The sequence below is a fragment of the Fibrella aquatilis genome (genome assembly GCF_017353255.1).
GTDB lineage: Bacteria > Bacteroidota > Bacteroidia > Cytophagales > Spirosomataceae > Fibrella > Fibrella aquatilis.
In genome coordinates this window covers 229,527-287,197 of record NZ_JAFMYU010000006.1, presented here as the reverse complement: position 1 = coordinate 287,197, position 57,671 = coordinate 229,527, and the positions used below count along the sequence as shown (strand labels likewise).

At 56.1% G+C, this 57,671-nt stretch carries 42 protein-coding genes (2 of these 42 cut by a window edge); 24 read left to right on the top strand and 18 right to left on the bottom strand.

What is annotated here, in order from left to right:
* Nucleotides 1–430, bottom strand: partial view of an ABC transporter ATP-binding protein gene (locus J2I48_RS10470; RefSeq protein WP_207335378.1) — the 5' portion only. Its footprint begins 257 nt before the window's first position; only the first 430 of its 687 coding nucleotides appear in the window; the start codon lies at nt 428–430; its stop codon lies off the left edge, out of view.
* Nucleotides 431–626: 196 nt separating this feature from the next.
* On the opposite strand from J2I48_RS10470, the gene J2I48_RS10465 reads away from it, so the two are divergent.
* The 4 genes from J2I48_RS10465 to J2I48_RS10450 all read left to right on the top strand — a co-directional run bounded on the left by J2I48_RS10465 (nt 627) and on the right by J2I48_RS10450 (nt 5,471).
* Entirely contained in the window at nt 627–974 is a 348-nt protein-coding gene (locus J2I48_RS10465; RefSeq protein WP_207335377.1) for a hypothetical protein, read from the top strand.
* 136 nt (nt 975–1,110) lie between these two features.
* The gene (locus J2I48_RS10460) at nt 1,111–1,806 is read left to right on the top strand and encodes an arylesterase (RefSeq protein WP_207335422.1); all 696 of its coding nucleotides are present in this window, start codon (nt 1,111–1,113) and stop codon (nt 1,804–1,806) included.
* On the top strand, nt 1,803–2,792 hold the full coding sequence (locus J2I48_RS10455) for a hypothetical protein (protein ID WP_207335376.1): 990 nt from the start codon (nt 1,803–1,805) through the stop codon (nt 2,790–2,792). Before J2I48_RS10460 ends, J2I48_RS10455 begins: the two co-directional genes overlap by 4 nt.
* A gap of 39 nt (nt 2,793–2,831) precedes the next feature.
* Complete coding sequence (locus J2I48_RS10450; protein ID WP_207335375.1) at nt 2,832–5,471, top strand: Ig-like domain-containing protein; 2,640 nt, start codon at nt 2,832–2,834, stop codon at nt 5,469–5,471.
* A gap of 12 nt (nt 5,472–5,483) precedes the next feature.
* Here the strand turns inward: J2I48_RS10450 and J2I48_RS10445 are convergent, their stop codons facing one another.
* Together J2I48_RS10445 and J2I48_RS10440 are read right to left on the bottom strand one after the other, a co-directional pair.
* Complete coding sequence (locus J2I48_RS10445) at nt 5,484–7,913, bottom strand: alpha-L-rhamnosidase-related protein (protein ID WP_207335374.1); 2,430 nt, start codon at nt 7,911–7,913, stop codon at nt 5,484–5,486.
* Nucleotides 7,914–8,006: 93 nt separating this feature from the next.
* Nucleotides 8,007–8,408: a GlcG/HbpS family heme-binding protein gene (locus tag J2I48_RS10440; protein WP_207335373.1), complete on the bottom strand. Its 402-nt coding sequence runs from the start codon at nt 8,406–8,408 to the stop codon at nt 8,007–8,009.
* 86 nt (nt 8,409–8,494) lie between these two features.
* Here J2I48_RS10440 and J2I48_RS10435 point away from each other — a divergent pair, with 86 nt between their 5' ends.
* Entirely contained in the window at nt 8,495–8,971 is a 477-nt protein-coding gene (locus J2I48_RS10435; RefSeq protein ID WP_207335372.1) for a MarR family winged helix-turn-helix transcriptional regulator, read from the top strand.
* Here the strand turns inward: J2I48_RS10435 and J2I48_RS10430 are convergent.
* From J2I48_RS10430 to J2I48_RS10420, 3 genes are all read right to left on the bottom strand, one after another.
* The gene (locus J2I48_RS10430) at nt 8,966–10,816 is read right to left on the bottom strand and encodes a glycoside hydrolase family 2 protein (RefSeq protein WP_207335371.1); all 1,851 of its coding nucleotides are present in this window, start codon (nt 10,814–10,816) and stop codon (nt 8,966–8,968) included. The two genes, J2I48_RS10435 and J2I48_RS10430, sit on opposite strands and share 6 nt — an antisense overlap.
* 103 nt (nt 10,817–10,919) lie before the next feature.
* Nucleotides 10,920–11,126 carry a GDCCVxC domain-containing (seleno)protein gene (locus tag J2I48_RS10425; protein WP_229376077.1) on the bottom strand — a complete coding sequence of 69 codons (207 nt, stop codon included), beginning with the start codon at nt 11,124–11,126 and terminating at the stop codon, nt 10,920–10,922.
* Nucleotides 11,127–11,145: 19 nt separating this feature from the next.
* Complete coding sequence (locus J2I48_RS10420) at nt 11,146–11,607, bottom strand: hypothetical protein (RefSeq protein WP_207335370.1); 462 nt, start codon at nt 11,605–11,607, stop codon at nt 11,146–11,148.
* 165 nt (nt 11,608–11,772) lie between these two features.
* Here J2I48_RS10420 and J2I48_RS10415 point away from each other — a divergent pair, with 165 nt between their 5' ends.
* The 4 genes from J2I48_RS10415 to J2I48_RS10400 all read left to right on the top strand — a co-directional run bounded on the left by J2I48_RS10415 (nt 11,773) and on the right by J2I48_RS10400 (nt 17,573).
* Complete coding sequence (locus tag J2I48_RS10415) at nt 11,773–12,069, top strand: SCP2 sterol-binding domain-containing protein (RefSeq protein ID WP_207335369.1); 297 nt, start codon at nt 11,773–11,775, stop codon at nt 12,067–12,069.
* Between the two features lie 108 nt (nt 12,070–12,177).
* Complete coding sequence (locus J2I48_RS10410) at nt 12,178–13,590, top strand: Gfo/Idh/MocA family protein (protein ID WP_207335368.1); 1,413 nt, start codon at nt 12,178–12,180, stop codon at nt 13,588–13,590.
* Between the two features lie 521 nt (nt 13,591–14,111).
* Nucleotides 14,112–16,577 carry a TonB-dependent receptor gene (locus J2I48_RS10405; protein WP_207335367.1) on the top strand — a complete coding sequence of 822 codons (2,466 nt, stop codon included), beginning with the start codon at nt 14,112–14,114 and terminating at the stop codon, nt 16,575–16,577.
* Nucleotides 16,578–16,643: 66 nt separating this feature from the next.
* Nucleotides 16,644–17,573, top strand: a complete 930-nt coding sequence (locus J2I48_RS10400) for a DUF4249 domain-containing protein (RefSeq protein WP_207335366.1) — start codon at nt 16,644–16,646, stop codon at nt 17,571–17,573.
* A gap of 105 nt (nt 17,574–17,678) precedes the next feature.
* Here J2I48_RS10400 and J2I48_RS10395 read toward each other — a convergent pair whose 3' ends face one another.
* Complete coding sequence (locus tag J2I48_RS10395; RefSeq protein WP_207335365.1) at nt 17,679–17,963, bottom strand: hypothetical protein; 285 nt, start codon at nt 17,961–17,963, stop codon at nt 17,679–17,681.
* 175 nt (nt 17,964–18,138) lie between these two features.
* On the opposite strand from J2I48_RS10395, the gene J2I48_RS10390 reads away from it, so the two are divergent.
* The 4 genes from J2I48_RS10390 to J2I48_RS10375 all read left to right on the top strand — a co-directional run bounded on the left by J2I48_RS10390 (nt 18,139) and on the right by J2I48_RS10375 (nt 25,174).
* Nucleotides 18,139–20,574: a TonB-dependent receptor gene (locus J2I48_RS10390; protein WP_207335364.1), complete on the top strand. Its 2,436-nt coding sequence runs from the start codon at nt 18,139–18,141 to the stop codon at nt 20,572–20,574.
* A 6-nt stretch (nt 20,575–20,580) separates the two neighbouring features.
* A complete protein-coding gene (locus J2I48_RS10385) occupies nt 20,581–21,528 on the top strand; it encodes a DUF4249 domain-containing protein (RefSeq protein ID WP_207335363.1) in 948 nt (315 codons plus the stop codon).
* Nucleotides 21,529–21,758: 230 nt separating this feature from the next.
* Nucleotides 21,759–24,245, top strand: coding sequence for a TonB-dependent receptor (locus tag J2I48_RS10380; RefSeq protein ID WP_207335362.1), 2,487 nt, complete (start codon nt 21,759–21,761; stop codon nt 24,243–24,245).
* Complete coding sequence (locus J2I48_RS10375) at nt 24,245–25,174, top strand: DUF4249 domain-containing protein (protein WP_207335361.1); 930 nt, start codon at nt 24,245–24,247, stop codon at nt 25,172–25,174. Before J2I48_RS10380 ends, J2I48_RS10375 begins: the two co-directional genes overlap by 1 nt.
* A 107-nt stretch (nt 25,175–25,281) precedes the next feature.
* Here the strand turns inward: J2I48_RS10375 and J2I48_RS10370 are convergent, their stop codons facing one another.
* A complete protein-coding gene (locus J2I48_RS10370) occupies nt 25,282–26,382 on the bottom strand; it encodes a chorismate mutase (protein WP_207335360.1) in 1,101 nt (366 codons plus the stop codon).
* Between the two features lie 284 nt (nt 26,383–26,666).
* On the opposite strand from J2I48_RS10370, the gene J2I48_RS10365 reads away from it, so the two are divergent.
* The 3 genes from J2I48_RS10365 to J2I48_RS10355 all read left to right on the top strand — a co-directional run bounded on the left by J2I48_RS10365 (nt 26,667) and on the right by J2I48_RS10355 (nt 29,225).
* Nucleotides 26,667–27,887, top strand: a complete 1,221-nt coding sequence (locus tag J2I48_RS10365; protein WP_229376075.1) for a proline dehydrogenase family protein — start codon at nt 26,667–26,669, stop codon at nt 27,885–27,887.
* A gap of 115 nt (nt 27,888–28,002) precedes the next feature.
* Nucleotides 28,003–28,779, top strand: a complete 777-nt coding sequence (locus J2I48_RS10360) for a lipoprotein signal peptidase (RefSeq protein ID WP_229376073.1) — start codon at nt 28,003–28,005, stop codon at nt 28,777–28,779.
* Between the two features lie 23 nt (nt 28,780–28,802).
* A complete protein-coding gene (locus tag J2I48_RS10355) occupies nt 28,803–29,225 on the top strand; it encodes a response regulator (RefSeq protein ID WP_207335359.1) in 423 nt (140 codons plus the stop codon).
* 29 nt (nt 29,226–29,254) lie between these two features.
* Here J2I48_RS10355 and J2I48_RS10350 read toward each other — a convergent pair whose 3' ends face one another.
* Nucleotides 29,255–31,264 (bottom strand): CocE/NonD family hydrolase, encoded by a 2,010-nt coding sequence (locus J2I48_RS10350; RefSeq protein ID WP_207335358.1) that lies wholly within the window; start codon nt 31,262–31,264, stop codon nt 29,255–29,257.
* 206 nt (nt 31,265–31,470) lie between these two features.
* Between J2I48_RS10350 and J2I48_RS10345 the strand changes: the two genes are divergently transcribed.
* The 4 genes from J2I48_RS10345 (at nt 31,471) to J2I48_RS10330 (ending at nt 37,408) form a co-directional block, all read left to right on the top strand.
* On the top strand, nt 31,471–32,085 hold the full coding sequence (locus tag J2I48_RS10345) for a WbqC family protein (protein WP_229376071.1): 615 nt from the start codon (nt 31,471–31,473) through the stop codon (nt 32,083–32,085).
* Between the two features lie 187 nt (nt 32,086–32,272).
* Complete coding sequence (locus tag J2I48_RS10340) at nt 32,273–34,804, top strand: ATP-dependent Clp protease ATP-binding subunit (RefSeq protein ID WP_207335357.1); 2,532 nt, start codon at nt 32,273–32,275, stop codon at nt 34,802–34,804.
* A 246-nt stretch (nt 34,805–35,050) separates the two neighbouring features.
* A complete protein-coding gene (locus J2I48_RS10335; RefSeq protein WP_207335356.1) occupies nt 35,051–36,082 on the top strand; it encodes a hypothetical protein in 1,032 nt (343 codons plus the stop codon).
* A gap of 120 nt (nt 36,083–36,202) precedes the next feature.
* Nucleotides 36,203–37,408: a hypothetical protein gene (locus J2I48_RS10330; protein WP_207335355.1), complete on the top strand. Its 1,206-nt coding sequence runs from the start codon at nt 36,203–36,205 to the stop codon at nt 37,406–37,408.
* 1 nt (nt 37,409) lies between these two features.
* On the opposite strand, the gene J2I48_RS10325 is transcribed toward J2I48_RS10330, so the two are convergent.
* The 3 genes from J2I48_RS10325 to J2I48_RS10315 form a co-directional block, all read right to left on the bottom strand.
* The gene (locus J2I48_RS10325) at nt 37,410–38,183 is read right to left on the bottom strand and encodes a PI-PLC domain-containing protein (protein ID WP_207335354.1); all 774 of its coding nucleotides are present in this window, start codon (nt 38,181–38,183) and stop codon (nt 37,410–37,412) included.
* A 110-nt stretch (nt 38,184–38,293) separates the two neighbouring features.
* Nucleotides 38,294–39,778: a Gfo/Idh/MocA family protein gene (locus J2I48_RS10320; RefSeq protein ID WP_207335353.1), complete on the bottom strand. Its 1,485-nt coding sequence runs from the start codon at nt 39,776–39,778 to the stop codon at nt 38,294–38,296.
* Nucleotides 39,779–39,956: 178 nt separating this feature from the next.
* Nucleotides 39,957–41,807: a hypothetical protein gene (locus J2I48_RS10315; RefSeq protein ID WP_207335352.1), complete on the bottom strand. Its 1,851-nt coding sequence runs from the start codon at nt 41,805–41,807 to the stop codon at nt 39,957–39,959.
* 307 nt (nt 41,808–42,114) lie between these two features.
* Here J2I48_RS10315 and J2I48_RS10310 point away from each other — a divergent pair, with 307 nt between their 5' ends.
* The 3 genes from J2I48_RS10310 to J2I48_RS10300 all read left to right on the top strand — a co-directional run bounded on the left by J2I48_RS10310 (nt 42,115) and on the right by J2I48_RS10300 (nt 49,761).
* The gene (locus J2I48_RS10310; protein WP_207335351.1) at nt 42,115–43,683 is read left to right on the top strand and encodes an acyl-CoA carboxylase subunit beta; all 1,569 of its coding nucleotides are present in this window, start codon (nt 42,115–42,117) and stop codon (nt 43,681–43,683) included.
* Between the two features lie 39 nt (nt 43,684–43,722).
* Entirely contained in the window at nt 43,723–46,641 is a 2,919-nt protein-coding gene (locus tag J2I48_RS10305; protein ID WP_207335350.1) for a T9SS type B sorting domain-containing protein, read from the top strand.
* A 165-nt stretch (nt 46,642–46,806) separates the two neighbouring features.
* Nucleotides 46,807–49,761: a T9SS type B sorting domain-containing protein gene (locus J2I48_RS10300; RefSeq protein ID WP_207335349.1), complete on the top strand. Its 2,955-nt coding sequence runs from the start codon at nt 46,807–46,809 to the stop codon at nt 49,759–49,761.
* 114 nt (nt 49,762–49,875) lie between these two features.
* On the opposite strand, the gene J2I48_RS10295 is transcribed toward J2I48_RS10300, so the two are convergent.
* Entirely contained in the window at nt 49,876–51,636 is a 1,761-nt protein-coding gene (locus tag J2I48_RS10295) for a phospho-sugar mutase (protein WP_207335348.1), read from the bottom strand.
* A 235-nt stretch (nt 51,637–51,871) separates the two neighbouring features.
* On the opposite strand from J2I48_RS10295, the gene J2I48_RS10290 reads away from it, so the two are divergent.
* The gene (locus J2I48_RS10290) at nt 51,872–52,660 is read left to right on the top strand and encodes a hypothetical protein (RefSeq protein WP_207335347.1); all 789 of its coding nucleotides are present in this window, start codon (nt 51,872–51,874) and stop codon (nt 52,658–52,660) included.
* 41 nt (nt 52,661–52,701) lie between these two features.
* On the opposite strand, the gene J2I48_RS10285 is transcribed toward J2I48_RS10290, so the two are convergent.
* From J2I48_RS10285 to lepA, 5 genes are all read right to left on the bottom strand, one after another.
* Nucleotides 52,702–53,172 carry a hypothetical protein gene (locus J2I48_RS10285; protein WP_207335346.1) on the bottom strand — a complete coding sequence of 157 codons (471 nt, stop codon included), beginning with the start codon at nt 53,170–53,172 and terminating at the stop codon, nt 52,702–52,704.
* A gap of 113 nt (nt 53,173–53,285) precedes the next feature.
* Nucleotides 53,286–54,944, bottom strand: a complete 1,659-nt coding sequence (locus J2I48_RS10280) for a D-alanine--D-alanine ligase family protein (protein ID WP_207335345.1) — start codon at nt 54,942–54,944, stop codon at nt 53,286–53,288.
* A gap of 100 nt (nt 54,945–55,044) precedes the next feature.
* Entirely contained in the window at nt 55,045–56,283 is a 1,239-nt protein-coding gene (locus J2I48_RS10275; protein WP_207335344.1) for a NupC/NupG family nucleoside CNT transporter, read from the bottom strand.
* A 155-nt stretch (nt 56,284–56,438) separates the two neighbouring features.
* Complete coding sequence (locus J2I48_RS10270) at nt 56,439–57,080, bottom strand: hypothetical protein (protein WP_207335343.1); 642 nt, start codon at nt 57,078–57,080, stop codon at nt 56,439–56,441.
* Between the two features lie 66 nt (nt 57,081–57,146).
* On the bottom strand, nt 57,147–57,671 hold the 3' portion of the coding sequence (lepA, locus tag J2I48_RS10265; protein ID WP_207335342.1) for a translation elongation factor 4. It continues 1,263 nt past the right edge of the window; 525 of the gene's 1,788 nt are visible here — the last part of the coding sequence; its start codon lies off the right edge, out of view; its stop codon occupies nt 57,147–57,149.

Sequence of the window (57,671 nt, the reverse complement as noted above, 5' to 3'; positions counted from 1 at the left end):
CGCCGCTCAGTTGCAGGGGGTAGTGGTGGCCCCGGTCGGCCAGACCCACGCGGTCGAGCAGGTCACGGGCAATGCGCTCGGCCCCGCGTTGACCACGCAGTTCCAGCGGTACCATTACGTTTTCGAGGGCCGTAAGGGTGGGTAGTAACTGAAAATTCTGGAAGATAAAGCCCACGTGCTGGTTGCGCACCGCCGCCCGCTGATCTTCGCTGAGGTTGTCGAGCAATACGCCGTTGAGCCACACACTACCCGACGAGGCCCGGTCTAAACCAGCACACAGACCCAGCAGGGTAGTTTTTCCGCTGCCGCTAGGCCCCACAATGGCAAAGCTGTCGCCGGGTTGCAGGTCAAACGACACATCGTGAAGTACGGTCAGGGTCTGGCCAGCACTCTGGTAAGTCTTTGTCAGGTTATCAACGCGTAGGCTCATAAGTCGGGTTGTATGCCGGTACTAATTCTAAAGGAATAACCCAGGCCGGGCCGCTTTCGTTTGCCTGTCGCCGCAACATATCAGCCAGTGCCTGGTCGCGCTCAGTAACTATCGGGCACTGCTTAGTAAGTATCCCACAAGCTAACTAGTAAAGCACCGTACTATTACTCAGTCGTTCACTATAAACAAGACAAGAATGAAACAGTACCCACTCCTGCTTACCCTGGCCATTACGCTGGCAGTTGCCACTGGTTTTACCGCAAAAACCGTTCAGCAAACCGACAAAAAGACGATTCACATCAAGAACACTACCAACTTCACCGTTGATCAGATCTTTATTTCGCCGGACAATGAGGATCACTGGGGCGATGACATCCTAGACGATGACGAACTGCTGGCCCCCGGCGAGTCGATAGACGTGGAGGTCGATTGCGGCAAGTGGGACGTCAAGCTCATTGCCGAAGACAAGTCGGAATGCAAAGTGGAAGACATCACGCTCTGCAAAGCCGATCAGTGGAACATCGTAGCTGATTGTCATAAGTAAGAGAGTGGTGAGTGCTAAACGGTAAGTGATGAGTTTGCTTACGCGAAGCGCACTCATCACTTACCGTTTAGCACTCACCACTCTCTTTTTGAACCTGTCGCGTTGCATTCGGTTTGTAGTAGAAAACCCGGTTTCTATGCAGCGTATTTGCCAACTGGTTGTGCTGGCCAGCGTTTCTCTTTGCCTCAGTTGCGGCGCCAAAAAGGATACAGCCAAAACCGAAGGTGTCAGTGTCGATTCGTCAACTGGCTCAGCAACAGCTACTTCGACAAGAAAAAAAACCATTGTTTTCTTTGGCAACAGCCTTGCCGCAGGCTACGGCCTCGACAACACCGCCGATGCATTTCCTAACCGGATTGGTGCGCGAATCGACTCGCTGGGTTTGCCTTACCGCGTGGTGAATGCGGGCCTGAGTGGCGAAACCACCGCCGGTGGGCGCAGCCGCATCGGCTGGATTTTGCGTCAACCCTGCGACATCTTTGTGCTCGAACTGGGCGGTAACGATGGCCTGCGGGGTATTCCGCTCAAGTCGTCGCGGGCCAATTTGCAGGCCATCATTGACACCGTCCGGCTGAAGAACCCTGCCACGCAGATCGTGATTGCAGGCATGCAGATTCCGCCCAATCTGGGCAAGGCCTACACCACCGAATTCCGGGGTATTTTCAAGGAACTGGCCACCAAAAACAAGGCCGTCCTGATCCCGTTTCTGCTCGAAAACGTGGGCGGCATCCCCCGGCTTAATCAGCCCGACGGCATCCACCCCAATGTGCAGGGCCACCGCATCGTAACCGAAAACGTCTGGCGGGTAATTGAGCAGATGCTGACGAAATGATCTACGGGATGTGTTTCGACGGTAGTGTGGTACGGGGCCGGGGCGACGATGGTCGGCTGCTGCATTTCTCCAACACCCGCGCTACGGGACACGTAGGGCAGATGGAGCTGAACTACAAACGAGCGCGTCAGATGGGCCTCACCCGTTTCCGCGACACCGTACTCTGGGACGAAACCAACCGCCGCCCCGACTACCCCTGGCTCGACCGGTTGCAGGCTGTTAGCCATGGCCAAATTGAACTGGCGCTGAATCATTACGGCCTGCCCGAATGGATCGACGAGGCCATGTTCTGGAATGGACAAGCTGCCGCGGCTATGTATGACCTGGCCTATACCATTGCCCGGCGTTATGCCGGGTCGTTCCGCAGTTATAATCTGGGCGTTGAACTGGGCATCTGGACCGACTGGATTGCCCTGCCCAACAACCGGCAGTGGCCATTTGGTGGGCGCGACTGGTGGGCGGTATACAAACAGACCAGTGCCATCACCATCGCCATTGCCAGGGGGCTAAAGGATGGCGATGCCAACTGCCTGACCGCCATGAGCGAACCCTGGGGCTGGGGCGACATGCCCTGGGATGACCAGGCGCGGCCTTTTGCCACCGTGCTAGGGCAATATGACCAAGTGGCCATTGACAATCAGTGCTTTACCTGGCAGCAAGGCCGTTCTGACCTGCTCGACATTGTGGGATTGAATATTTATTTCGAGAACGACATTCCCGGCATGCTGGTGGCCGCCCGTCGGTTGTTTCCCGATAAGAAAGTGTTGGTGGCCGAAACGGCCAATATTTACCGCCCCGACTGCCACCCACCGGCCCTCTGGTGGGCCAAATTTGAGGCCCTCAACGAGCCTGACCTCGACGTGTGCTGGAACCCCGGCCTGAACATGCTCACCCACGAACTCGGCGAACCCATGCACGGCAACCTGCTCGACGAAGATGGTACACAGCATTGGTGCCGAGCCGGGTTGACTGAGCCTGGTGCATAACCAGGAATATTTACTACTTACTACTTACCCTTGTACTTTATGCGCTACGCTTTATCTATTGTATGCTTATGCGTTGGCTTGTCAACGCAGGTAATGGCCCAGCCACAGGTGGGTATCACTACTCCCCAAACCAACACCACCTTTGCCGAAGGCGTAGACATTCCGGTGAGCCTTACCGCCACCACGTCAGTAGGGTCGCTGAGTGCGGTTGACCTGCTGCTAAACGGACAAAAGCTCACTACCTTCCTGGCAGCCACGGCCACGCAACCCTACAGCTATACGCTGAAAGACCTCCTCCCCGCCAGTTACACCCTCACTGCCCGCGCCACCGGCAATGCGGGCGCGGTGGGCACATCGACACCCGTTGCCATGCTCGTCACCTTCGCCGATGGTACCGTGGGTCCTTACGCCCACTGGAATTTCGACAAGGGGCTTGATTACTGGAAACTCGTTAGCGACTGGCGGAATGAAGGTACGTTTGGCTGGCATGGTACGCCCTCGCTGTGGGGATTCAACATCCAGGAAGCCAACATGGCCGCTTCGCCGGGTATTTCGTTGAAAGCGGGAGAGACCTACACCGTGGAGTTTGTCGATGCCTGCAAGTCTAACCTCGTGCCCATTCGGGTGCTCTACGCCCCGGCGCAATCCTTGCAGGACACTACGTTTATTTTTGGCTATAAGTCAGCTTCGACGAGCAATTTTTTGGTCCGTCGCGCCGGTACGTTTGTAGCCCCGCGCGATGGTATCTACCACATCATCATCCGTAACGACTGGCGTACGGGGGCCTATCAGAAAATGTATTTCGACAACCTTCGGGTGCGGGGCAATGGACTTAATAACGCGCCACTGAGCAAGATCACCTTTCCTGCTGCAGCCAGCCTGACGGTGCCCATTGGCTCGACGCTGTCGCTGCAAAGCACCGCCACAGACCCCGACGGGAGCGTAATTCGGGTTGACTATTATGCTAATAGTCAAAAGATTGGATCGAGCACATCGGCCAATTATGCTTTAGACTGGTCGGGCTACGGCGTGGGTACGTATGACGTCACGAGCCGGGCCGTAGATAACCAGGGGGCCAGCGTAGGCTACGTGCCCTTGCGGCTGGTGGTGGTGGCAAATAACTTTACCTCGGCCAGCTACCTGGGCGGCACCTCCGACGCCGAAGACGTGCGCGGATCGGTGATTCAGCAAAACGGGGCCATCGTGCTGGCGGCCAATCTGGGGGCGGTCTCGTTTCCCGGCGTGGTGCCGAAATTGCTGAATGGCGCTACTGCTACCTCGCCGGGTTGCCTGCTCAAACTCACCGCCGACGGCAAGACCGTGCTGGCCCTCACCCGCCTCGCCGCCCGTGTCACTGACCTGGCCCGCGACAGTACCGACAACCTGTACCTGGCCGCCGGGGCCGACGGGATGCTGAAACTAAATGTGGCTGCCGACACCATCTTGTGGAAAAAAACGATGCCCACGGGGCGCTACGTATGGCGCGTGGATGCCGGGCCGGGGGGCACCAACATGTACCTCAGCAGCACCAGCACCGACCCCGACGGGCAGCTATCGGGCACGGAAATCAAGGTGCAGAACCGCGAGGGCGTTGAACTGGGCAACTTTGGGGCCGTCTCGCAGTATAGTGGCGACGTGGTGGTAGACGAGGCCACAGGGACGGCCATCGGCGTAGGGTTTCGGAACTTCAACGCGCAAACCAACGCGGGTCGGCTGCCGGTTTACGTGCCCGTGATTCGGGGGATGTCGTTCAACTGCGCCACCACCAAATATGTGGCTTATAACTGGGAGGCCGACTCACTCCTGGCCGACGGAAGCCGTAACCCCCGCTGGCTTAACGCCTCGAACAACAACATGGCCGACGTGCGGGCGTTTCGCGCGTCGCTGGGGCTGGATGGGAAGCTCTACGTGGCCTATGAGGTGGCGGGCGGCAACCACGCGCTGCGCTACAGCCCGTTCGATATTATGCAGAAGGTGACGGTGGTGGGTGGCGACAATTTTGCGGATTTCAATAATTCAAACACGGAAATCAAGCTTTTTGTGGGGCGCTATGAGCCTGCCACGGGGCAATACGCACTGGGTCAGCAGTTTACGGCCCGGTTGCCCAGTACCAAAGCCAACACCGTTTTCTCGAAATACGGGGCCATTGCCGCCGACGAAGATGGCCGGGCTTACGTAACGGGGGCGTCGGCCTACGGCATCCCGATTACCGTCGACCACCAGCCGGGCGATTACCTGGGCGGGGCATACCTGCTCATTCTCAGCCCCGACATGGCCACGCGCGAGGCCGTTGTGCGTCTCACCACCGACGGGCGCGGGCACACGCTGGCCATTAAAAACCGGGATTATTTTGTCTGGGGCGGCATGACCAAAACCGTGCTGTTTCGCGTAGACCCGCTTCAGCCCAACGCCGGTAGCTTGCAGGATGGTTGGTTTGCCACGCTCAGCCGCACCGCCCTGGCGCGTTGCACCACCGCCCGCCTCCGCACGAGCCTGCGCACTGGCGCGTGGCAATCGCCGAATACTTGGTCGTGCGGGCTGCTGCCCACGCTTTCGGACAAAGCCCTGGTCAGCCCCGGTCACGTGGTTAAATTAACCGGGCAAGCTGCTGCTAATCAGTTGATTGAGCAGGGGAAATTGTTGATTGGGTCAGGCGCTAAGGTGCGGATAGGGGAGTGATTGTTTCAATAGTCACAAACTAACCTCCTGCTTACCTGCTACCAGCGTTTTGCTGCGGCCCTGCCAGCGGAGGGTGCCGCCCAGGCCAGGAGGGAGGGTAACGGTGCCGCGCAGCGTACCACCGGGGGCTTTCTCGAAGCGCACCGAAATGTCGCCGCTGGGGTGGGGCATGGTGCCTTCGGCGCTGGGGAGAGTGCCCAAAAACGGCTCGATACGCACCGACCGGAAGCCTGGTTCGGCGGGGTTGATGCCGCAAACAGTGGAGAGAAACTCGTAGACGGGCGAGGCGCTCCAGGCGTGGCAGTCAGAGCGTGTGGGTTCCGGGGCTTCGGCAAAAGTGGTGAGGCCGTTGGCAATCATAGTATGCCAGGGCTGTAGCTGCGGCAAAAACTCGTCGCCCAGGCCGGTTTTCTTCAGGGCCTGAAAAAGGTAAAATTTAAAGTAGTACGTGGCCGGACGCAGGCTGTCGGCAGGAGCACTAGCGAGGACTTTTTTAAGCAGGTCGCGCTGCTGAGCGGCGGGAATGGCGTTGCTTAGGATGGCGAAGATGTTGGCATGTTGGCTGTACTGTTTCTTAGCCGGCGTATCGGCAAAAAGGCCTTTGGTGGGCACCCAACAGCGATCCATAACGGCTTTGTTGATGCGCCGGGCCAGTTCGCGGTAATGTTCGGCGCGTTCGTTCTGGCCGTAATGCGCAAACAGATCGGCGGCTTTCTGGTATGTGTAGGCCTGTTGCAGACTGAGCACACTCGACCCGCCCCCGTGCGCCCCGTCGGGTACACCACCAATACCGTCGGTGGCGTTCCAGGGCCACGACCAGTCTACGAAATTCCACCAGGTGAGCGTTCCGTTCAGGCCCGTGAGGCGGTCAATGCGGCTTTCGTGCCAGCGCAGCACGCTTTCGATGCCCAACAGCCGGGCGCTCACGAAAGCGTCGTCTTTGCGGTGCATCCAGTAGTCGTGGACCATGCACACCCAAAACAGCGAAAACGTGGGAATCACCTGCTGGTCGGCGGAGGGGTAGCGGCTTTGGGTAAGGCCCTCGGCAATGCGGCTGTCGTCATACTCCAAGATAGCTTTGCGCATCAGGCGGTCGTCGCCAGATACGTAAAGCGAGATCAGGGCCTGAATGCGGGTGTCGCCAATGTACTGGAGTTGTTCGTAATAGGGGCAGTCGTAGTAGGTTTCGCCCGCGCAGAGCTGGGCCGTACGCCAGCCCACGTCCCAAACGTGGCTCAGGCTGGTGTCGGGCGACATGAACCGGGCTTTCTGCTCGAACGGGTAGGCGGTGTACTGGCCCAGCAAGTCGTTGATTGTCAGGGGGTCATCTTTTGTCTGCACCGTTAGTTGCAGGTAGCGATATGTTCGAAACCAAAGTGGGCGGAAGGTGCGTTTCTGACCACCATCGGCCATAAACTGGTCGTCGATACCGAGCATAGTGCGCCCGTCTACCTCGTTACGGTTGCCTTTTTGTCCTTTCGCATCGGTCAGGCCTTCGGCGTAGGTCAGGGTGAGCGAGGCTCCTTTTCCCGCCGAAACGGTTAGTTCGGGATAGGCGTTGGTCAGCGTTTTCTGGTCGAAAAGTACCGTAGCCAGGGTATTGGCCGGAATCTGTACCGGCGTTTTACCCTGCAAAAAATCGGGCGGTACGGTCGCGTTTACGGCCCGGCGCACGCTGCTGAGCCGCACCGTTTTGCCTGCCATAGGCGGAATGGTGCGGGGCACCAGTGCCCAGTTACCATCACTGCCCAGCCCCCGTGTTTTGGCCGAAAACCAAAGCGGTTTGGCGGCGGGCCATGCTTTGTCGTCGAAGCCAGGCTGCTCCCAACCCCAGGGGTATTGCGCCCCGTCTACCCGGTCGCCGTCGCCCACCACCACGTAGGTATGCAGCCGGGCCATATCGTTTTTCACGGGCGAATAAGCCGGGTTCTGATATACTTTCCAGGTGTTGTTGGTGTTCACGATCTTCTCGGCGTCACCGTCGCCCTGCATCACAAACCCCAGTTGGTAACTCATCTGGGCCATCGGTGCCGACTCGCCCAGGTGCCACACCTGAGCGGCCAGGGTGTTGGCCCCCGCCAGCATAAACGGGGCCAAATCAACTGTTTCGTAGTTCCAGTGCTGGGTGTCGCCCCGCGCCGGACCCATTGCCACCGCCTGCCCGTTCACAAACAGCCGGTAGCGATTATCGGCCGAAACGTGCACCATAAATCGGGCGGGCTTCTGCGTAACGCTGATCGTTTTGCGAAAATGGTATACCCCATAGGCTCGCGCCGAGGTCGTTGGGTGAACCAGCCATTTGGCTTCCCAGAGGCTGTTTTGCCACCTATTGGCCACCAGCGCGGGCTGCGTGGATTGAAAAACGGGCTGGGCAAAACCGGTTGTTACAAACCAGAAAAACAACAGAAACGCCAACAACGGGCGGTGGGAGCGGAGGGGCATAGCGCGGTGAGCAACGGATTGACAATGCACAAAGAAACCGCTTTGCCACCGTTTTTCATGACAGGCAAGAGGGCATTTGGTACGGCTTCCCGGCTAATTTGCGGGTGTAAGCGATGCAACCACGGCACTGCCAATTGCCTGGTCCTGCTCAAAGTTTCCTCCCGAAATACCCAGGCCGCCAACCAGCGATTCTTGCCACATAACCGGGAAGCCACCGGGTAGGCCGGAGATGTCTTTGTTGGTAGAGAAAGAACGCTGAAGCATGGAAAACTTCTGGCCAAGCTCGCCTACTACGTGACTTGGAATACGAAGTTGTGAGGCCGTGACGGCTTTTTGGCGACTGCTTTCCAGTGCAAAATAACTACAGCCCTCCTGCCGCCATACGGCGCAGGTATGGCCACCGGTATCAACAAGGGTTATCGTTATAGCAATGCCCTGTTGTTGTGATGCCTGCCGGGCAGCCTTTATCAATTGATCAATCAGCTGTTGTTGCATGTCCTTTGTGGCGCCAAGCCATTTAAACAAAAGACAATAGTAAGCTATACTGACCAAATAATAACCCCTGCTGACTAATTTTGTTTATGGACACGCACAAAGCGCTCGTTGAACACATTCAGCAAAACAATATTGCCGGGCATCTACACCGATTGTCAAGACTGTTGGGTGGCCTGAGTGAGCATCGTTGGGCAAAAGATGGCTACCCCGATGTGCGGAATGGGCATGTGCAGCTGTTACGTAATCTGGACCCTGAAGGCACCCGAAACACCGTATTGGCTCAACGGGCGCACATTACAAAACAGACTATGGGACGGTTGGTAAAAGAACTGGCCGACTCTGGCTATGTAGCAATAACCGTTGATCCCACCGACAGCCGGGCACAGCGGGTGCTGTTAACGGCCCGTGGCACGGATTTTCTAACGTACCTGGCGGCAACACTGGCCGATTTGAATTGGGCCTTCGCCAACGTGCTGGGCGAAGGCCGACTAGCCGATTTTTCTCAAACCTTACAGGATCTACTTGCATTTGCCGAAACGCGACAACAGCAACAGGATTTATGAAGACGGTTGTATTGGCCCCAGCAACCCCTCCGGTACGGTTAGCTCTCCGGTGTGGAAATCAATTAGCCCGTTGCGCTCGTCTTCGATGTTGGTAGCCTGAGTATACACATCGCCCGCGATGGGCCGGTCGCGCAATTCCTGCTTAAACTGCCGGATGCGCTCTGTGCGGCTGTCGGCATCATCGGGGCCGCCGTAGTTGGCAAAGCCGAAACCGCCCCATTCGCTCACCACCAGCGGAATCTGTTTCCGGTAAAAATAGGGATCACCCACCACCAGCGGGCGATATGCTACGGTGGCCAGGTCGCCTGCCACAAGGCGGTCGAGCAGGCTCCGCCAGTGCTCCAGGTCGGGGGTGTAGAGGTGGGCCGTGAGCAGGTCCGATTTCAGCCGCCCCTCCTGCGAGATATGGTGCCACCCGTCGTTGTCGACTACCAGAAACTGTGGGTGGTTGATCTGCATGTAGTGATAGGTGTCGGCGATATACTGCTGTGTGTCAGGGCTTTGGGCTATGTCTTCGGCCCCCCAGTCTTCATTATACAGGCTCCAGATAATCACCGACGGGTGGGCTTCGATCAGAGCCAGCATCCGCTCCAGCTCGGCGCGGTGGTTCTGGCGACTGCGCTGATTAGACCGGTGCGGACTAGGCACTTCCACCCACAGTAGCAGTCCTAGCTCATCGGCCAGGTTATACAGGCGCGGATCAACCCCGGCAATATGGACGCGCACCAGGTTGCAGCCCAGTTTCTGCATGGCGTAGAAGTGCCGCCGCATTTCGTCGTAGGTAGCGGTGCCCGGCTGGTAAAGAATACCGTCGAGGTAAGTAGCCTCACCATTGAGATAAACGTAGGCACCCCGCGCCTCTACCTTGCGTATCCCGAAGTGAGCGTCTATTTCGGCGGTATTGCCTTTACTGTCAATGAGTTGTGCCGTAAGTTGGTATAGTTTTGGATGCGCTGGCGACCAGGATTCTGCGTTGGGCAGTTCGATCACCACGCGCTGGTTTTTTTGCCCGAATTCGAGGTGCAACGGGAAATCGGACGAGGCCAGCGTACCCGCATCTGGGTTATCCTTGTCGCTGATGAGGAGCCGCAGGATGTAGTCGCCCTCATCATGAATGCGCGTCGTTACGTTCACCCGCACCAGGTTGTCTTCAATTTGACTCACCACCCCCACCCGCGACCGCAGCCGGTTACGTTCTACGGGTTCGAGCCAGACCGACCGCACCCCGCCGGTGTAGGTCTGATACCAGATGCCGCCCCGTTTATACACCGACGACTCCTGCTTGCCCCGTGGAATGTCGGCATCCATGGTGTCGGCAATGCGTACGGTGAGGCGGTTGGTGGGTTGCAGTAGTTTTTCGCCCAACTCATACGAAAACGACGTGTATTCGCCGTAGTGAACGGTCTCTCCCTCAATAGTCTGGAGCTGTTTTCCGTTAAGCCACACCTGCGTTTCGTAGCCACAGGCACCAAACGTAAGCTGGTACATCATATCGGGTTTGTCGGGCGTGGCGGGTTCGCGGGCGGGCAACTCAAAGGTGCGTTCGTACCACACCACTACCGAGTCCTGCCAGCTAATGCCGTCATTATCCTGCCGGATCTGCGCAATGTGCGACTCGATAGAGCCGGGCCACTGAGCCGTGTAGGCGTATTTATGGCCGTTTTGCCACTTTTCCGTTAGCCCCACATTGTCCATGTCTTCAGCGAACTGCCATTCGCCATCGAGCAACATATAGGTATTTGGCCGCAACACGGCACGGGGCAGTTCATTGATTGAGGCGGGGCTTGGTGCCGTTATTGCCTTAATACTTTCTGTAGTGTTCAGGTTGCGAAACGTGGGTTGCATGAAGTAAAGTGATGAGTGCTGAGTGATAAACGATGAGTGGGCTGAGGCGATCAAAAAAACTTATCTACGCGCTGCCCCCTCATCAATCAGATGCCCATTTGGTTCAGGGGCAGCACCCTTTTCCGGCCTGAATAGGTGGGCAGGGTACGGTGCCGTAAGAACAAAACACGCAGCAGTCGCCCACCAGGGGGCGCAGCAGGGTGTGGCAGGCGGGGCACTCGTAGAAGAACTGGCAAGCATCGGTGGGCATGGTTTCAACCTGCTGATGCTGGCAGTGCGGACAGGTCAACATAGATTCGAGTAGGAGCATAACCAGGGGTTTCGCTGACTTATTTCATTTCGGGCAGGCAAAACCCATACATAACAGCGAAAAGTACGCTGCCAAACACGCCAAACGACGTGATCAGGGACGAAAAGCCGACGAAATAGATGGGCATGACAATGCCCAGCAGCACCCCGGCCACATAGATATAAAAGCCCAGTTTTCGTAGTCGGAACATCAGCACCACGCCAATCAGCGTCACCAGCGAATAGGCAAACTGCGCCCGGCTTTGCTGCTGCACCAGATAGGGGTCGGCGGGGGTGGGGTTGTCGCTGTTGGCGCTGTTATCCTGGTAGAAATTTTTGGGGTCGCGGCGATCTTCCTCGCCCGTGCCGGTGTCTTTGTGGCCGGTGTAAGGTGTTTGAGCCACCTGATTGGGGTTAAACAGAGCAATGCCACTTTCGGCCAAACCCCAGCCGCAGCTCAGGAACGACAGGACACACAGGATAGTCAGGAATTGGGAGCGCATAAGGGGGAACTTGGACGTTGGACATTAGATTTTGGATGTGGAGAAAGAACAAGCTGTTATCCAGTGTCCAATGTCCAAAATCCAGTGTCTGGTTGTAAACCTCCCAGCACGGCGATAGTTTTACCCCAGGAGGTGCACAAAACAACCGCATTTCAACCAATAAGTATGACCCTACAGGAGCTAACCGACAACATTCGTACCCGCATCGCCACTGCCGACAGCCTCGATGCTACGGCTAAACTCGTTACCGATCAAGGCGTTGTCTATATCGATAGCAAGCAAACCCCCGCCGTGGTTTCCAACGATGACCTGCCCGCCGACACCGAATTGCACGTGAACGTGGGCGACCTTGAGAAAATGGCCACCGGTGATCTCAACCCCATGATGGCCTTCATGACAGGCAAGCTGAAAGTAAAAGGCGACATGGGCATTGCCATGAAAATGGGGCAGGTGATGGGGTAAGGTGAAAGAGTGAATGGCGAAAGAGTGAAAGAGCGACTAACGCACACAAATTGGTAATTTGACAGCGTTTCACTCTTTCGCTCTTTCAGCATTCACTCTTTCACCCTTATGACCTCCCGCAGAACCTTTATCAAGTCGGCTTCGGTGGCTGCTGCCGCCTTCACCATTGTGCCCCGCCACGTGCTGGGCAGGGGCTTCGTGGCCCCATCTGACAAACTCAATATTGCCGCCGTGGGCTGTGGTGGTAAGGCCGACGTTAACATCCGGCTGGCGTTTAACGGGGGCACCGACAATATCGTGGCCCTCTGCGATGTCGATGACCGGCAGGCGGTGAAGTACCGCGCTCAGTTCCCCAACGCGCCCTACTTCCGCGACTTTCGCGAGATGCTCGATAAAGCGGGCAAGACTTTCGACGCGGTTATTGTCTCCACGCCCGACCATATGCACGCGCCCATTGCCATGGCCGCCATGAATATGGGCAAACACGTCTACGTGGAAAAACCCCTGACCCACGACATCTACGAAGCCCGGATGCTCACCGAAGCCGCCCGCCGCAATAAAGTGGTGACGCAAATGGGCAATCAGGGCAGCAGCGGCGACTCGACCCGCTACATTGAGCAACTCATTCAGGACAAGGTCATTGGCCACGTTCATACCGTCTATTGCTGGACCAACCGCCCCGTGTGGCCCCAGGGGGTACAATCGCCCAAAGACAAGAAAGAATCGCAGCCGGTGCCCGCCGAAGTAGACTGGAACAAGTGGCTCGGCACGGCCCCCTACCGCGACTACCACGCCGCCTATATGCCCTTTCGCTGGCGGGGCTATTGGGATTTCGGCACCGGTGCCCTCGGCGATATGGGCTGCCACTTCATGGACGTGCCCTTCCGTGCCCTCAGGCTCAAATATCCCACCTCAGTCGAATGCAGCGTAGGGTCGGTCTACGCTGATTTTTTCCAGGAGGCCTATTTTGACGACGTATGTCCACCCTCGTCATCGGTGCATATGACGTTCCCGTCTGACGACCGGAAAGTAAAAGAAATCAAGTTTTCGTGGTTCGATGGGGGCATCCGGCCCGCCCTGCCCGACGGCGTGACGTATGAGCAACTGTTTGCTTCGGTAGACGGGGGGATGCTGTTTATTGGCACCAAAGGCATGTTATCGGGTGGGCTGTTCGGCGACAATTTCAAGCTGTGGCCGGCCGAGAAGTTTGCCAATCAGGATATGACAAAGCCCGCCCGGCCGCTGGTGGAAGGCAAGACCGAAGGCCATCAGCAGCAGTGGGTGAAGGCCTGCAAAGAAGGATTCGGGGCCTACACCTCGTCGGGCTTCGATCAGGCCGGGCCACTCACCGAAACCGTGCTCATGGGTAACCTGGCCACCCGCAGCTTCCTCGCACGCGAAGACGGCAAGTTCACCGGCCGCAAGAAACTGCTCTGGGACGGCGACACCCAAAAAATCACCAACTACGACTACGCCAACCAGTTCGTGAAGCGGACCTACGCGGGGGGATATACACTGTAAAAAGAGTTTTCAGTCTTCTGTTGTGGCCTGCACCTTGGCCTGTGGAGACACAGGCCAAGGTGCAGGCCACAACAGAAGACTGAAAACTGTAAACAGGAGACTCCCTCCAGTGTGTGTGGTATAAATTAGGCTGAAATAATACAAAACGAAGCTAATAATAGTAGTAGACTAACTACTCAAAACCTACCTAATAATTACTCAGTACAGCAAGGTCAACTTTCCAGGAGAGTTGGCCTTGTTGCGTTAATAACTAGCCGTTTTTATAGCCCTACTGTACATTTTGACGCTGTTTCGGCAGGGGCAAAAACTGGGGTCGAAAAAAATAAATAAAAAAATGCCTGAATCTGTGTGACCCCTGATTTTAAAGGCTATCTAATATATAGGTAAAATTCCTGTACTTAGGAATAAATCAAATCGTGGAATAGTGCAATTTAGGCCAATCGTTTGTTTTGTTAGTATCAAATTCGTGTAGCTACATGCAACTGCATGTGTGATACGTACTCGCTGTAACTTCTTTTGATATGCAATTTGCCGTTGCCCATAGTCGACAAGCCTTTTTACTTCTCTGCTGCTGGTTGTGGCTGGCACCGGTAATAGCTCAATCGCCAGTTCGACACACCGTCAGTGGGTATGTCTACGAAGCAGGTAGCCGGGAGGCCCTGCCCGGTGTGAATGTTCGTCTGGCCAACGGGACACTTGGCACCCAGACCAATACCTTCGGGTTCTTCTCGCTCACCCTGCCCGGACCGGTACGCCGGACGGATTCCGGTAGCGGCGGGACCGCCCAGGCCGATTCGGCTACTCTGCTGATCTCTCTGGTAGGCTATCAGACGCTGACCCACACCCTGGCACTGCACCAGCATCAGCAGTTGCAACTGACGCTCACGGCGGGAGAGCAACTGACCGAAGTGGTGGTGCGGGACCACCGGCAGCAGGTGGGTGACAGTCCGCAGATGAGTAAGCTCGAACTGCCGGTAGACCAGATCAAAAAGATTCCGGCGCTGCTGGGGGAAAAAGACGTCTTGAAGGTACTCCAGCTGATGCCCGGCGTGCAGAAAGGCTCGGAAGGGCAAACGGGCCTGTATGTGCGTGGTGGTGGCCCCGACCAGAACCTGATCGTGCTCGATGATGCCGTAGTCTACAACGCCTCTCACCTGTTTGGTTTTTTCTCGGTCTTCAACGGCGACGCCCTCAAGAGCGTGGAGCTGACCAAGGGCGGTTTCCCGGCGCGCTTTGGTGGGCGGCTCTCGTCGGTCATCGACCTGACTATGAAAGACGGCGCCCGCGATAAGGTGCATGGCGAAGTAGGGTTGGGCATTGTGGCGGCGCGGGCGGTGCTGGAAGGTCCACTCTCGAAGTCCCGGCCGGGTCACGCCAGCCCAGGCTCGTTTATCATCTCGGCCCGCCGCACCTACCTCGATGCGGTGTCGGGACCGATCATGAAAGCGCAAACAAAAGGCGCGTCAGATGCTGGCTATTACTTCTACGACCTCAATGCCAAACTCAACTACGACCTCGGCCCCCGCGACCGGCTCTATGTGAGTGGCTACCTGGGCCGCGACAAGTTCTGGTCGAGCGACAGCGCCAGTGCCATGAGTGTAGGTATGGAGTGGGGCAACGCCACGGGCAGCCTGCGTTGGAACCACCAGTTTTCGCAACGGCTATTTGCTAATACCTCACTGATCTACAGCAACTACGAGTTCAACGTATCAGCCGACCAGCTGGTTGAGATGCAGAACCGGTTTAAGCTGAACTACACCTCTGGCATCCGCGATTTTTCTATCAAACACGACCTCGACTATTATCCGTCGCTTAGCCATGCGCTGCGCGTTGGTGCTCAACTCACCGCTCACCGCTTCACGCCCAGTGCTGTGGTGGTGCAAAACGCGGGGTTGCCTAGTCAGCAGCAGCAGGATGCCCCCATCGATGTGTTGGAGGGAGGTATCTACGCCGAAGACACCTGGCGACCCAACACCCACTGGCGCGTGAACGGTGGCCTGCGCCTTAGCTCGTTTACGGGCAGCGGCGTGGCCTACCTGCGCCCCGAACCACGGCTCTCGCTGGGTTATAAGCTAAGCGAGTCAACGTCGATGAAGGCCTCGTATGCCCTGATGAACCAGTACGTGCATTTGTTAAGCAACACCGGTATCGGTCTGCCCACCGACTTATGGGTACCCACCACCGACCTGGTGAAACCACAGCAGTCGCAGCAGGTGGCACTGGGGCTGGCCAAGGATTTTGCTGCCAAAGGCCTGGCCCTGACGGTAGAGGGCTATTACAAACAGATGGACAACATCATCAGCTACAAAGAAGGCGCAAGCTTTCTGGCAGTCAACAGCCCTACGTCGACGCGGCAGGTGCGGTGGGAAGACAACGTGACAGCAGGCAAGGGCTGGAGCTACGGGGCCGAGGTACTGCTGCAAAAAAAGGAGGGTCGCTTGAGCGGCTGGGTGGGTTACACCCTTTCCTGGACCCAGTGGCAGTTTGCCGACCTCAACAATGGTCATCCGTTTTTTCCCCGCAATGACCGTCGCCACGACATTTCGGTGGTGGGTATGTATGACCTTAACCCGCACATCACGCTGTCAGCCACCTGGGTTTATGGCACGGGGCAGGCCCTGACGGTACCCACCGCCCGCTACCGTTCGTTCGGTATTGGCAGCGCCATTGATGCCAGCGGAACGCCAGCCAGCGCACAGGCTGCGGCCTTCACCAACACCAGCGTGTCGGACTTTGGGGCCGAGCGCAACACGTTCCGGGCCGAGCCGTATCACCGCCTCGACCTGGGCGTACAGTTTCACCGAAAACGCCCTACCCACGCCAGCGTCTGGGAGTTCAGCATCTACAATGCCTATAACCGCCGTAACCCGTTTTTCTACAACCTCGAAGGCAAAAAACAGACCGGCAACCAGCCCGTCGCCACCGTGCTTTACAAATACTCCGTCTTTCCGGTAGTACCCTCCGTGAGTTATACCTACAAGTTTTAGTACCGCTTACCCCACCGTAACAAACTCATTATCATGCTTTTGAGAACAGTATGTTTCCTGCTGTCTTTGACCACACTATGCGCCTGTGGTAACCTGACCTCTGAAGTTGACCCCGCCGTGTTGGGAGTAGGAGGCGAAAAATTAGTCGTCAACAGCTACATCTCGCCGCAGGATACGCTGCTGACCGTGAAGGTGTCCCGCTCAAAACCGGCGGTGTCTGGTTCCACTACCGTACAGCCATTCAACGTAAATAATGCCACGGTCAGCCTGTCAGACGGCAGCCGTAGCATTGTGCTGAAATACAACAACCTACTGGAATACTACGCCGCCAAGCCCTCGCTGCTGCCTATTCGGGCGGGCCAGACGTACACTCTCACCGCCACCACACCCGACGGCAAGCAGGTTACGGCGCAGGCCACTGTACCCGCCTCGGTACCCATCAGCGCGGTGGCACTGGATTCGGTCATTACCAGCAGCGCTACCGAATGGAAGAAGACGTTTCGGGTTAGTTTTGCCTGGGAAGGGCTTTCGGCCAAAACGAACTACTACGCTTATTGCGGCTATTTTTCGTGGAACAACAAAGTGTCGTATCGGGTGGCTGGCCAAACGCAGACGGCTGTTCCCGAAGTGACAGAGCTGACTTTTCCGGGCGAAAATGGTACAGGCAACCTGCTTAGCGACAACAACCTGTCTGGTAAACGCCTCAGTTCGCAGTCGGCAGAGGTAACTACGCTCAGCCTTGGCAAAGGAGAAAACAACGCTGCAACGGCTATTCAACACCTAACCATCGGCAAGAGCCTGCCCGGTGCCCGGCTTACCCTGCGGCTGTTGAACACAGACAGTTTCTACTACACCTACACGTCGGCGGTGCAGAGGCAGCGGCAGGCAGGCTCTAACCCCTTCGCCGAACCCGTGCTCATTCCCACCAATATACAAGGAGGCCTAGGCTGCTTTGCCGCCTACAACCGCACCGAAAAAGTAGTGGTGCTGAAGTGAAAGAGTGAAAGAATGAATGGGTGAAAGAATGAAAGAGTGGCCTACAGCGTGAAGTAATACCCACAGGCCACTCTTTCACTCTTTCACCCATTCACTCTTTCACTTCTAGCACTTCAGATCATTGATCGAAGCACGGGCCGCATCGACCTGTGCTTTTGTGGCTGTTGAACAGTTGGCAGCGGCATCCAGATACGAGCTGGCTGCTGTTTTCAGCGCAGTGCAGTTGGCTGGTGTTTGAGCCTTGGCCCAAGCTGTACCAGCGTCGACGTAAGCTTGTGCCCGTGTGCTGGCTAGTTGACATGAATCGGCAACGACGGTATCACTTTTTTTACAGCCCGACAGCAGAGCAACGGCAACGAGCAACGAGAAGGAAGCGGTGCGGATACGCATGATGATAAGTTGGTTTGTGGTTGATTATGAGCTACTTGTCAGACGACAGGGTAAAACTCACGATACGTGTAAACCATCATCTGATTCATTGAGCAAACGTATGTACTACTGACTTACCGGTAGATATGCAGGGTGAAGTCACGTAGTTTGCGCAGCTTTGTGCGTAACTATACGTATGCGACCTATATTCTCTTTTTTGCTCGGCTGGCTGCTAGGCACAGCGGCCCTTGCCCAGGCACCTAAACGCTTCACTATCAGTGGCTATATCCGCGAAATGGGTAGCCGTGAAGCCCTGCTGGGTGCCGCTGTCCGGCTAGAAAATCGGCCCCTTGGTACCCAGACCAACACCTTCGGTTTTTATTCAATTACCCTGCCCGAGGCCGATTCGGTGACGTTGCTGGTGTCGCTGGTGGGCTACCAATCCCAATCCCGCACGGTGACGCTGCGCCAGAACCTGATGCTCTCGGTAGACCTGCTGCCAGGAAATGAGCTTGAGGAGGTAGTCGTCAGCGAAAAACGGGGGCAGCAGCGGGTGAGCGACAGTCCGCAGATGAGCCAGATTGACCTGCCCATTGCCCAGATCAAAAAGATTCCAGCGCTGCTGGGCGAGAAGGACGTGCTGAAGGTGCTCCAGCTGATGCCCGGTGTGCAGAAAGGCTCGGAAGGCCAAAGCGGCCTGTATGTGCGCGGGGGTGGTCCCGACCAGAACCTGATTGTGCTCGATGATGCGGTGGTCTACAACGCCTCTCACCTGTTTGGTTTTTTCTCGGTCTTCAACGGCGACGCTCTCAAGAGCGTGGAACTGACCAAGGGCGGTTTTCCAGCGCGTTATGGCGGGCGGCTCTCGTCGGTGCTGGACCTGACGATGAAAGACGGTGCCCGCGATACCCTGCACGGCGACGTAGGTATTGGCCTGATAGCCAGTCGAATACTGGTAGAAGGGCCACTGACAAAAGGCACACCGGCCAAGCCCAGCCGCAGTTCATTTATTGTGTCGGCGCGGCGTACCTACCTCGACATTGTGGCCGCTCCGATCATAAAGGCCCAGACCAACGGCGAAACCACGGCGGGCTATTATTTCTACGACCTCAACGCCAAACTCAACTACGACCTCGGCCCCCGCGACCGGGTATATGTGAGCGGGTATTTTGGTCGTGATAAATTTTATGCCAACGACAACACCAACGGCACCAGCGTGGGGCTGGGTTGGGGCAATGCCACCGCCACGTTGCGCTGGAACCACCAGCTTTCGCAGAAGCTCTTCGCCAATACCTCGCTCATTTTCAGCAAGTACCAGTTCGATATTACGTCGAATCAACTAATCGACTCGCAGAACCGGTTTGTGCTGGACTACACCTCCGGCATCCGCGATTTTTCTCTTAAACACGACCTCGATTATTACCCCGTACCCAACCATGCGCTGCGGTTTGGGGTGCAGGCCACGGCCCACCGGTTCACGCCCAGCGCCATTGTGTTGCAGAACAACAGCCTGGCCAATATCCGGCGAGAGGTAGATCAGATCGACGTAGTGGAGACGGGCGTCTATGGCGAAGACACCTGGAAACCCGACGACCATTGGCGCATCAACGGGGGCCTGCGAATCAGTTCGTTCACGGGCAACGGCGTGGCCTATGTCCGCCCCGAACCGCGCCTGTCGCTGGGCTACCTGCTCCGCCCCGACCTGTCGGTGAAGGCCTCGTATGCCCTGATGAATCAGTACGTTCACCTGCTCAGCAACACCGGCATTGGCCTGCCCACCGACCTCTGGGTGCCTACCACCGATGCGGTAAAACCTCAGCAGTCACAGCAGGTGGCCGTGGGTGTAGCCAAAGATTTTGCTACTGCCAATGCCTTCACCAATGGCCTGGCCCTGACCGTAGAGGCCTATTACAAGCGGATGGACAACATTATCAACTACCGCGAAGGGGCCTCGTTTTTGCTCATCGACGACCCCACGTCGGCGCGGCGGGTGCGGTGGGAAGACAACGTGACCGTGGGCAAGGGCTGGAGTTACGGAGCCGAGGTGCTGCTGCAAAAAAAGGAAGGCCGCTTCAGTGGCTGGGTGGGCTACACGCTTTCCTGGACTCAGTGGCAGTTTGCCGAACTGAACAACGGCAACCCGTTCTATCCCCGCTACGACCGCCGCCACGACATCTCAGTGGTGGGTATGTATGATCTAAACCCACGCATAACTATCTCAGCTACATGGGTTTATGGCACGGGGCAGGCCCTCACGGTGCCCACCGCCCGCTACCGCGCCTATGGCCTCAGCAACGGGATTGACTACACCCGCAACGACCAGGGCGCGGTGACTAACGTGCAGCCCACGCTCTATACCAACGGCGGTGTGCGGGACTATGGCCCCGAAAAAAATACGTTCCGGGCCGAACCCTACCACCGCCTCGATCTGGGTGTACAGTTTCACCGAAAACGCCCCACCCACGAGAGCGTCTGGGAGGTAAGTTTCTACAATGCTTACAACCGCCGCAACCCGTTTTTCTACAACATCGAAAGCAAGCGCCAGCCTAACAATCAGCCCGACGTAACGGTGCTGTACAAGTATTCGGTGTTTCCCGTTGTGCCGTCGGTGAGCTATTCCTATAAATTCTGACCTGTCATGAAAGCATTCTTCTACACCGCCAGCCTATTGCTCATGCTGGCCGCCTGTGGCAGTCTACGCAACGAAGTAGACCCGTCTATTCTGAGCGCGGGAGGCGAAAAACTGGTGGTCAACGGCTACATCTCGCCGCAGGATACGCTGCTGACTGTCAAGGTGTCCCGCTCGAAACCGGCCCTGGCCGAACCCAGCGAAGGGGTACCTTACGTGGTGGAAAATGCCACCGTCAGCCTCACCGACGGCAACCGCGTGGTGGTCATGCGCTACAATACCGACCGGCAGTTTTACCAGGCTCCGGTAGCGCTCATGCCCATCCGCACGGGGCAGACCTACACCCTCACCGCCACCACGCCCGACGGTAAAAAAGTGACGGCCCAGGCCACCGTGCCCCCGCCCGTGCCCATCCGCACCATCAACCTCGACTCGACCATTACCACGTCGGGGGCCATCCGTACCAAGGCCTATCGCGTCACGTTTGTGTGGGAAGACCCCGCTGGCGAAACCAATTTTTACCAGTATGCGGGCTACCTCCAGTGGAAAGACAACAAATTCAGCTACCCTATAGGCGGTCAAAATGAGGTACCCGTGCCTAACATCTACGTGCTGATTTTTAACCGCGACCGCGCCACGGGCAACCTCCTCAGCGACGACCGGCAGCAGGGCAGCCTGCTCACCTCCCAGTCGGCCGACGTGGCGAAGATCATTGTGCAGAAAACCGACCCGCCCGCCGCCGAAAACGTGAGCTATTCCTACCCTGGGGCGCGGGTGGTGGCGCAGTTGCTGAACACCGACGAAAGCTTTTACCGCTACACCAACGCCGTGGCCCGGCAGCGACAAGTCGGCAACAGTCCCTTCGCCGAACCTGTCCCAATCCCCACCAACATCACCAACGGCCTGGGCTGCTTCGCCGCCTATAACCGTACCGAGAAAGTGCTGAGCTTGAAGTGAACGAGTGAATGGCACGGGGCGGAGGGGTGGGGGTATTGCTTCGCGCCCTAGGCCCCTCGACTGCGCTCGGGGTGACAGGCCACTAGAGCAATCTCAAAGAGTTGATTCAAGTTTGGTGTCACCCCGAGCGCAGTCGAGGGGCCTAGAGCGCGAAGCAATACCCACTCTTTCACCATTCACTCTTCCAACCTTTTCGGTTATAACTTGCTCCTTTACGCAAACGAGCAGTTATGAAAAAACTAGTACTACTAGGCCTGATAAGCTGGCTTAGTCTGTCGGCGGCCTTTAGTCAGTCGAAACCACCCACCGGTACCATCACCATCAGCGGCTACGTCCGCGAAGCTGGTTCGCAGGAGGCCCTGATTGGGGTCAACGTTTACCGCACCGGGCTGCCAACCGGCACCACTACCAACACCTACGGCTTCTATTCGATCACCCTGCCCGCACAGGATAGTATCCGGCTGACCTATTCGATGGTAGGGTATACGCCTGAAAATCAATCTCTTTCGGGGCAAAAGACGCAGGTTGTTAATGTATCGCTTCAGGCGGGTAAGCTGCTGAGCGAAGTTGTGGTGCGGTCGTCGCGGGCTGATGAGAAGGTGAGCGATAGCCCGCAGATGAGCCAGATCGACATTCCGATTTCGCAGATCAAAAAGATTCCGGCTCTGCTGGGCGAGAAGGACGTGCTGAAGGTGCTCCAGCTCATGCCCGGCGTGCAGAAAGGCTCGGAAGGCCAAAGTGGCATCTACGTGCGCGGGGGTGGTCCCGACCAGAACCTGATTGTGCTCGACGATGCCGTGGTCTACAACGCCTCTCACTTGTTTGGTTTTTTCTCGGTCTTCAACGGCGACGCCCTCAAGAGCGTGGAGCTGACTAAGGGCGGTTTCCCGGCGCGCTTTGGTGGGCGGCTGTCCTCAGTGATTGACCTCAATATGAAAGATGGCAACAAGGAAAAACTGCACGGCGAAGGGGGTATTGGTCTTATAGCCAGCCGGTTAACCCTGGAGGGGCCGCTGAGCAAGAAAAAATCCGGTCCGGGGTCGACCTCATTCCTGATCTCCGGGCGGCGCACCTACCTCGACCTGCTGGCCGCGCCGTTCATTGCCTCAGAAAGTAAGGGCAACACCTCGGCGGGTTATTATTTCTACGACCTCAATGCCAAAGTAAACACCGAACTGGGGCCAAATGATAAGCTCTATCTAAGTGGCTATTTTGGCCGCGACCGGTTCTACGCCGCCGACAAATCGACCAGCAACGGTGGCAAAAACACCACCAGCACCGACGTGGGCGTGGGCTGGGGAAATGCCACGGGCACCCTCCGCTGGAATCACCTTTTCTCCAACAAAATCTTTGGCAATGCCTCGCTGATTTTCAGCAACTATGACTTCTCGATCTCGGCCACAAACAGTGATACCTACGACGGCAAGACCGATCAGTTCGACCTGCGCTACACCTCTGGTATCCGGGACCTGGGCCTGAAATATGACCTGGATATTTACCCCAATCCCCAGCATTCGCTACGGGTGGGGGTGCAGGCCACGTCGCACCGGTTTACGCCCAGCGCCGTTGTCGTGAAAAATACGAACGTGAATGAAAACCGGGCCGAAGTCGACAAAATAGACGTGGTAGAGTCGGGTATTTACGCCGAAGACACCTGGAAGCCCGATGTACACTGGCGCATTAACGGAGGCCTGCGCCTTAGCGCCTTCACGGGTAGCGGTGAGACGTATTTCCGCCCCGAACCGCGTTTGTCTGTGGCCTATATGATTCGCCCCGACCTGTCGGTGAAGGCTTCGTATGCGCTTATGAATCAGTACGTCCACCTACTCAGCAACACCGGCATTGGTCTGCCCACCGACCTCTGGGTACCTACTACCGATCTGGTGAAGCCTCAGCAGTCGCAGCAGGTGGCGGTGGGTGTGGCCAAAGATTTTACGGGTGGCAGCAGCTTCACCAACGGCCTTGCGCTAACGGTAGAAGGCTACTACAAGCGAATGAACAACATCATTAACTACAAGGACGGTGCCAGTTTTCTGCTGATCGACGACCCCACATCGGCCCGAAAGGTGCGATGGGAAGACAACGTCACGGCGGGTAAAGGCTGGAGTTATGGGGCCGAGGTATTGCTGCAAAAAAAAGTAGGTCGGCTCAGTGGTTGGGTGGGTTATACGCTCTCCTGGACGCAGTGGCAGTTTGCCGATCTCAACAATGGCCAACCCTTTTTCCCCCGTTACGACCGTCGGCACGACATTTCGGTGGTGGGTATCTACGAACTTAGCCCACGCGTAACACTGTCGGGTACCTGGGTCTATGGCACGGGGCAGGCTCTCACGCTGCCCGTGGCCACGTTCAACGCCTATGAGCAGGGCAGTGCGAGCAATTATTACGGCGGCGGCGGCTACACCCCGCCACTGGTGCAGCAACTGTTTAGCTACCCCCGGCAGGTGAATGAATACGGCGAGAAAAACAGTTTCCGCGCCGAGCCGTACCATCGGTTTGACGTGAGCCTTCAGTTTCACAAAAAGATGAAGCGCCACGAGCGTACCTGGGAGTTCAGCGCCTATAACGCCTACAACCGCCGCAACCCTTATTTCTACCAACTCAACACAACCGCCCAACCAGGCGTGAACGGTTCGGGGGCTACCGAACGTACATCGTTGAAGCGGTATTCGGTGTTTCCCATTGTGCCATCTGTCAGCTACAACTTCAAATTCTGATGAAACCAATCACGTTCTTTATACTTACTGGCCTCGCAGTCAGTATGTTCGGCTGTGGCAGCCTGGTGCAGGACGTCAACCCCGATAATATACCCACGGGTACGGCCAAACTGGTGGTGCATAGCTATATATCGCCGCAGGATACCGTGTTGGCGGTGTCAGTAGAACTGCCCAAAGCGGTAATTGGCCAGCGGCCTGTTTACAATGGCTACCAATACCGTCGTCCATTTGCTCTGGCCACTGTAGACCTGGCCGACGGGGCGCGCACGGTGCGGCTGGTCTATAGCGCGAAAGATGAACTCTACCGCGCCCCCATCAGCAGCCTGCCTATCGTGGCCGGGCGTACGTATACGCTGACGGTATCGACCCCCTATGATTACCCGTCCATCAAGGCCAGTTGCACCGTACCCGTGCCTGTAGCACCCAGTAGCATTCAGCTCGATTCAATCTATGAAAATCAGTATGGGCAGAACCAGATGAGGTACATTTCGCGGCTACGCTGGCAGGACCCCGCCGGACAGGCCAACTATTACAAGGTAGTCGGGCAGGCATTCAGAACGCAAAAGCAACCGATCTACAACGCCAAGCCGCCCCGCGACACGGTGATTACGAACACGGAGACGATCTACTTTCAGAATTCTAGCCTGTTTTCAGACAAAGGCATTGATGGCGAGCAATTTATATCGCCAAAGGCAGACTATGCCAACTACAATGGTAGCTCGAACAGTGGCCTTGTTCAACTGCGCGTTGTTATGACGCTAAATAGTGTTGATGAAAACTACTACCGTTACCACGACGCCATAGACCGGCAGCAAACGGCCAATGATAATCCCTTCGCCGAACCCGTCCTGCTCCCCTCCAACATCCAGAATGGCCTCGGCTGCTTCGGTGCCTTCAATCAGGCAAGCCTGACGGTGAAGGTGAGGTGAGTGAAAGAGTGAATGGCGAAAGAGTGAAAGAGCGAAGGGCTTACGCAGGAGATATCTCTCTCGTGCAAGCCCTTCGCTCTTTCACTCTTTCGCCATTCACTCTTTCACTATACCACCGGCGCGCTGTTCATCACTTCCGTTTGCTTACGGATGGACTCCATGTGGATGATTTTGTAGATCTCTTCCACCAGTTCGGGGTAGAGATTCAGCTTTTCGCCCAACTGTTTACGAGTCTGGAGAATCTCCTTCCAGCGGTCGGGCTGAAACATCGACACGTTGTTGTCTCGCTTGTATTCAGCCATTTTTTCCACCAGCGACATCCGGGCGGCGAGCATCTCGACCAACTGCCGGTCTACGCTGTCGATCTTCACCCGAATCTGCTCCATGGCTCCCTGAAACTCCCGGTCGGGCGATTCAAGCTGGCGAATTTGCAGGTGGTCCAGCATTTCGCCGAAGGCCGCTGGGGTTAGTTGCTGCGCCGCATCGCTCCAGGCTTTGTCGGGGTCAATGTGCGACTCCACGATCAGGCCGTCGTAGTTGAGGTCCATGGCCATCTGGGCCAGTTCGTTCAGGTAAGCCCGCTTGCCCGCCATGTGGCTGGGGTCGCCGATGATGGGTAGCTGGGGGAACATCGTGCGGAGTTCAATCGCCATTTGCCACATCGGAATGTTGCGGTATTTGCTGGCTTCGCCTGTAGAGAACCCCCGGTGAATAGCGCCCAGTTTGGTGATGCCCGCGCCAGCAATCCGCTCAAACGCACCTACCCACAGGGCAAGGTCGGGGTTGACGGGGTTTTTGATCAGCACGGGCACGTCAACACCTTTTAGGGCGTCGGCAATTTCCTGTACATTAAACGGGTTTACTGTAGTGCGGGCACCTACCCAGAGTATATCGACGCCATATTTCAGGGCCAGTTCAATGTGTTGGGGGGTGGCTACTTCCACGGCAAAAGGCAGGCCTGTTTCAGCTTTGGCCTTCTGAATCCAGGGCAGTGCGGCCTCGCCCATGCCCTCAAATGAGCCAGGGCGGGTGCGGGGTTTCCATACGCCCGCCCGAATGGCGTGTACTGACCCCAGCGCAGCTAGTTGGCGGGCGGTTTCGCACAGTTGTTCTTCGGTTTCGGCGCTGCACGGGCCAGCAATGATCAGGGGCTTACCGTTTGTCTCTATCCACGAGTTGAGCGGAGCTACGGTTAAATCAGGTTTCATGAGGTTATGCGTATTCTGGTTGAAAAAAGACTACTGATCGGGGGACGAAGTGCGGCCACAAATTTATGGTATATTTGCAAGAGAATAAGCCACCTACGCGGCTGATTCTCACACTGATCTTGTACGATAATTAGTCTGTTGAAGTCGTAGGGGAGTGATGGTAAAACCTTTTTGTGCTTAAATTTCGTTTACCTTTGGGCTGGCTTCATTGGCCCATTAACGACCTTATGGCTAACGCACCGAAACACGGCGCATGGACTATGTCGAACCGAAGTAATCATCTTATGCCATCTCCCGTCCAGCCGGTTGCTGCTCCACTCAACACAGCCAAACCGGTATCTTTCGAGGACACGTCGATTGCCTTCTCTGCCCAGTCCGATTTTAAACTACGGAAAACGTACTGGCTTTTTGCGCTGATGAATAAGGGCTGGTTGGTAAAAGTAGGGACTTTTTTCATGAAACTGGCCCTGAAACTCCAGCTACCTATCAAGAGCCTTATCAAGAATACCATCTTCGAGCAGTTCTGCGGTGGTGAAACCATCCGAGACTGTGAGAAGACCATCAACTCGCTTCACGTTGCCCAGGTGGGTACTATCCTCGACTATTCGGTTGAGGGTGAAGAAAATGAGGCCTGCTTCGACAATACGGTGCTCGAAATTTTGCGCACTATCGAACGGGCCAGCGAATCACAAGACATCCCTTTCTCGGTATTTAAAGTTACCGGCGTGGCCGAAACAGACCTGCTTGAAGCTGTGCAGCGCGGCGATGTGCTGACTACCGAACAGCAGGCTGCCTTCGACCGGGTACGCAGCCGGGTAGACACCCTCTGCCAGCGCGCCCACGACCGCAACGTGCGCATCTTTATCGATGCCGAAGAAAGCTGGATACAGGATACCATCGATTGCCTCGCGTATACCATGATGGAGCGATACAATCGTGAGCAGTGTATTGTGTATAACACGTACCAGATGTACCGCTGGGAAATGTACGACCAGCTGACAAAAGCTACCGACGTGGCCCGTGATAAGGGGTATTTGCTGGGGGCGAAACTGGTGCGGGGTGCTTATCTGGAAAAAGAACGCCTGCGGTCGCACGAAGACGAGTATCAGGACCCGATTCAGGCCACCAAAGAAGACACCGACCGTGATTTCAACCGCGCCATTGACTTCTGCCTGGCTAACCGCGACGTGGTATCTGTTTGTCTGGGTACGCACAATGAATACAGTTGCCAGTATACGATGGCCCATATGAAACAGATGGGCATTGCTCCCAACGACCGCCATATCTACTTTGCGCAGTTGCTGGGCATGAGTGACAACATATCGTATAACCTGGCCAACGCCGGGTATAATGTAGCCAAGTACGTGCCCTACGGCCCGGTTGAGGCGGTGATGCCTTATTTGTTTCGCCGTGCCGAAGAAAATAAATCCATAGCTGGCCAAAGCAGCCGCGAATTCACGTTGGTAAAGAGTGAATTGGAACGCCGCAAGGGCTGTAAACACTAGGTTTTCTGTTTACTGTTTTCTGTCTTCAGTTGGCTGACGCAAGTGTATCGGAGCCGCACCGGCGGACCGGTCAGCCAACTGAAGACAGAAAACAGTAAACAGAAAACTTTTTCTCATGAAAAACCCCATTCGCTTTTTCCTCGTTGCGCTCTTATTGATCGGTATTGATCAGGCCTCTAAACTGTGGATTTTGCAGTATATGCAAGCCCATCTGTATATGCCGATTAATGTGATTGGCAACTGGCTGAAATTTCAGTATGTGCTGAACCCCGGCATGGCGTTTGGGATGGAGTTGCAACACCAATATGGTAAGCTGTTTTTGAGCATTTTCAGGATGTTTGCCATGGTGGGTATCGGTTGGTATCTGGTATACCTGGCTAAGCGAAATGCACCCAACGGATTGCTTTATGCCATGGCCCTTATTTTGGCCGGGGCCATCGGCAACGTGATCGACAGTACGTTTTATGGCGTGTACCTGAATAATGCGCCTTTTGGTGCGCCAACGCGCTGGTTTCACGGGCAGGTGATCGACTTTATCTTCTTCGATTTGTGGGAAGGCATTTTGCCCCGCTGGATACCCATATGGGGTGGGCAGTACTTCTCGATGCCCATTTTCAACTTCGCCGACTCCTGCATTTTCGTGGGTGTATGCCTTATTCTGTTCTTCCAGCGCCGTTTTTACCAGCAGCAGGCTGAACAGGAAGCGCAGTTGTTTCATGAGAAAACTCCCACCGACGGGGTTGTGGTAGATGAAGCACACACTGCGCCTGCTGATGAGCCAACACTCCCGCTGCCCGCTGCCGAGCATGCCGAAGCTAAATCTGAGGAGGCCGAAACAAAACCAATTTCGGTGCCCGTAGCTGCTACAGAAAAGACAACTAAAGACGAATAAAAACCTTAAAAAAGAAGCATTCGATGGCGTTAAAGGGACCGATTATTTTAGTCGATGACGACGAGGATGATCAATACCTGATTGGGCTTGCTCTGAAATCGTGTCAGTTACCTAATAAATTAGTATTCTTTGGCAACGGTCAGGATGCACTTCATTATTTACAAAAGGAAGACGAACAACCCTTTATTATAATTTGTGATATCAATATGCCGGTCATGAATGGCCTTGAGTTTCGTAAACAAATCAACACTGATAAAAGACTCCGCGAAAAATCTATTCCTTTTGTTTATTTAACCACGGCAGCCAACGCGCAACAAGTGCAAGAGGCCTATGACTATACGGTGCAGGGCTTTTTTAAAAAAGTCTCCGATTATGAGGGGCTTGAAAAGCAGCTTAAATGCATTATTGATTATTGGCAAACTTGCCTGCATCCCAACAATATCTAAAGGCTTTTCCTGTCTGTCGGTGCGAGTGGTTACCGAAGCAATGGCAGCCGAATTACTGATGCATTACCCGGTTCGGATAGTAGTGTGATGGTAGCTTTTTTAAAATCTGCTTCGCCCGCCTGACTGATGTTTACGAACGTCTGCGGGTTGCGATCTACCAACGGAAACCACGACGATTGAACCTGAATCATGAGTCGGTGTCCTTTGCGAAACGTGTGCAACGCATCATTTAGCATAAACGCCACCGGCGTAGGCTGCCCCGGTACAAACGCCTCCGGCCGTTCAAATGAATTCCTGAATTTTCCCCGTAGTATGTCAGCCCGCACCAGGCGCTGATAACCCGCCATGGTCACAGGTTTCGCCCCGGCCACCGGTTTCGGGTTAGCTGCTGTATCGGGGAGCACGTCGATGAGCTTCACGATGAAGTCGGCATCGGTGCTGCTGAGTGCTACGCGCAGGTCTACTGAGATGGGTCCGGCCAGGGTTATATCCGCCGTGAGGGGTTCGGTTTGGAACACCAGTACATCGGGGCGGCGGGCGGCAAATCGCTGATCCTCAATCATGTAGGCATTGTTACGACGCGGCCAGATGCCATCGGTGTAGGGTACGGGTTTGGTAGGGTCGCTGACGTACTCGAAGCGAGCGGGTGTGGTTGATTCTGAAGTGCTTAGCCCACTGTTGGAGCCCAAATATAGTGGCTGTTCGGTAGTGTTTTGTGGCGGCCACTGGGCAAAGGTGCGCCATTGGTTCGTGCCCGTATCGAACACGCGGGCTTCGGTGGGGGAGTAGGTGCCTTTGTCTTTCAGATAGAAATTGAAAAACGGCGTTTCTACCGAATCACGGAAGGTTTTGGCGGTGTTCTGACCAAACTCAAAATCGCCGAACCGGCTGAAATCGCCCCTGGCCCAGCCTCCGTGCGTCCACGGCCCCATCACCAGCTGATTCTGGTTGCCTGCCCGTTGTTCCAGCGTGACGTAGGTGTTCAAGGCACCAAACAGGTCTTCGGCGTCATACCAGCCACCCACTACCAGTGTGGCTGGTGGTGTGCTGCCGGGCCTTACCATGTTCAGGTGTGGCCGAATGTTGCGAGCCTGCCAATAGGCATCATAGGTCTCGTGGGTCAGGTACTCGTTCCAGATTTTGCTTTGCTGGTTGTAATAGGCTGGGCCGTTGGCGTTTTTGACGGGACCGAGCTTTAAAAAGAAGGCATACACGTCGGCCGGATTGAAGGCAAACAGTTCTGGGTAATCGGCCACGGGGCCTTTGCGCGGCGCGTCGAACTCGTTCATAAATGAGAAGTTGTCGAGCAGGAAAAATGCGCCGTTGTGCCGGGCATCGTCGCCCGCAAACTCATCCGTAACGGGGGCTTGTGGCGAGACTGCTTTGATGGCCGGGTGGGCGTTGGGCAGTGCCGCCGAGGCGTAGAAACCGGGGTAGGAGATGCCCGTGATGCCCACGCGCCCATTGTTATTCGGCACGTTTTTCAGTAGCCATTCTACCGTATCGTAGGTATCGGTGCTTTCGTCGATAGGACCAACGGGGCTGAGGTTTCTTATCCAGCCTGATGTTTTGGACGAATCCGTTGGTTCATTCCATGTGTTACGTCGAGCATATTTTTTTCTCAACTCCTTCTTAGACAACCCCTTGTCTGATCTGATAATACCGCTAATGTGGGGCGTCATCTCCTCGAAATTGCCTTCGCTCATATACCGCCCCCGCACGTCCTGATACACGAAGATGTACTTCTCCCGCGACAGTTCTGCCGACGGTCCAGGGCCGCGTTTAGGGTACGTTGTTTCGCCATACGGCCCTGCAGAATAGGGTGTACGCTGCATCAGAAACGGGTAGGGCTTCGTAGTCGCCGCGTCTTTTGGCACGTAAATCAGCGTATAGAGCTTCACGCCGTCGCGCATAGTGATCTGCCGGTCCAGCTTGACATAGTTAGCCCGTACAAACGCCGAATCGGTGGGGGATTGGGCGAGTGCGGGGAGCAGAACCGTAGTGCTGATTAGCAGCGTGAGCAGAAAGCGCAGAAGCATAGATGACGTTGTTGAATCGTTGCGTCAAAAGTACACAGACAGCGTTGATTGGGTGTACAACTGCTAACCAGAAATGGAACAGACAAATCCAGATCGTTCTTAAAATCGTACTAACGTTACAACCCTCTAGATTAAAATAGGGTCAGTTTTCTTACTTGAATACAAATATTTCGTTACTTGAAAAAAATGAACCTACGCTAAACCCCTTGCCACCAGCCGCTTCACCATCGCTACTGATTGAATTGCATTACCTGCCCTGCATTGCCGTTTTTCAGGGTATGACGCAGGCAACAGAGGTGCTGATCGACGCGCACGAAAACTACCAGAAACAGAGCTACCGCAACCGCTGCTACGTGCTCACAAGCAACCGGATTGACTGCCTCACCGTACCGGTGCTGGGTGGCACTAAAAAACCACCCATCCGCGAGGTTCAGGTCGATTACGCACAACACTGGATCGACCGGCATGTACGCTGTCTACAATCGGCCTACGCCAAAGCCCCGTATTTTGAGTATGTTATGCCCGAAGTGGAGGCCATTTTAAACCGACGTTACCCATTGCTATTTGACCTGAACTGGGCGTTGCTGACATTCTGTCGGACGTGGTTACGGCTCAAAACGCCCGTAAACCTGACAGAATGGTACGTACGAGACCCCCAACCCGGCCTATTTGACGCCCGGGGTAAGGTGCTACCCGCCCAACGGGCCGAAACGGGCCTATTTGGCCCCCAAAGGCCTTATCTGCAAAATTTTGGACCCGAATTTGTACCAAACCTGAGCATACTGGACCTGATGTTTGCGGGAGAAACATTGAGTGAATGAGCGAATTAGTGATTGAGTGAATAGCTTGGAGCGCTTCGCGCCATGTTTCAATAAGAATGCGCGAAGCGCTCCAAGCTATTCACTCAATCACTAATTCGCTCATTCACTCAATGAGCCAGAGCGAACAAACCCAAAATGAAATACGTTAAATCAGTAAGACGCTAATACGACTGAGGACCTAAAGCGAATGGAAGCAAAATTTTCAAACCGCGTGAAAGAAGTCATCTCGCTAAGTCGAGAGGAGGCTTTGCGGCTCGGGCACGACTATATCGGCACCGAACACTTACTGCTTGGCATGATTCGCGAGGGCGAAGGCGTAGCGGTGGGGCTGCTTAAAAAACTGTCGATCTCACTCGACGAACTGCGCATCACCATCGAACAAGCCACGAAAGGAACCGCAACAAACAACGTCAAGAATCTGGCGAATATCCCCCTGACCCGTCAGTCGGAGAAAACCCTGAAGATTACGTATCTGGAAGCGAAGATTTTCAAAAGCCCGCTAATCGGCACGGAACACCTGCTGTTGTCGATTCTGCGTGACGAAGACAACGTCGCCACCCAGATTCTGCATAAGTTCAACGTTAACTACGAAGTCATTAAGGAAATGCTGGAATACCAATCAACCGGAAGCAAACCCACCATGGCCCACGATACCGACGATGACGACGACGCCGCCCGCGGCATGTTTGGCAACGCCGGTGGGGGCAATCAGGGTAAAGACAAAGGCTCGGAAAAATCGCGTACGCCTGTGCTCGATAACTTCGGCCGTGACTTGACCAAACTAGCCGAACTGGGTAAACTGGACCCTATTGTGGGTCGTGAAAAAGAGATCGAACGCGTGGCCCAGATCCTGAGCCGCCGCAAGAAAAACAACCCGATCCTGATCGGCGAACCGGGCGTTGGTAAAACGGCCATTGCTGAAGGATTGGCGCTGCGGATCGTGCAGAAGAAAGTGTCGCGGGTGCTGTTTGGTAAGCGCGTCGTTACGCTCGATTTAGCCTCTCTGGTGGCTGGTACCAAGTACCGTGGTCAGTTTGAAGAGCGTATGAAGGCCGTGATGAACGAGCTGGAAAAATCGCCCGAAGTGATTCTGTTCATCGACGAGTTGCACACTATCGTGGGCGCTGGCGGTGCATCGGGTTCGCTCGACGCCTCGAACATGTTCAAGCCGGCCCTGGCCCGTGGTGACATTCAATGCATTGGTGCCACCACGCTGGATGAGTACCGTCAGTACATCGAAAAAGATGGTGCCCTGGCCCGTCGTTTCCAGATGGTGATGGTCGATGCCACCTCGATTGACGAAACCATCGAGATTCTGAACAATATCAAAGATAAGTACGAGGAGCACCACCACGTCACCTACACGAAAGAGGCTATCGAAGCCGCCGTGAAGCTGTCGGAGCGGTACATCAGCGACCGTTTCCTGCCCGATAAAGCCATCGACGTGATGGACGAAGTGGGTGCCCGCGTACACATCAGCAACATCACTGTTCCTGAAGACATTCTCCGCCTCGAAGAGTCGATTGAGAACATCAAGAAGGAGAAAAACCAGGTGGTGAAAAGCCAGAAATACGAAGAGGCGGCTCAGTTGCGCGACAAAGAAAAGCGTCTGATTGATCAGCTCGACCGTGCCAAACTGGCTTGGGAAGAAGACACCAAGAAACGCCGCTATACCGTAAACGAAGAAAGCGTAGCCGAGGTAGTGGCTATGATGACGGGTATTCCGGTCACGAGCGTATCGAACGACGAAGGCAAGAAACTCGTCAACATGGGTGAGGAACTGAAAGGTAAAGTGATTGGGCAGGCCTCGGCTATCGAGAAGCTGGTCAAGGCAATTCAGCGCACCCGCGTTGGCTTGAAAGATCCCAAGAAACCCATCGGTTCGTTTATCTTCCTCGGCCCCACGGGCGTTGGTAAGACCGAGCTAGCCAAGGTGCTGGCCACGTATTTGTTCGACAAAGACGACGCCTTGGTACGCATCGACATGAGCGAATACATGGAGAAATTCAGCGTATCGCGGCTGGTTGGTGCCCCTCCGGGCTACGTGGGTTACGAAGAGGGTGGTCAGCTGACGGAGAAAATCCGCCGCAAGCCCTACTCGGTGGTCCTGCTCGATGAGATTGAAAAAGCCCACCCCGACGTTTTCAACATCCTGTTGCAGGTGCTCGACGATGGTATCCTGACCGATGGTTTGGGTCGCCGGGTTGACTTCCGTAACACGATCATCATCATGACCTCCAACATTGGGGTGCGTGACTTGAAAGACTTCGGCGCGGGTATTGGTTTTGCCTCGAAAAAGAGCACTGAGAACCAGGACGACCTGATGAAGTCAACGATTCAGAATGCCCTGCGGAAAGCGTTCTCGCCGGAGTTCCTGAACCGTCTCGACGACGTGATCGTGTTCAACTCGTTGCAGCGCGAAGATATCCACCTCATCATCGACCTGATGCTGGGCAAGTTGCTGGGCCGCGTTACTAACTTGGGCTATGCCGTAGAACTCACTGAGAAGGCGAAAGACTTCCTGGCCGAGAAAGGCTACGACCCGCAGTATGGCGCCCGTCCGTTAAGCCGTGCCATTCAGCGCTATCTCGAAGACCCAGTGGCCGAAGAGATCCTAAAAGGCGAACTCAAAGAAGGCGACGTGCTTCTGGCCGACTATGGCGGCGAAGGCGAAACCCTTCAGATCACGGTGAAAAAGCCCGAAGCTGTAGTGGAGTAAGCCCGACTGTTTCCCGTAGCATAAACAAGCCCCGGCAAGTGTAATCACTTGCCGGGGCTTTTCGTTGTGTCTGAAACAACAACGACGATGGCTACACAACTACGTTTTTTGGGCTTGTTGGTTTTGGTCAGTCAAGTAGCAGTAGCACAGACCGAACGCGGTGTAACCTGGTGGTCGGGCGGAGTAGTTACAAGCACTGGCAATACGGCACTATTTCAAGATGTTGCTGAGCAAAAAACACTCAATTTGTCTTTCACGCAGGGTACGTTTGTACGCAACAACCTGTTGGTAGGGGCCGATCTGCGCTACAACCGTGACCGCGACATAAAACGTCGCGGTTTTAACTTCGATGCCGTCACCGATAGCCGTACTGGTGCCTTGTCGGTTGTGCCGTTTGTGCGGCACTTTTGGGGAAAACAAACGCTACGGGGATACATAGGCGGGGGCTTGTCGGTCGCTTACAGCCAAAACCGGGTGTTCTCGTCCAATACGTTTTCGCGCGGATCGGAGAACCGAACCACTAACTGGCAGGTGTCGCCCGAGGTGCAGGCGGGACTTCTGTATAGCATCACGCCCCGCTGGGGGCTTGACTTGAACACCCGGTCTAGTGTGATTCCACTGGTGTTAGGCAACCTGAATTTGGGTTTGGTAGTGCTCACGGGCGTGAAGACTCGTACTCGCCCCGAACCACGGCGTACCCCTAACCAATTGCTTACCGGCAACTGGCTGGTGGGCGGGTCATTTTCGGTAAGTAGCCAGCAGCGTAAGCTCATATCAGCCCAGGAACAGGTGCAGGTTGTACAGACCCAGACTACGCAGGTAGTGAACTTGCGACCCAGCTTCGGGTACATGCCCGGTGGCCGTTGGGTAGTGGGCGTGGCTATTCCGATACGTAATCAGACCATCACCAACGAATTTCTGCGGTCGGCGCGGGCTAACAGTGGGAGCGGGGCCGACGTGACCACCAAGGGTATCGGCCTGGAACCGTTTGTGAAAAAGTATCTTTTGCAAAGCCGTTTTGGGCCTTATGTGGGCGCACAGGGTGGCTGGATTACCGAGCGCACAGTAGGCAGCGCAGGCGGGGCTACCACGCGCTACAACCTGCGTGTGAGCGGCGGGTTGGCTTATATGCTGGGTCAGCGGTTTATTGCCGAAGCCGAACTGGCCAGCCTGGGCCACGAGTGGTCAAGCATGACGGTAACAAACGAAGACCGTAGTCAAACCGATGTTGCCCTCACCCTACGCCCGGCTCTGTCGCTGACTTATGTGTTTTTATAGCCCTGTTGTTCAGGCTGTTGGTGAGTGACCAAAAGTATTTCGTTAACATAGATTAACAACGGAGCAATAAGCACATCCGGTGAGTTTGGTAGCTTTGACGAGTTACTAAACTCACTATTTATGACATATGCTTCTCTATTTCTGGCCGGTAGCTTACTGACGTTAACGGCTACTGCACAAACCCGAAAGGGCCAGACAATCACCTCCGGCGAATTTGGTCTGTCTCACCAATGGGGCAGCACAACTGGCGCGGGGACCTCGCAGCCACTTTCTATTAGTGGCTACAACACGAACCTGAACGTCACCCTAAACCGAGGTTTGTTTGTGCGCGACAACTGGCTGGTTGGTGCTGCTGTTGGCGTAGGTCAATCTTGGCAGGGGACCGACGTAAGGTACAATCAGCAGGCTCAATTCACCTACCTTGGTCGTCAAAGCAATCTGTTGCTGAGGGGATATATACGCCGGTACTGGCCCGTGATTGATCGGCTGTTTGTATATGCCGGTGGGGGCCTACAGGTCACCTATGCACTCAACAAAAGCCAGCAAACCACCACGTCGTCTGGTCAGACTGCGGTATCAGCCAACGCAAGTGAGCGGGCAACCTGGTCTGTTGATCCACTGGTAAGCGTGGGTTTGCTCTATGCGGTGTCTGACCGGTTTGGTCTTGAGGCCGGAATTCGTAGCAACGGGCTGCCCATTGGGGTCGGCACAGCCAGTTTTGGCGTGAATGTATTGACCGGACGGGGCGGCGGGGCGCAGGCCGAAGGCATTACGGCCCTTCAGACACAGGCGGGCCGCTGGTTGCTGGGCGCAGCCCTAAGCGCATCGGGAAACACGAGCCAGTATGGAGGTGCAACTGTTGAAAAAAGCGACACGCGCTATACCGTGAGTAGCCTTGAGTTATCGGCTGGGTGCTTCGTTCGGGATAACGCCGTGCTGGGGCTTGCCTTGCGGGGCAGCACTACGGCCACCACCAACAATCTTTCGGCCACCACCAATCACGTTACGACATATGGCATTGCACCGTTTGTGCGACTGTATAACGGCCAAACCCGGCTGCGTCTTTTTGTGGAAGGGGGTGTTGAATTCAGCAGCACCATTCAGTCGGTAAACCGGGCGCTGGACCAACATCAATTGGGTGCTCAGGCCAGCGTAGGCATTGCCTACATGCTGGGGCAGCGCTTCATTGTGCAGTCAACGCTGGCCACGCTTTATGGCCGTTACCAGTGGTATCCGAAACCGCAAGACGCACTTAGCACCGACACGTATACCGTAGGCCTAACGGGCAGTACCTTATCAAATCTGTCGGTAGCGTACTCATTTTAAGCTACTTAACTGCCGCTGTGCATTCAGCCACTTTATCGGTATTGATTACGTCAACACCTAGTTTACGAAGCTGTTTCCAGGCTACGGGGTTGTCGGGGGCGTTCCAGAAGCGGATGGGGCAACCGGCTTCGTGCGCCCGTTTGATGATCCGCTTCAGCTTAGCCTTGTCATCGTCGGGTAGTTCGCCGGTGCCATCCCAGCGGGCATAGGAGCGGAAATTATCGGAAATCAGGGCCACGCGCTTCACCGTTTCGTCGTCATATAGTTCGCTGGGACGACCGTCGAAGGTGAAAAAGAGAGGGTAGTCGAGCAATTGTTCGGGGCGGGGGCGATTGCCGCTGATGATAATGCGGATGGCCGTCGGCGAGAAGTTCCGGTTAAAGACCATCAGGTTCTTTTCCAGCAGAGTGCGTAAAATGGGCAATACATCGTCTACCTTGTCTTTTACGTCAATTGAGAGGCTGAATGTATAGCGCCGGTCGGGGCTAACGCGGTCTTTATACCGGGTAAACAGGGCTACAATGGGAGTCAGGTACGTGTTCTCTAGGGTACGTTTGGCCGTGTCGGCCTCAGCAGGGGTATGGGCCAGTACCAACTGACCATTTCGCACAAACACGTCAGCTTCGATATAATCCGCCCGCTGGGCAATGGCCGCCGTTAGTGGCTGCGGTTTTTCGTAATCGTTATGCGCAAACACCTGCGGCTGGGCTGCAGCAACGTGTGAATGAGCGAATGAGTGAATGAGTGAATAAATCAGCAGAAGCAGGTGGCGCATATAAAAGAGAATGATTTACGAAGTACGATTTACGATTTTTGCTGACGCCAGCGCAGATTTACTTTGGCGTCAGCAAAAATCGTAAATCGTACTTCGTACATCGCAAATGATTACGCCAGCTTCCAGCCCTCGCGGTATTGGCGCGAGACGAATTGATTGGCTTCGTCGAAGTTGGTGATTTTCATGTTCTTACCGTCCCAGAGCAGTTTTTTCCGACCGGCGTAGTTGAAATTTCGTCCATCAGCTTTAGCCGAACGCAGGTTGTAGCTTCGAATGGCCAGGTTGCCCATCAGCACCGACTCGGTGAGGGGACCGGCAAAATCGAACGACGACGTGAGGGCTTTGTGCTCTTTGCTGTTGAAACCCGCTTTGCAGGCTTCGGTCCACAGCACCTGATGTCCCCATTCGGGCGTGGTTTTGTTTTGGGGCGTACTCTGCTCGGCGGTCAGGCTGTAAACGGGGCCGCTGCCTTTGGTGTATAACTTGGCCGACATGCCGTATAGCCCGCAGGTGATGATGCCCTTGTCGCCAATCATGATTACGCCGCCATCATCGCCACCCATGGGCGCGTCGGGGGGCAGCTGTTCGGGGCGAAACGGGCGGATACCCCCGTCGGCCCAGGTCATTTTAATAGGGGCTTTGTTTTTGGCCGTGGCTGGAAACGTCATCTCCACCTGCGACGAGGGCGGGCAACCTTCGGGCACGTAGTTGGCCACCCAGTCTTTTTCAAAGATTGTTCCCGTGCTGCATTCCACGTCGGAAGGGGAACCGAGACCTAGCACCCGGAAGGGCATGTCCATGATATGGCAGCCAATATCGCCAAGGGCACCGGCCCCAAAATTCCACCAGCCGCGCCACTTAAACGGGTGATAAAGTGGCGAATAGCCCACGGGCGTGGCGGGTCCGATCCAGGTATCCCAGTCAATATCGGCGGGGGCGGCGGCTTCGGTAGTGGGCGGGTTGAACCCCTGTGGCCACACGGGGCGGTTGGTCCAGAGGTGAACGGTGTGCACCGTGCCAATCTGCCCTTTATCGTACCATTCTACCATTTTGAGCTGGTCGGGATTCGACGCGCCCTGGTTGCCCATCTGCGTGACCACCTTATGCTTGCGGGCACCTTCGGTGAGCATCCGGGCTTCGTGGATATTGTGCGTCAGGGGTTTTTGTACATAGACATGTTTGCCCAATTGCATGGCGGCCATGGCCACTACGGCATGGGAGTGATCGGCGGTAGAGACCGTCACGGCGTCGATATTCTTGCCTTCTTTGTCCAGCATCTGCCGGAAATCTTTATACTTGGCAGCGTTGGGATGCTTATCGAAGTTGGCTTTGGTACGGCTGCTCCAGTCAATATCGCAGAGGGCCACCATATTGTTGGCGCCGTTGTTAAAGGCGTTGTTGGTGTCGGAAAATCCTTTACCGGCAATGCCCACGCCCGCAATGTTGAGCTTGTCTGAGGGGGCAATGAAGCCTTTGCCCAGTACGTGACGGGGCACAATAAAAAACGAACCGGCAGCGGCCAATGCCCCGGTTTGTAAAAACTGCCGCCGCGAGGGCTGGGGCGACGCGTCGGTCGGTTGTTTGGTCTGACTCATAAATCAGCGTTGTTGAGATCGGTTGACACTTCGTTTGTTCTGAAACGAAAGGCACAAGCGCGACTACCTTACCTGATATGGCCCGTAAATTCATGCTCCCCCGCCCGTAATGACAACGCAGGCAGGGTAGTCTGGCCTAGACCGCCCTGCCTGCGTTGGGTATAAACCGGGGTAATCGTTACGACTTGCAGAAGGCAATATGGTCTTCTACATAGGCGTTGGGTAGCCGCCCACCACCCGACGTGAGGCGTAGGTTCGCTACTATATGAATCACGTAAGCGCAGGGCTGCATGGCCGACGTGTTGAACGCCTGAGACCCGATTTTTTCGTCGGTGGCAATGGGTGCCGAAAACGTCGGTGGGAGTGGGGCGTTGCCTTCAAACGAAATCGAGATGTCTTCCAGAAATGGATGCACCACCGAATAGGTAGCCGTGAGTGCGTTGCCAATCTCGTTGCAACCGACCCCCTGGGCGGTTGTTTCCGCAATTTCGAGCATTCCGACGCCGATTTTAGCCCGGTCGCCGCCCGCCCAGGATGGATGCACCCGCTGGAGGTAGCTGACGTTGGTGAGCACGATCCTGGGTAGTACAGTTGAATAGGCTACGGTGCTACTGCCCACCTCGCGGGCCTCGAACGTGATCTGGAACGTATGCACCCCCGCCTTGTGCGCCGCGCCAAACGGTTGCCCGGCCACGTAGACCGGCGCGGGGTTGGTGAGGTCGAACAGGGGTGCGGTGGGGTAGGCCTCGTGGATGCCGAATCCGGTTTCCATCAGCGCCACGGTATTCAGCGACCCCAGCAACGTGCCAGCGTTGAACTGCCCCACAGCCCCGAACAGGTCGTTTTCGCGGGGTACGCGAATCCACCCCTGTGGGCCAATGACCACATTGTGCGTGGCCCCCGCGCTGTTGACCATGTAAGGGTCGTTGCTGTAGGAGAAAGGTGAAAAGCGAAGCTTGGCCAGCGTACCCAGCTGAAAGCCGTCGAGGTAGTTGGCGTCGGCAATAATTTCGACCGACGACGCCAGGTTTTTCACCTTAAATCGGTACTCCATGGCGTTGGAGGCCGCACCGCCGGGTACGATGCCCACCAGCGGAATGCTGCCCGTGAAGGCGTTTTTCTGCGCGTCGTTGGTGAAGCCCTGCCCGTCGAAGCCTCCGGCGATGGCGTAAATGCCCACGTGTGTAAACAGGGCTGGTACATAGGTATTGGGTACGTCGGGACGTTTTACGCAGAAATCGATGCAGAAGCAGTTGGCGGCATTTTCGCGCCCCGGCTCATGGCCTTTGCTGCGGGGTTCCTGCAACAGCACCTGCCCGCTTCCGGTGGTGATCTTAAAATACAGATCGGGTCCGGCGGGCCATTCCACGTTGAGCCAGTTGAAAATGGTTTTGCTAAACGCGGCCTCCGAATAATAAAGCACAAAATGGCCCGTGGCGTTGGTGGTGGCCGTGCCGAGGGCATCGTCTTGGAGTAGATCCACGTCGAAAGCCGACACTTTCAGGCCAGCCAGGGGTGTTCTGGTCTCGCAGTCGGTCACCTGCCCGCAGATCACGTAGGCCCCGAAACGGGCGCGGATGGGGCACCACCATTTGGCAGGAATGGCAAACTCCCAGGCGTAGGTTAACTGGTTGTCCTGGGCCTGCCGCCACTGAGGTTGCAGTGTGGTAACGCTAAACTGAAACCGAAGTCCCTCGCGGTGTTTTGGCGGGAAATGATAGGGCACGTCATCGACCAGGAAATCAATGTCGAAGGCTTCGCCCCGGTACCCGTTTTTCTCGGAAAGGTCAATACTGAAATTGCCCCCTTCGTCGGTTCGGGCTTCGGCCAGCAGCAGTTTGCCTTTTGCCTCGACATCGGCCACCGACAGCTCGTGGAAGGTGTCTTTGGCGTTAGCTACAGCCAGCTCGGTTACCCGCTGGTCTGACGATGTTTTGTAAAGGCGGACTAGCAGTCCCGACCCATTTTCCTGGCAATGGTTACAGAGGTAGCCGTGCAGACTACCTCTGAACTGATACGATGTGGACATACAATTGATGGTTTGGTGTGGATTGCCCTCGACGGTAAGTCGGGGATTGAGTTAGCAAAGTAAGCGAGCTGGTAATACTCCTTTTAGCGCATAACCACCTGATTAACAGTTGCCCGATACTTAATTTCGATGGGCCGTAGTTCTGCCCGCAACGGGCGTAGTTTGCCTGTTCGGCATCGGGTAATTGTCCGCAGGGGTGGGCGTGCATAGCGTTGGTAAGTGCCTTATTGCAGCCAGATTGCCCTATTTATTGTTATGGTTCTACTCTATTTTTGTCCAAACCCTCTTCTGCTTGTCAACTGCCTACATGGAGTCATCACCTGCCACGAAAATCGCCGATACCCTTGCCCGTAAAAATGCCGAAGCCCTGCTGGGCGGTGGCCAAAAACGTATTGATGCCCAACATGCTAAAGGGAAACTGACCGCCCGCGAACGCATCGCCCTGCTGGTCGACGATGGGTCATTTGAGGAGATTGGTAAGTTTGTCATGCACCGCACCAAAGATTTCGGGCTGGACAAAGAGCACTACCTCGGCGACGGCGTGGTCACGGGCTATGGCACTATAGAGGGGCGGCTGGTATATGTATTTGCGCAGGATTTCACGGTCTTCGGCGGGGCACTCTCAGAGACTCACGCCGAAAAGATCTGCAAGCTCATGGACCTGGCCATGCAGAATGGTGCGCCCGTTATTGGCCTGAATGATTCAGGTGGAGCGCGCATTCAGGAGGGGGTGCTCTCGCTGGCGGGCTACGCCGATATTTTCTACCGCAACACCCGTGCGTCAGGCGTTATTCCGCAGCTATCGGCCATCATGGGTCCGTGCGCGGGTGGGGCCGTGTACAGTCCGGCTATTACGGATTTTATCTTCATGGTGGAACAGACAAGCTACATGTTTGTGACAGGTCCCAACGTGGTGAAGACCGTGACGCACGAAGAAGTGACTGCCGAAGAACTGGGTGGGGCCAGCACTCACAGCACCAAATCGGGCGTGACGCACTTTGCGTGCGCCAACGAACTGGCTTGTATTCAGCACATTAAGCAGCTGCTGAGCTATATTCCGCAGAACTGCGAAGACCAGCCGCCCATGCTCCCCTACGATCAACCCAACGGCATGGAAGGCGAACGCAGGCCCGCACTCAACAGCATCATCCCCGACAACCCGAACCAGCCCTACGACATGCGCGAGGTGATCGACGCCATCGTGGACGTGAATTCGTTTCTGGAAGTGCACAAGAACTTTGCCGAAAACATCGTGGTGGGTTTTGCCCGCATTGGGGGGCGGAGTATCGGCGTAGTGGGCAACCAGCCGGCGGTATTGGCGGGGGTGCTCGACATTCAGGCCAGCACCAAGGCGGCCCGGTTTGTGCGCTTCTGCGACTGTTTCAACGTGCCCCTGCTGGTGCTGGAAGACGTACCCGGTTTTTTGCCCGGCACCGATCAGGAGTGGAACGGCATCATCACCAACGGGGCCAAGCTGCTCTACGCCTTTTGTGAAGCCACCGTGCCACGCGTCACCGTCATTACGCGTAAGGCCTATGGCGGGGCCTACGACGTAATGAACTCCAAGCACATTGGGGCCGACATGAACTACGCCTGGCCCGGTGCCGAAATTGCGGTGATGGGTGCCAGCGGTGCCGCCGAGATTATTTTCAAACGCGAGATTGCCGAGGCCGAAGACCCGCAGGCCAAGTTGCAGGAGAAAGTGCAGGAATACACCCAGAAGTTTGCCAACCCCTACCGCGCCGCCCACCGGGGCTACATCGACGAGGTAATCTACCCCGAAGAGACCCGCCAGAAACTGATGCGGGCGTTTCAGATGCTGGAAAATAAAGTGGCCACGCTCCCCCGGAAGAAACACGGCAACATACCGTTGTAACGGCCAAAAACGTTGATACTATAAACACTCCCCCATATTATGAGATCGAGTTATACCGGCTGGCTACTGGCTTTACTGCTGGGCATTGGATCACTGGTACCCACGGCGGTGCAGGCTACCCACGTGCGGGCGGGCGAGATCACCACAAAACGGATTTCCAATACCTCGCTCACCTACGAAATTACGCTCACAGCCTACTATGACGAAATAAAAGGCCGTGATGCCGCACGTGATGCCAACCAGGTGCTTTTTTGCCTGGGTGACGGGGTACAGCGGCAAGTAGACAGGGTATCTATCAGGCAATTGGGCCGGGGTACGTCCATCAACACTTATAAGACAACGTATACTTATGGTGGACAAGGTACCTATAACATTTCGGCGAGGATTATCAACCGCAATGACCAGACCCGGAATATCAACGGCGGGCAGTCGCTGGAGATCAACTTTTTTGTCACGACTATCATTTCGGTCATTCCCACTTTAGGATTAAACAGTACGCCCGTGCTGCTAAATCCGCCTGTCGATTCGGCCCGGATTGGCCAGAAATACTGCCATAACCCCGCCGCCTATGACATTGATGGCGACTCGCTGTCCTATCGAATAGCCACGCCTCAGCAGTCCAACGGCAATGATAACGAAGCCACGGCCTGCCAGTCGTTTCCTGTCACGCGCTATCAGCTGCCCAACTTGGTTATTCCGCCGGGTAAGACTGAAGCAGGTGGCTCCGGGGCTACGTTTACGGTAAACCCCCGCACGGGCGACGTATGCTGGGATTCGCCCGCCGAAGCGGGTCAGTATAACTATGCCTTTGTGATCCAGGAATGGCGGGACGGTGTGCTCATTGGCGAAATTACCCGCGACGTGCAGGTGATCGTGATTGACGGACCCAACAAACGCCCCCTCATTGACCCCATTGCCGATATCTGCGCCGAAGCCGGTACGCTCATCACCCAGAATGTCCGCGTGACAGACCCCGATGGCAACAGAGTGCTGACAGAGGGCTACGGTGGTCCGTTCAACCTCACCGCCGACCGTGTTGCTTATTCGCCCCCGCTGCTACCGCCTGCTTTCGCTACCATCACACCGGGCGGACTTATTGCTCAGGCCAGCCCGGCCAACAGTACGTTTAGCTGGCAAACCAGTTGCCCACAGTTGCGGGATGAGGCCTATCTGATTACGATCAAAGCCACCGACCTGCCAGCCAACCGAGCCGTGGCGCTAAACTCATACCAGAGTTTTCAGATTCAACTGATTGGGCCAAAACCGCAAAATCTGACCGCCCAGGCTGTTTCTCCAGCCACCGGGGGCAGCCGCGCCATCCGCCTTAACTGGTCGGCTTATAACTGCTTGCCTCCCCCAGTCTCAGGCTCGAATGACACGCCAAAGATGCTGGTTTACCGGAAAGAGGGCTGTAACAACGCCGAACCACCGCCCTGCTTCACGGGCATCCTGCCGGGCTATACCCGCATTACTATCCTGCCCATCAACACGACCACCTACACCGACACCAGCAGCAGCTTGCGGCGGGGGGTGAGCTATTCCTATCGCATTGTGGCGCAGTACCCCTTACCCACGGGCGGGCAGAGCGTGGTCTCGTTGCAAGCCTGCGTGAGCCTGCCCCAGACCGCCCCCGTGCTGAGCCAGGTCACCGTCGATAGCACCGGTGGTGCTACCGGGCCGGGCCGGGGAGTAATCACCGTGCGCTGGACGCGGCCGCTTGGTCTCAACGCCGGCGACGGTGGTGGTCCCTACCAGTACCGCCTGCTACGGGCACCGGGCCTGGCGGGCACGGCCTTCACCCAGGTTACGGCCATCAACACCACCCTGGCACCGGGCGTAGTAGACACCGTCTTTGTGGACCGGGGCGTAGCCACGGCCACCACCGACTACCGCTACCGGCTGGATTTCTACACCACCGTCAACGGACAGCTCACGCCGCTGGATGCCGCCGAACCAGCCTCGAGCGTACGGCTGGCGGCGCTGGGAGGCCTCAACCAGATCACGCTCAACTGGCAGACCAACACGCCCTGGAGTAACGACAGCCCCACCCGAATCTTCCGCTCGCGGCGGGGGCAGGCCGGATCCTTCAACGCCATCGCTGACGTAGCGCCCGGCACCCTGAACTACGTAGACACGGGGGCCGACCTGCTGGCCTTCGACGGGGTGACCGCTGGTACCCTCTCTGCCGACAGCAGCTACTGCTACCGGGTGCAGACCGTGGGCCAATATGCCGATCTGAGCCTGCGAGCCAGAACCGGCAGCATCCGCAACTTCTCGCCCATCCAGTGCGCCGCCCCCGGCGACACCACCCGCCCCTGCCCCCCCGCCCTCACCCTGGACCTCTTGAACTGCGCCAGTCTGGCCCCCACCGCCTTCTGCAACCAGACCAGCTTTGCCAACAAGCTCACCTGGACCTACCCCGCCACCGCCGGGGGCAAGGCCTGTGACCAGCGCATCGCCAAATACAACATCTACTACGCTCGCTATCAGGGTGATAGCCTGCGGCTTATCGCCACCGTGGCCGCCCCCACCCTCACCTTCCTGCATCAGAACCTAACGAGTGTAGCCGGTTGCTACTACGTGACGGCGGTGAGCCTGCGGGGCATCGAGAGTCTGGCCAGCAACATCGTCTGCAAGGACATCTGCCCCAACTACGCCCTGCCCAACACGTTTACGCCCAACGGCGACGGCAAGAACGACGTGTTTGTGGCCCTGGCCTGTCCCAGCTTTGTGGAGAGCGTGGGCTTTGTGGTCTACAACCGCTGGGGGGCCAAGGTCTACGAGTCGAGCGGGCCGGTGCTAAGCTGGGACGGTCGGAGCAGCAACGGGGGGGTGCTGCCCGGGGGCGTGTACTTCTACGAGGCGCGGGTAGTGTATGCGGGGCTGGTGCGGGGCGGTCCCGTGCAGGTGCTCAAGGGCAGCATCCTCTTGATCCGGGATGCCCAGGCCATGCGGTAGTAAGGTAGTTTAAGGTCTAAAGTCCAAGGTCCAAGGTTGCTTCGCGCTCTAGTATAAGCTGAGCGCGAAGCAACCTTGGACCTTGGACTTTAGACCTTAAACTACCTTACTACCGCGTATAACTTTCATGCGTTAAAACGTTCATTAGTAAACTACGTTAACGCTATGAAATCGATCTGTACTGGCTGGTGGGCAGGGCTGTTGCTGCTGGCTATTTTATGTGTGCCAACCGCCGTGCAGGCCAGTCACGTGCGGGCCGGTGAGATTACAACCCGGCGTATTTCGAACACCTCGCTGACGTATGAAATCACGCTGACGACCTACTATGACATACTGACTGGTGGTCCGGCAGCCGATGCGGCAAAGACAGCGCTGTTCTGTTTCGGCGATGGAAGCCGGTTGGAAGTGCCCCGACAAGAACCTATTCGCAAAATAAATTCGGCTACGACGATCAATATATACCGAACGATTCATACCTATTCGGGGCCTGGTACGTACAGCATTTCGGGCTTGATACGCAACCGGAATAATATGACCCGAAATATTAATGGGGGCGACTCGCAAAAGGTTAATTTTTTCGTTACGACTACCATATCGGCTATTCCTATTCTGGGCTTGAACAGTACGCCCGTGCTGCTGAATCCGCCCGTCGACTCGGCGCGGATTGGCCAGAAATACTGCCACAACCCCGCCGCCTATGATGCCGATGGCGATTCTTTGGCCTACCGAATTGCCACGCCGCAGCAATCGAATAGTGAACTTAACGAAGACCCTAATGCCTGCCAGTCGTTTCCTGTTACGCGCTACCAATTGCCCCAACTAGTGGTACCCCCCGGAAAAACGGAGAATGGCGTTTCTGGCGCTACGTTTACGGTGAATGCCAAAACGGGCGACGTCTGTTGGGATGCCCCCGTCGAGGCCGGTCAGTACAACTATGCGTTTATCATTGAAGAGTGGCGCAACGGCGTACTCATTGGCGAGATCACCCGCGACGTGCAGGTGGTGGTGGTAGACGGCCCCAACCGCCGCCCGCTGCTCGATCCCATCGCCGACGTGTGCGCCGAAGCCGGTACGCTCATCACCCAGAACATCCGTGCCACCGATCCCGACGGGAACAGCATCGTCATCCTAGGCTACGGTGGCCCATTTAACCTCACCGCCGATCGTATTGCCTATTCACCACCGCTGCTGCCACCGGCTTTTGCTACCATCACACCCGACGCCTCACGGGGGCTACCGAGTCCGGCTACTACGACGTTTCGTTGGCAAACCAACTGCGGCCAACTGCGGCAGGAACCGTACTTGATCAACATCAAAGCGACGGACATTCCCAACAATCGTCCGCCTACGCCGCTGAGTTCGTACCAAAGTTTTCAGATTCAACTGATTGGGCCAAAACCGCAAAATCTGACTGCCCAGGCCGTTTCGCCAGCCACCGGGGGTAGCCGCGCCATCCGCCTCAACTGGTCGGCCTACACCTGTCTGCCCCCCATTCAGAGTGGGTCGAAGGATACGCCCAAGATGCTCATCTACCGTAAGGAGGGCTGCAACAACCCCGAACCCAATCCCTGCCAGACGGGCATCTTGCCGGGCTATACCCTCGTTGACACCGTAGCTATTGGCACCACCACCTACACCGACGCCAGCAGTACCCTGCGGCGGGGGGTGAGCTATTCCTATCGCATTGTGGCGCAGTATCCCCTGCCCACGGGCGGGCAAAGCGTGGTCTCGCTACAAGCCTGCGTGAGCCTGCCCCAGACCGCCCCCGTGCTGAGTCAGGTCACCGTCGATAGCACGGATGGGGCGCTGGGTGCCCGTAGAGGGGTAATCACCGTGCGGTGGACGCGGCCACTTGGCCTGAATGCGGGCGATGGGGGAGGGCCTTACCAGTATCGCCTGCTGCGGGCCGAAGGTGTCAACGGTACGTCGTTTTCGCCCGTAGCGGCCATCAATACCACGTTAGGGCCGGGCGTTGTCGACACCGTTTTTGTCGACAGAGGAAGCGCCACACAGCCGTTGACCACGTCCAGCAAAGACTACCGCTACCGGCTGGATTTCTACACCACCGTCAACGGGCAGTTGACCCTACTGGAAGGTAGCGAACCGGCATCGAGCGTGCGGCTGGCAGCGTTAGGTGGGGTCAACCAGATCACGCTCAACTGGCAGACCAACACCCCCTGGAGCAATGAGGGGCAGCCTCACGCCATTTTCCGCTCGCGGCGGGGGCAGGCCGGACCTTTCAATCAGATTGCGGTGGTAAACGTGCAAGCGCCGGGCACGGTCAACTACGTCGATACCGGGGCTGACCTGGTAGCCAGCGATGGTAACACCAGCGGTACACTCTCCGCCGACAGCAGCTACTGCTACCGGGTGCAGACCGTGGGACGTTACATCGATGTTTCGCAGTTTGCCCGCACGGGTACTATCCGCAACTTCTCGCCCATTCAGTGTGCCGCCCCCGGCGACACCACCCGCCCCTGCCTACCCGCCCTCACCCTCGACCTGTTGAACTGCGCTGCCCTGGCCCCCACCGCCTTCTGCAACCAGACCAGTTTCGCCAACAAGCTCACCTGGAGCTACCCCGCCACCGCGGGGGGCAAGGCCTGCGACGCCCGCATCAGCAAGTACAACATCTACTACGCTCGTTACCAAGGCGATAGCCTGCGGCTGGTGGCCACCGTGGCTGCCCCTACGCTCACCTTCCTGCATCAGAACCTGACCAGCGTGGCGGGCTGCTACTACGTGACGGCCGTCAGCCTGCGGGGCATCGAGAGCCTGGCCAGCAACAGTGTCTGCAAGGACATCTGCCCCAACTACGCCCTGCCCAACACCTTCACGCCCAACGGCGACGGCAAGAACGACGTGTTTGTGGCCCTGGCCTGCCCCAGCTTTGTGGAGCGGGTGGGGTTTGTGGTCTACAACCGCTGGGGGGCCAAGGTCTACGAGTCGGCGGGGCCGGTGCTAAGCTGGGACGGTCGGAGCAGCAGCGGGGGCGTACTGCCCGGGGGCGTGTACTTCTACGAGGCGCGGGTGGTGTATGGGGGGCTGGTGCGGGGCGGTCCGGTGCAGGTGCTCAAGGGCAGCGTCCTCCTGATTCGTGATGCTCAGGCCATGCGGTAGGCAGGGTTAATGTACAATGAATAATGTACAATGAACAATGGCTTCGCGCTCAGACAGCTAGAGCGCGAAGCCATTGTTCATTGTACATTATTCATTGTACATTAACCCTGCCCCCTACTTCAACCCCAACTCATCCACCACCTTCTGCACTTTGGCTTTCAGGGCGGCGTAGGTGTCGTCGAAAGCTTCGGCGCTGGGGAGGGGTTCGTTAACGCTGACGTAGAATTTGATCTTGGGTTCGGTGCCGGACGGGCGGGCGGATACCTTCGTGCCGTCGGCGGTGAAGATCTGCAGCACGTTCGACGCCTCGATGCCGAGCTTGCCCGACTCTATCGCTGTCGTTTTGCCCGATGCCATGTCCAGCGTAGTCAGGGCGTCATAATCATCAACCCGCACCACATCTGACCCGGCGATGGTCTTAGGCGGGTTGGCGCGGAAGGTGGCCATCATCTGCTGAATTTCTTCAGCACCGGCTTTGCCTTTCTTGGTCAGCGACACCAGCGCCTCATAGTAGAAGCCCGTTTGCTGGTACATTTCCATCAGCAAGTCGAAGAGGCTCAGGCCTTTATCTTTAGCATCGGCGGTCAGTTCGGCAATCATGGCGCAGGACGCAATGGCATCTTTGTCGCGCACAAAATCGCCGATCAGGTAGCCATAGCTCTCTTCGCCGCCGCCGATGAACTGCTCCTTGCCTTCCAGTTCGCGGATCACCTGAGCAATGTATTTGAAGCCTGTCAGCGTGTTATAGCAGGTTACGCCATACTGTTCGCACAGCTTATCGATGAGGTCGGTGGTGACGATGGTCTTGGCCACGAACTCCTTGCCGGTGAGTTTGCCCGCGTCTTTCCAGGCCCGCAGCAGATAGAAAATGATGAGGCTGGCCATCTGGTTGCCGTTCAGCAACTCAAACTCGCCGTGGTGATTCCTGGCACCCGCACCCACCCGGTCGGCGTCGGGGTCGGTGGCAATGATTAGGTCGGCGTCCTGGTATTGGGCCTGATCTAGCGCCATTTGCATGGCTGCTTTCTCTTCCGGGTTCGGCGATTTCACCGTCGGAAAATTGCCATCGGGTTTGGCCTGTGCTTCCACCACGCTCACGTTGGTGAAGCCAATCGCTTCCAGGGCGCGGGGCACCAGCGTGATGCCTGTGCCGTGAATAGGCGTGTAGACGATGTTCAGATTGGCCTGCCGGGCAATGGCGGCGGGGTTTACCGCGTTCGATTTCACCCGCTCGATATACGGCGCGTCGATTTCCTCGTCAATCAATTTGATCTTCGATTCCACGCCGTCGAACTTAATGTCGCTGACGCTCGAAATGGCACTCACTTCATCCACGATGTTTTTGTCGTGCGGAGCCACCACCTGCGAGCCGTCGTTCCAGTACACTTTGTAGCCGTTGTATTCGGGCGGGTTGTGTGAGGCTGTTACGACTACACCACCCTGACAGCCCAGTTGCCGAATGGCAAAGGAGAGTTCGGGCGTGGGGCGGAGGTCAGAGAAGAGGTAGACTTTGATGTTGTTGGCCGAAAAAATATCGGCGGCAATCCGAGCAAATTCGGGACTCATCCGGCGACTGTCGTGGGCAATGGCCACGCTGATATCCTGCCCCGCAAACGACTTGTTAAGGTAGTTGGCAAAGCCCTGCGTGGCGGCCCCCACGGTGTAGCGGTTCATCCGGTTCGACCCCACGCCAATAACCCCGCGCAAGCCACCCGTGCCAAACTCCAGGCTGCGGTAGAACGAGTCGGTCAGTTCGGTGGTGTTGCCACTGTCGAGCAGGTGTTGAACGGTGGCTTTAGCATCGGCATCGTATGGACCAGAAAGCCAGGTATCCACGTTTTGTTGGGTCGTGGCGTCGAGTTGTTGCGTTGTCATAGAAAAGGAGCCGGAAAAGTTGGCGTGTAAATCTTGGGGGCAAGTTACGGCTTGGGTACGTTGCCCGCAATCCGGTGGGTAATGATGTTGATGATTGATAACGATGGCCATTGCTAGGCCTTTGCGGCCAACTACTGAATTGGAACCCAACAGTCAAGTAACCCTGCCCTACCCAATTCTTTGAACATTGGACCGCAGCGGCGGACCGCTTCAAACCCTTACCCCCACCTTCCTTATGCTCCGTTTTTTCCTTACACTGTCACTTTGCCTGATCTCGCTGGGTCTTCTCGCCCAAAACAGAACATATACCTATCTCATCTACCATAAGCTGTCGCCGGGTCTGACGGTGCAGGATGCCCTGCCCGTGGAGCGTGAATGGCGGGCGGTGAATCAGGCGGCGGTGGATGAGGGCAACATGATTGGCTGGTATATGATGGCCAAACAGATGACCTCCAATCCTAACCCGGCTGAGTATGACTATGTTACCGTCATCGTGTCGCCCAGCATGAATATCAAAGGCGGCTCACCAGCGGCCATGGCCAAACTCTACGGCGACAGTGTGCAAACGCGCATGGCTAGTCTTAACGCCAGAGATCGCGCTACGGCCCCCGTGGTGAAAATGGAAGTATGGGAAACCGCTGGTGCTTACGCGTTCAGCCCTGATTTCACACCGGAGAAAGCACCTGTGGTGGTGTTCAATTACATGAAACCTTATGACCCGAAAGCTCCCTGGCTCGATATAATGGATGCTATGAAAGCTGGGGCAACCAACAGGTTAAAAGATGGCTCCCTAAGTGGCTGGGCGTTCTCAAAACTTATCCTGCCCAACGGCAGTGAAAAAGGGTATAGTTTGCTGGTGGCTCAGATCGGCACCAATCCAGCAGCAATAGCTAACCAACTGGTTTTCACAGGTGAATCAGCGAAAGCGCATACTCAATCCCGACAAACCTTCGACATAGTTCGGCAGGAAGTGTTTCGTGTTATGGAGTTTACGAACAGGCCAGGGACAACTGCTGGAAAGTAGCTGCTGGCAGGGCATTCAGCAGGAATGATCTGTACTACTTTTTAGCTGACTGATGTGGGGCTTGTTTTGAGTTTGCCTTCTGCCGAAATAGCTCCTTCGTGGCTTCTGGACATCGTTTTGATATAGGCTACCCGCCGAAACCGCAGTGCTGACCAGTCGTCATTGACAGCTACCTGCCGCACTGGCTCAAACCCAATGGCACCCAGCGCCGCCCAACCCGTGTCGCGGTTGAAATCACAGCGGTATGTTTTCGACGTCTGCTTAGGATACGCCAGCCATATCGTAACGTCGCCTACCGTATGCGCAGCTACCCAATCGGCCACTTGCTTCACGGCGCCTAGTTGCTGCACAAAGGCTAGTAAAAAATCGGCCCTGTCTGCATGCTCAACTTGCTGATAAACAGTTGATTGACGGGAAAACGTTTCGGATAATACGCCTAGCTCTGCCGGTACGTTCAACAGGACTACAGTGGGCTGGCTGACGTAATTAAGCTTTTTAACGAGCGCTTCCATTCAAAAAATGGTTTGTTGAAAAGAAAATTAGCATAAGACCAGCATCTCTCCAACAAATTTCACGGCAGCGGTCAAGCCCTCGGCCAATTTCTCCTAAGGCAGCTAAGAGCGCTTCATTTTACATAGCGCTGCGTAACGTGTCGTGCGCGTTGGGTGGTTTCCAGCAGGAGGGGGTGGCGCGGGGTAGCCAGAGCCTCTTCTAGTTCGGCTAGGGTGTCTTTGAACAGAAAATGCACCGGCACCTCGTGCGTCTCCATTTTCGATTTAAGATACACCAACTGTGGTAGGGTGTCGCCCTGGGCGGCGGCGGCGTTGTACTCGGCTTTGGCGCGGGTCCAGTCGTCGTCGGTGGGGCCGAAATGGATACGCTGTTCGGGCAGGGGCGTGGTCAGGCGGGCGGCCAGGCGTTCGTCGAGGTCGGCTAGCATCTGTTTCAGCCGGAACGTGTCTTTTCCCGTGCGGATTCGTTCGCGCAGCGATTGCCGGATGAGGTACGTCAGCGAATCGCTCAGGTTCATGCCAATCTCGACCATCTGCTTGAAAATCAACGAAGTAGGCGACATGCCAGGAATGGTATTCGGGTCGTGGAGCAGTACCCGCTGAGGCTCCCCCGCCTGCCCTTCGTGCGTCAGAAATCCGTCGATGCGAGAGTAGACATTAATACCCAGCTTCGTAAATACCTGCTCCACGGCCAGTTGAATAGCGCGGTTATTTTCCAGGGTGGTGCCTACTGGAATCCGCTTCTTAGCTACACTGGTAAGGTATTTGGTTTCGTAATCAAACGCCTCGGCGTTGAAGATTTCGGTAGGGGGTAGGGCCACAGCCAAACCATCGTCGTCCTGTATCACGCCGCACGAAAACTCCTGTCCGCTGATGAATTCTTCAAAGAGCAGTTCGTCTTCCGCGTTGATGGAGGCCAGCGTGAGCGTGGTCGTTTTGGCATCGTCGGCAAAGCCATCCAGGGTGCTGATTAGCTCGGCGGGTCCGGTGACGTATTCACCCGTGTTCTCGATCACGAGCGGGTAGCCAATGGTGGCGCTGAGCGTGGCGGTGCGCTGCGCATAGTCACGCTTGGCTTGCTCATCCAGTTTCTCCCAGTCGGACAGGCCAATCTGGGTGGTGAAAAAACACTGATTCACCGACCGCTGGAAGAGGGCAAAGTCATTCTCGCGCACAATGGCCACCCCAATAGATGACCCCTGGTGTGGCGCCTTAATCACGATGGGTAAGCCCAGATGGCTCACCAGTGAAGCAAAAAACGCCGCCTGATCGGCCCCTTGCCAGGCGTCGCGGCTGATGGTAGCGGTCTTTTTCTCCTGTCCGTTTACGAGAGCGATGAGGTGGTTTTGCAGGATCTTGTTGATCCCCAACCCCGACCCCAGAATACCCGGCCCGGTGTAGGGCATTTTGTGCCATTCCAGCAGCCCCTGAATAGCGCCGTCTTCGCAGTCGGGGCCGTGCATGGCTAGAAACGCCATATCGAAATACTCTTCAAACCACTCAGGCTCAATGCGTTCGCCGGGGATGGCCTCGTCGCCGTCTTCCAGCGATTCATCATAGACCGAAAACCCGTCGAGCTTAGGCAGCGAATCGCGGATACCGGCGTGTTGCAAGAAATCGGGCTGCACGATATAGAACCGCCCCCAGCCGCTGACAAACACCAGCACCGGCTCGAAAAGGGCTTTATTGAGGTTAGCCAGGGCCGTGCGCCCCCCCGCAAATGATACGTCGCGCTCCCGCGATGGTCCACCAAAGAATAGTCCGATACGCATGAAAGAGAGTTAGAAAGTCTACTATCTAAGGTCCAAAGTTGCCACGCCTAGTTACGTTAACGTGCGAAGCAACTTTAGACGTTAGACCTTGAACATTGAATTACAGTAATAGTCCCGCCAGCGTGGCCGACATGTAGCTGGCCAGGGTGCCGCAGATGAGGGCCTTGAAACCGAGCTTGGCCAGGTCGGTGCGCCGTCCGGGGGCTAGTTCGCCGATGCCGCCGATCTGAATGGCAATGGACGAGAAGTTAGCAAATCCGCAAAGCGCAAAGCTGGTGATGGCAATGGTTTTAGGGTCGAGGGTAGGTTTAATTTTGACCAGTTCGATGTAGGCTACAAATTCGTTGACCACCATTTTGGTACCCATCAAGGCACCGGCGGCTTCCACATCTTTGCCCGGTACACCCATGGCAAACGCGAATACCGAAAATAGCTTACCGAGCAGAAAATTGAGGCTCAGTTGCGGAAATCCGGCTACACTGCCTGCTTTGCCCAATAGCATGTCGATCAGGGCAATAAGGGCGATGAAGCCAATGAGCATGGCAATCACATTCAGGCCTACCTTCAGGCCTTCAGAGGCTCCGCTGGCAATGGCGTCGACCAGGTTGGCGTGTGATTTTTTGATCTCTAATTTCACAACGCCTTGGGTGGTAGATACTTCTGTTTCGGGAAAAACAATTTTCGAGATCACCAGCGCTCCCGGTGCAGCCATGATACTAGCGGCCAGCAGGTAGGGGGCCGGTACGCCCAGCGAGATGTATACCGCCAATACACCGCCCGCAATGCAGGCAAAACTACCCGCCATAGAAGCCAGTAGTTCGGAGTTGGTCATGGTGGGGAGGTAAGGCTTGATCATGATCTGCGCCTCTACCTGACCCACAAACGTACTGGCCACGTTAGAGAGTGCTTCGGCACCGCTCACGCCCATGAGCCACTTCATTACCCGCGCCATGAGCGCTACAATGCGCTGCATGATGCCGAGGTAGTAAAAGATATTGACCAGCACCGCCACGAAAATGATAGTAGGAATAACCTTGAAGAAAAAGACAAAGTCGTTGCCGTTGCCAAATGCCCGCGACATCAGCCCAGTTTTCACGAGTGGCCCAAACACAAATTCGGCCCCGCGGTCGGCGTTGACCAGCGTTTTGTTGACCAGAAAACCGAGGTAATTGAAAACGCGCTGCCCGATGTCTGTTTTCAACACAAACACGGCCAGGCCGAATTGCAGGGCCAGCCCCACACCCACGGTGCGGTAGTTGATGGCTCGGCGATTGTTCGACATAGCAAAGGCAATGCCTAAAATGAGGGCAATGCCCAGTAATCCGGTAAAACGCTCCATGCAGTGATTGGCGGTACGAAAGAGAGAGGCCCGCGAGCGGCGTATCCGCTGTTGAATTGGCGGGCGAAGATACAAAAAACGGTCGGTCTGCCTCTGTTCCGCACATACGAATCAGGGCAAAGGCAGACGGAGCGGTGTGCATGTTTTCATTCCGTCTAACGAGCAGCATCCTGGTCAGCAATTTTGTATACACGCCAGCTTATGGCACCCACCCAACTTAGCACGACCAGAAACGTAATTTTCTGAATGACCGGCAACCAGTTGAGGTGCCAGGCTAAATGGTAGATGGCATTGTTCAGCGCGACAAGCAGCAGGCACACACCGCCTATGGCTAGCAACCGAACATACCGCCCCTGGTAGAGACCAAGCAAGGTGAGCAGCAGCGGGGGCAGGGCCAACACGCCCGTGAGGTTGATGGCCGTGTCGTGGTAAGCCGACGCTACGAACGGGGCCACCAGCATAGCCGTCACGCCGGGATACTGCATCAAGGCGCGAAGCCGTCGAGGTTGCGAAAACAGGCGCGGTAACGTAAGCCAAAAAATGGACAAGCTCACACACAAGACCAGCATAGCTGCCGTAGCAATGGGCGCAGCGGGGTTAGGCTGGCCGTTTTTAGCGATCTCGCCCGTTAGGTCGCACCAGTAGTTGGTAAGCCAGTTGAAGCCAACGGCGGTCCGGTCGGCGTTGGACCCGCCCGGATAAAGTATCGTTGCCCAGCCGTAAAGTCCCAGAAACAGGCCGATGCCCAACAGGGGCAATATTGACAGGCGAAAATGGTATGGGGGAGGAGCAGCCATGTTCTAATAAAAAGCCTCGTTGAGCAACTGCTCAACGAGGCTTCTAATATCGCTATAACTGGCCCATTAGTTAATCTTCAGCACGGCCATAAACGCCTCCTGCGGGATTTCGACGTTGCCAACTTGCCGCATGCGTTTCTTGCCTTTTTTCTGTTTTTCCAACAGCTTGCGTTTCCGCGAAATATCGCCGCCGTAGCATTTGGCTAGTACGTCTTTGCGGAGGGCACTCAGCGTTTCGCGGGCAATAATTTTCTGCCCAATAGCCGCCTGAATGGCAATCTCGAACTGCTGCCGGGGGATCAGTTCGCGGAGCTTTTCGCACAATTTCTTGCCCCACTCATACGACTTGCTCCGGTGCACAATGGCCGACAGTGCATCAACCTTGTCGCCGTTGAGCATCACGTCGAGCTTCACCATGTCTGACTCGCGGTTGTCCATAAACTCATAATCGAGCGAGGCATAGCCGCGGGAGATGGTCTTGAGCTTGTCGAAAAAGTCGAAAACAACCTCGGCAAGGGGCATTTCGAACTGAAGCTCCACGCGGTCGGCGGTGAGGTAAACCTGATTTTTCAGGATGCTCCGCTTGTCCAT

Excerpts from the sequence above, each read along its gene's own strand:
- J2I48_RS10465 (WP_207335377.1), top strand. The coding sequence starts at position 627 with ATGAAACAGTACCCACTCCTGCTTACCCTGGCCATTACGCTGGCAGTT.
- J2I48_RS10460 (WP_207335422.1), top strand. The coding sequence starts at position 1,111 with ATGCAGCGTATTTGCCAACTGGTTGTGCTGGCCAGCGTTTCTCTTTGC.
- J2I48_RS10455 (WP_207335376.1), top strand. The coding sequence starts at position 1,803 with ATGATCTACGGGATGTGTTTCGACGGTAGTGTGGTACGGGGCCGGGGC.
- J2I48_RS10450 (WP_207335375.1), top strand. The coding sequence starts at position 2,832 with ATGCGCTACGCTTTATCTATTGTATGCTTATGCGTTGGCTTGTCAACG.
- J2I48_RS10445 (WP_207335374.1), bottom strand. The coding sequence starts at position 7,913 with ATGCCCCTCCGCTCCCACCGCCCGTTGTTGGCGTTTCTGTTGTTTTTC.
- J2I48_RS10440 (WP_207335373.1), bottom strand. The coding sequence starts at position 8,408 with ATGCAACAACAGCTGATTGATCAATTGATAAAGGCTGCCCGGCAGGCA.
- J2I48_RS10435 (WP_207335372.1), top strand. The coding sequence starts at position 8,495 with ATGGACACGCACAAAGCGCTCGTTGAACACATTCAGCAAAACAATATT.
- J2I48_RS10430 (WP_207335371.1), bottom strand. The coding sequence starts at position 10,816 with ATGCAACCCACGTTTCGCAACCTGAACACTACAGAAAGTATTAAGGCA.
- J2I48_RS10425 (WP_229376077.1), bottom strand. The coding sequence starts at position 11,126 with ATGCTCCTACTCGAATCTATGTTGACCTGTCCGCACTGCCAGCATCAG.
- J2I48_RS10420 (WP_207335370.1), bottom strand. The coding sequence starts at position 11,607 with ATGCGCTCCCAATTCCTGACTATCCTGTGTGTCCTGTCGTTCCTGAGC.
- J2I48_RS10415 (WP_207335369.1), top strand. The coding sequence starts at position 11,773 with ATGACCCTACAGGAGCTAACCGACAACATTCGTACCCGCATCGCCACT.
- J2I48_RS10410 (WP_207335368.1), top strand. The coding sequence starts at position 12,178 with ATGACCTCCCGCAGAACCTTTATCAAGTCGGCTTCGGTGGCTGCTGCC.
- J2I48_RS10405 (WP_207335367.1), top strand. The coding sequence starts at position 14,112 with ATGCAATTTGCCGTTGCCCATAGTCGACAAGCCTTTTTACTTCTCTGC.
- J2I48_RS10395 (WP_207335365.1), bottom strand. The coding sequence starts at position 17,963 with ATGCGTATCCGCACCGCTTCCTTCTCGTTGCTCGTTGCCGTTGCTCTG.
- J2I48_RS10390 (WP_207335364.1), top strand. The coding sequence starts at position 18,139 with ATGCGACCTATATTCTCTTTTTTGCTCGGCTGGCTGCTAGGCACAGCG.
- J2I48_RS10385 (WP_207335363.1), top strand. The coding sequence starts at position 20,581 with ATGAAAGCATTCTTCTACACCGCCAGCCTATTGCTCATGCTGGCCGCC.
- J2I48_RS10380 (WP_207335362.1), top strand. The coding sequence starts at position 21,759 with ATGAAAAAACTAGTACTACTAGGCCTGATAAGCTGGCTTAGTCTGTCG.
- J2I48_RS10375 (WP_207335361.1), top strand. The coding sequence starts at position 24,245 with ATGAAACCAATCACGTTCTTTATACTTACTGGCCTCGCAGTCAGTATG.
- J2I48_RS10370 (WP_207335360.1), bottom strand. The coding sequence starts at position 26,382 with ATGAAACCTGATTTAACCGTAGCTCCGCTCAACTCGTGGATAGAGACA.
- J2I48_RS10365 (WP_229376075.1), top strand. The coding sequence starts at position 26,667 with ATGCCATCTCCCGTCCAGCCGGTTGCTGCTCCACTCAACACAGCCAAA.
- J2I48_RS10360 (WP_229376073.1), top strand. The coding sequence starts at position 28,003 with ATGAAAAACCCCATTCGCTTTTTCCTCGTTGCGCTCTTATTGATCGGT.
- J2I48_RS10355 (WP_207335359.1), top strand. The coding sequence starts at position 28,803 with ATGGCGTTAAAGGGACCGATTATTTTAGTCGATGACGACGAGGATGAT.
- J2I48_RS10350 (WP_207335358.1), bottom strand. The coding sequence starts at position 31,264 with ATGCTTCTGCGCTTTCTGCTCACGCTGCTAATCAGCACTACGGTTCTG.
- J2I48_RS10340 (WP_207335357.1), top strand. The coding sequence starts at position 32,273 with ATGGAAGCAAAATTTTCAAACCGCGTGAAAGAAGTCATCTCGCTAAGT.
- J2I48_RS10330 (WP_207335355.1), top strand. The coding sequence starts at position 36,203 with ATGACATATGCTTCTCTATTTCTGGCCGGTAGCTTACTGACGTTAACG.
- J2I48_RS10325 (WP_207335354.1), bottom strand. The coding sequence starts at position 38,183 with ATGCGCCACCTGCTTCTGCTGATTTATTCACTCATTCACTCATTCGCT.
- J2I48_RS10320 (WP_207335353.1), bottom strand. The coding sequence starts at position 39,778 with ATGAGTCAGACCAAACAACCGACCGACGCGTCGCCCCAGCCCTCGCGG.
- J2I48_RS10315 (WP_207335352.1), bottom strand. The coding sequence starts at position 41,807 with ATGTCCACATCGTATCAGTTCAGAGGTAGTCTGCACGGCTACCTCTGT.
- J2I48_RS10310 (WP_207335351.1), top strand. The coding sequence starts at position 42,115 with ATGGAGTCATCACCTGCCACGAAAATCGCCGATACCCTTGCCCGTAAA.
- J2I48_RS10305 (WP_207335350.1), top strand. The coding sequence starts at position 43,723 with ATGAGATCGAGTTATACCGGCTGGCTACTGGCTTTACTGCTGGGCATT.
- J2I48_RS10300 (WP_207335349.1), top strand. The coding sequence starts at position 46,807 with ATGAAATCGATCTGTACTGGCTGGTGGGCAGGGCTGTTGCTGCTGGCT.
- J2I48_RS10295 (WP_207335348.1), bottom strand. The coding sequence starts at position 51,636 with ATGACAACGCAACAACTCGACGCCACGACCCAACAAAACGTGGATACC.
- J2I48_RS10290 (WP_207335347.1), top strand. The coding sequence starts at position 51,872 with ATGCTCCGTTTTTTCCTTACACTGTCACTTTGCCTGATCTCGCTGGGT.
- J2I48_RS10285 (WP_207335346.1), bottom strand. The coding sequence starts at position 53,172 with ATGGAAGCGCTCGTTAAAAAGCTTAATTACGTCAGCCAGCCCACTGTA.
- J2I48_RS10280 (WP_207335345.1), bottom strand. The coding sequence starts at position 54,944 with ATGCGTATCGGACTATTCTTTGGTGGACCATCGCGGGAGCGCGACGTA.
- J2I48_RS10275 (WP_207335344.1), bottom strand. The coding sequence starts at position 56,283 with ATGGAGCGTTTTACCGGATTACTGGGCATTGCCCTCATTTTAGGCATT.
- J2I48_RS10270 (WP_207335343.1), bottom strand. The coding sequence starts at position 57,080 with ATGGCTGCTCCTCCCCCATACCATTTTCGCCTGTCAATATTGCCCCTG.